48 protein-coding genes (1 of these 48 cut by a window edge) are annotated in these 57,671 nt (G+C 60.1%); 30 read left to right on the forward strand and 18 right to left on the reverse strand.

The window, feature by feature from the left end; genetic code table 11:
* The 7 genes from AC07PV_RS12900 to AC07PV_RS12930 all read left to right on the forward strand — a co-directional run.
* On the forward strand, positions 1 to 1,010 hold the 3' portion of the coding sequence (locus AC07PV_RS12900) for an ABC transporter ATP-binding protein (protein ID WP_494630435.1). Its footprint begins 238 nt before the window's first position; 1,010 of the gene's 1,248 nt are visible here — the last part of the coding sequence; its start codon lies off the left edge, out of view; its stop codon occupies positions 1,008 to 1,010.
* Entirely contained in the window at positions 1,007 to 1,690 is a 684-nt protein-coding gene (locus AC07PV_RS12905; protein WP_494630436.1) for a sulfotransferase family protein, read from the forward strand. Before AC07PV_RS12900 ends, AC07PV_RS12905 begins: the two co-directional genes overlap by 4 nt.
* 11 nt (positions 1,691 to 1,701) lie before the next feature.
* On the forward strand, positions 1,702 to 2,952 hold the full coding sequence (locus AC07PV_RS12910; RefSeq protein ID WP_494630437.1) for an FkbM family methyltransferase: 1,251 nt from the start codon (positions 1,702 to 1,704) through the stop codon (positions 2,950 to 2,952).
* Between the two features lie 75 nt (positions 2,953 to 3,027).
* Positions 3,028 to 5,535, forward strand: coding sequence for a glycosyltransferase (locus AC07PV_RS12915; protein ID WP_494630439.1), 2,508 nt, complete (start codon positions 3,028 to 3,030; stop codon positions 5,533 to 5,535).
* Positions 5,536 to 5,559: 24 nt separating this feature from the next.
* The gene (locus AC07PV_RS12920) at positions 5,560 to 6,477 is read left to right on the forward strand and encodes an FkbM family methyltransferase (RefSeq protein WP_218293383.1); all 918 of its coding nucleotides are present in this window, start codon (positions 5,560 to 5,562) and stop codon (positions 6,475 to 6,477) included.
* A gap of 16 nt (positions 6,478 to 6,493) precedes the next feature.
* Entirely contained in the window at positions 6,494 to 7,528 is a 1,035-nt protein-coding gene (gene gmd / locus AC07PV_RS12925) for a GDP-mannose 4,6-dehydratase (RefSeq protein WP_218293384.1), read from the forward strand.
* A 19-nt stretch (positions 7,529 to 7,547) separates the two neighbouring features.
* Complete coding sequence (locus AC07PV_RS12930; protein ID WP_494630554.1) at positions 7,548 to 8,438, forward strand: NAD-dependent epimerase/dehydratase family protein; 891 nt, start codon at positions 7,548 to 7,550, stop codon at positions 8,436 to 8,438.
* A 148-nt stretch (positions 8,439 to 8,586) separates the two neighbouring features.
* Here AC07PV_RS12930 and AC07PV_RS12935 read toward each other — a convergent pair whose 3' ends face one another.
* The 5 genes from AC07PV_RS12935 to argC all read right to left on the reverse strand — a co-directional run bounded on the left by AC07PV_RS12935 (position 8,587) and on the right by argC (position 16,323).
* Positions 8,587 to 8,931: a hypothetical protein gene (locus tag AC07PV_RS12935; protein WP_218293385.1), complete on the reverse strand. Its 345-nt coding sequence runs from the start codon at positions 8,929 to 8,931 to the stop codon at positions 8,587 to 8,589.
* 18 nt (positions 8,932 to 8,949) lie between these two features.
* The gene (locus tag AC07PV_RS12940) at positions 8,950 to 11,238 is read right to left on the reverse strand and encodes an InlB B-repeat-containing protein (protein WP_494630440.1); all 2,289 of its coding nucleotides are present in this window, start codon (positions 11,236 to 11,238) and stop codon (positions 8,950 to 8,952) included.
* A gap of 96 nt (positions 11,239 to 11,334) precedes the next feature.
* Positions 11,335 to 13,119 carry a glycosyltransferase gene (locus AC07PV_RS12945; RefSeq protein ID WP_494630441.1) on the reverse strand — a complete coding sequence of 595 codons (1,785 nt, stop codon included), beginning with the start codon at positions 13,117 to 13,119 and terminating at the stop codon, positions 11,335 to 11,337.
* 67 nt (positions 13,120 to 13,186) lie between these two features.
* Entirely contained in the window at positions 13,187 to 15,184 is a 1,998-nt protein-coding gene (locus AC07PV_RS12950) for a tetratricopeptide repeat protein (protein ID WP_494630442.1), read from the reverse strand.
* Positions 15,185 to 15,384: 200 nt separating this feature from the next.
* The gene (gene argC, locus AC07PV_RS12955; protein WP_494630555.1) at positions 15,385 to 16,323 is read right to left on the reverse strand and encodes an N-acetyl-gamma-glutamyl-phosphate reductase; all 939 of its coding nucleotides are present in this window, start codon (positions 16,321 to 16,323) and stop codon (positions 15,385 to 15,387) included.
* Between the two features lie 103 nt (positions 16,324 to 16,426).
* Between argC and AC07PV_RS12960 the strand changes: the two genes are divergently transcribed.
* Complete coding sequence (locus tag AC07PV_RS12960) at positions 16,427 to 17,314, forward strand: LysR family transcriptional regulator (protein WP_218340368.1); 888 nt, start codon at positions 16,427 to 16,429, stop codon at positions 17,312 to 17,314.
* Positions 17,315 to 17,501: 187 nt separating this feature from the next.
* Here the strand turns inward: AC07PV_RS12960 and AC07PV_RS12965 are convergent, their stop codons facing one another.
* Positions 17,502 to 18,215: a TetR family transcriptional regulator C-terminal domain-containing protein gene (locus tag AC07PV_RS12965; protein WP_218340367.1), complete on the reverse strand. Its 714-nt coding sequence runs from the start codon at positions 18,213 to 18,215 to the stop codon at positions 17,502 to 17,504.
* 330 nt (positions 18,216 to 18,545) lie between these two features.
* On the opposite strand from AC07PV_RS12965, the gene AC07PV_RS12970 reads away from it, so the two are divergent.
* The 5 genes from AC07PV_RS12970 to AC07PV_RS12990 all read left to right on the forward strand — a co-directional run bounded on the left by AC07PV_RS12970 (position 18,546) and on the right by AC07PV_RS12990 (position 25,704).
* Positions 18,546 to 19,913 carry an NAD(P)-dependent oxidoreductase gene (locus AC07PV_RS12970; RefSeq protein WP_218340366.1) on the forward strand — a complete coding sequence of 456 codons (1,368 nt, stop codon included), beginning with the start codon at positions 18,546 to 18,548 and terminating at the stop codon, positions 19,911 to 19,913.
* 31 nt (positions 19,914 to 19,944) lie between these two features.
* Positions 19,945 to 21,258, forward strand: a complete 1,314-nt coding sequence (preA, locus tag AC07PV_RS12975; RefSeq protein WP_218340365.1) for an NAD-dependent dihydropyrimidine dehydrogenase subunit PreA — start codon at positions 19,945 to 19,947, stop codon at positions 21,256 to 21,258.
* A gap of 179 nt (positions 21,259 to 21,437) precedes the next feature.
* Complete coding sequence (locus AC07PV_RS12980; protein WP_369641623.1) at positions 21,438 to 22,898, forward strand: NCS1 family nucleobase:cation symporter-1; 1,461 nt, start codon at positions 21,438 to 21,440, stop codon at positions 22,896 to 22,898.
* 71 nt (positions 22,899 to 22,969) lie between these two features.
* The gene (gene hydA / locus AC07PV_RS12985) at positions 22,970 to 24,421 is read left to right on the forward strand and encodes a dihydropyrimidinase (protein ID WP_494630443.1); all 1,452 of its coding nucleotides are present in this window, start codon (positions 22,970 to 22,972) and stop codon (positions 24,419 to 24,421) included.
* A 26-nt stretch (positions 24,422 to 24,447) separates the two neighbouring features.
* Positions 24,448 to 25,704, forward strand: a complete 1,257-nt coding sequence (locus AC07PV_RS12990; protein ID WP_494630445.1) for a Zn-dependent hydrolase — start codon at positions 24,448 to 24,450, stop codon at positions 25,702 to 25,704.
* A gap of 79 nt (positions 25,705 to 25,783) precedes the next feature.
* On the opposite strand, the gene AC07PV_RS12995 is transcribed toward AC07PV_RS12990, so the two are convergent.
* The 4 genes from AC07PV_RS12995 to AC07PV_RS13010 form a co-directional block, all read right to left on the reverse strand.
* The gene (locus AC07PV_RS12995) at positions 25,784 to 26,821 is read right to left on the reverse strand and encodes a bifunctional nicotinamide-nucleotide adenylyltransferase/Nudix hydroxylase (protein WP_218293396.1); all 1,038 of its coding nucleotides are present in this window, start codon (positions 26,819 to 26,821) and stop codon (positions 25,784 to 25,786) included.
* A gap of 106 nt (positions 26,822 to 26,927) precedes the next feature.
* Positions 26,928 to 28,628 (reverse strand): NAD+ synthase, encoded by a 1,701-nt coding sequence (locus tag AC07PV_RS13000; protein WP_494630447.1) that lies wholly within the window; start codon positions 28,626 to 28,628, stop codon positions 26,928 to 26,930.
* A 129-nt stretch (positions 28,629 to 28,757) separates the two neighbouring features.
* Positions 28,758 to 29,960 (reverse strand): nicotinate phosphoribosyltransferase, encoded by a 1,203-nt coding sequence (gene pncB, locus AC07PV_RS13005; protein ID WP_494630448.1) that lies wholly within the window; start codon positions 29,958 to 29,960, stop codon positions 28,758 to 28,760.
* Positions 29,961 to 30,006: 46 nt separating this feature from the next.
* Complete coding sequence (locus tag AC07PV_RS13010) at positions 30,007 to 30,864, reverse strand: cysteine hydrolase family protein (protein WP_494630450.1); 858 nt, start codon at positions 30,862 to 30,864, stop codon at positions 30,007 to 30,009.
* A 157-nt stretch (positions 30,865 to 31,021) separates the two neighbouring features.
* Between AC07PV_RS13010 and AC07PV_RS13015 the strand changes: the two genes are divergently transcribed.
* On the forward strand, positions 31,022 to 31,723 hold the full coding sequence (locus AC07PV_RS13015) for an NUDIX hydrolase (RefSeq protein ID WP_370628114.1): 702 nt from the start codon (positions 31,022 to 31,024) through the stop codon (positions 31,721 to 31,723).
* Positions 31,724 to 31,931: 208 nt separating this feature from the next.
* Complete coding sequence (locus AC07PV_RS13020) at positions 31,932 to 33,176, forward strand: diguanylate cyclase (RefSeq protein WP_218340357.1); 1,245 nt, start codon at positions 31,932 to 31,934, stop codon at positions 33,174 to 33,176.
* 84 nt (positions 33,177 to 33,260) lie between these two features.
* Here the strand turns inward: AC07PV_RS13020 and AC07PV_RS13025 are convergent, their stop codons facing one another.
* The 3 genes from AC07PV_RS13025 to metK form a co-directional block, all read right to left on the reverse strand.
* A complete protein-coding gene (locus AC07PV_RS13025) occupies positions 33,261 to 33,713 on the reverse strand; it encodes a hemerythrin domain-containing protein (RefSeq protein WP_218293402.1) in 453 nt (150 codons plus the stop codon).
* Between the two features lie 59 nt (positions 33,714 to 33,772).
* Positions 33,773 to 33,958 carry a DUF1328 domain-containing protein gene (locus tag AC07PV_RS13030; protein WP_494630452.1) on the reverse strand — a complete coding sequence of 62 codons (186 nt, stop codon included), beginning with the start codon at positions 33,956 to 33,958 and terminating at the stop codon, positions 33,773 to 33,775.
* A 227-nt stretch (positions 33,959 to 34,185) separates the two neighbouring features.
* Complete coding sequence (gene metK / locus AC07PV_RS13035) at positions 34,186 to 35,367, reverse strand: methionine adenosyltransferase (protein ID WP_218340355.1); 1,182 nt, start codon at positions 35,365 to 35,367, stop codon at positions 34,186 to 34,188.
* 132 nt (positions 35,368 to 35,499) lie between these two features.
* On the opposite strand from metK, the gene AC07PV_RS13040 reads away from it, so the two are divergent.
* Entirely contained in the window at positions 35,500 to 36,354 is an 855-nt protein-coding gene (locus tag AC07PV_RS13040) for a lysophospholipid acyltransferase family protein (RefSeq protein WP_492244412.1), read from the forward strand.
* Entirely contained in the window at positions 36,351 to 37,217 is an 867-nt protein-coding gene (locus AC07PV_RS13045; RefSeq protein WP_218293406.1) for a lysophospholipid acyltransferase family protein, read from the forward strand. The genes AC07PV_RS13040 and AC07PV_RS13045 overlap by 4 nt, the downstream gene beginning before the upstream one ends.
* 120 nt (positions 37,218 to 37,337) lie before the next feature.
* Here the strand turns inward: AC07PV_RS13045 and AC07PV_RS13050 are convergent, their stop codons facing one another.
* Both AC07PV_RS13050 and yihA read right to left on the reverse strand, forming a co-directional pair.
* Positions 37,338 to 38,243, reverse strand: coding sequence for an alpha/beta fold hydrolase (locus AC07PV_RS13050; protein WP_218340353.1), 906 nt, complete (start codon positions 38,241 to 38,243; stop codon positions 37,338 to 37,340).
* Positions 38,244 to 38,292: 49 nt separating this feature from the next.
* Positions 38,293 to 39,036 (reverse strand): ribosome biogenesis GTP-binding protein YihA/YsxC, encoded by a 744-nt coding sequence (gene yihA / locus AC07PV_RS13055; protein ID WP_218293408.1) that lies wholly within the window; start codon positions 39,034 to 39,036, stop codon positions 38,293 to 38,295.
* Positions 39,037 to 39,108: 72 nt separating this feature from the next.
* Here yihA and AC07PV_RS13060 point away from each other — a divergent pair, with 72 nt between their 5' ends.
* From AC07PV_RS13060 to msrQ, 5 genes are all read left to right on the forward strand, one after another.
* The gene (locus AC07PV_RS13060; protein ID WP_218340352.1) at positions 39,109 to 39,738 is read left to right on the forward strand and encodes a c-type cytochrome; all 630 of its coding nucleotides are present in this window, start codon (positions 39,109 to 39,111) and stop codon (positions 39,736 to 39,738) included.
* 148 nt (positions 39,739 to 39,886) lie between these two features.
* Positions 39,887 to 42,043 carry a cytochrome c biogenesis protein ResB gene (locus tag AC07PV_RS13065; protein WP_218340351.1) on the forward strand — a complete coding sequence of 719 codons (2,157 nt, stop codon included), beginning with the start codon at positions 39,887 to 39,889 and terminating at the stop codon, positions 42,041 to 42,043.
* Positions 42,040 to 43,386: a c-type cytochrome biogenesis protein CcsB gene (gene ccsB, locus AC07PV_RS13070; RefSeq protein WP_218293411.1), complete on the forward strand. Its 1,347-nt coding sequence runs from the start codon at positions 42,040 to 42,042 to the stop codon at positions 43,384 to 43,386. The genes AC07PV_RS13065 and ccsB overlap by 4 nt, the downstream gene beginning before the upstream one ends.
* Positions 43,387 to 43,535: 149 nt before the next feature.
* Entirely contained in the window at positions 43,536 to 44,540 is a 1,005-nt protein-coding gene (gene msrP / locus AC07PV_RS13075; protein ID WP_492254679.1) for a protein-methionine-sulfoxide reductase catalytic subunit MsrP, read from the forward strand.
* Between the two features lie 65 nt (positions 44,541 to 44,605).
* Complete coding sequence (gene msrQ / locus AC07PV_RS13080; RefSeq protein WP_218293413.1) at positions 44,606 to 45,256, forward strand: protein-methionine-sulfoxide reductase heme-binding subunit MsrQ; 651 nt, start codon at positions 44,606 to 44,608, stop codon at positions 45,254 to 45,256.
* A gap of 109 nt (positions 45,257 to 45,365) precedes the next feature.
* On the opposite strand, the gene AC07PV_RS13085 is transcribed toward msrQ, so the two are convergent.
* Entirely contained in the window at positions 45,366 to 46,184 is an 819-nt protein-coding gene (locus AC07PV_RS13085; protein ID WP_218293414.1) for an oxygen-binding di-iron domain-containing protein, read from the reverse strand.
* Between the two features lie 134 nt (positions 46,185 to 46,318).
* The gene (gene lptM / locus AC07PV_RS13090) at positions 46,319 to 46,528 is read right to left on the reverse strand and encodes an LPS translocon maturation chaperone LptM (protein ID WP_218293415.1); all 210 of its coding nucleotides are present in this window, start codon (positions 46,526 to 46,528) and stop codon (positions 46,319 to 46,321) included.
* A 12-nt stretch (positions 46,529 to 46,540) separates the two neighbouring features.
* Between lptM and cyaY the strand changes: the two genes are divergently transcribed.
* On the forward strand, positions 46,541 to 46,870 hold the full coding sequence (gene cyaY / locus AC07PV_RS13095) for an iron donor protein CyaY (RefSeq protein ID WP_218293416.1): 330 nt from the start codon (positions 46,541 to 46,543) through the stop codon (positions 46,868 to 46,870).
* Positions 46,871 to 46,938: 68 nt separating this feature from the next.
* On the opposite strand, the gene AC07PV_RS13100 is transcribed toward cyaY, so the two are convergent.
* Positions 46,939 to 49,332, reverse strand: coding sequence for a penicillin-binding protein 1A (locus AC07PV_RS13100; RefSeq protein WP_218293417.1), 2,394 nt, complete (start codon positions 49,330 to 49,332; stop codon positions 46,939 to 46,941).
* Between the two features lie 268 nt (positions 49,333 to 49,600).
* Here AC07PV_RS13100 and AC07PV_RS13105 point away from each other — a divergent pair, with 268 nt between their 5' ends.
* From AC07PV_RS13105 to aroB, 7 genes are all read left to right on the forward strand, one after another.
* The gene (locus AC07PV_RS13105) at positions 49,601 to 50,680 is read left to right on the forward strand and encodes a pilus assembly protein PilM (RefSeq protein ID WP_218340348.1); all 1,080 of its coding nucleotides are present in this window, start codon (positions 49,601 to 49,603) and stop codon (positions 50,678 to 50,680) included.
* Positions 50,677 to 51,285 (forward strand): PilN domain-containing protein, encoded by a 609-nt coding sequence (locus AC07PV_RS13110; protein WP_494630455.1) that lies wholly within the window; start codon positions 50,677 to 50,679, stop codon positions 51,283 to 51,285. The genes AC07PV_RS13105 and AC07PV_RS13110 overlap by 4 nt, the downstream gene beginning before the upstream one ends.
* Before the next feature lie 2 nt (positions 51,286 to 51,287).
* Positions 51,288 to 51,965 (forward strand): type IV pilus inner membrane component PilO, encoded by a 678-nt coding sequence (locus tag AC07PV_RS13115; protein ID WP_494630456.1) that lies wholly within the window; start codon positions 51,288 to 51,290, stop codon positions 51,963 to 51,965.
* Positions 51,962 to 52,504, forward strand: coding sequence for a pilus assembly protein PilP (locus AC07PV_RS13120; protein WP_494630457.1), 543 nt, complete (start codon positions 51,962 to 51,964; stop codon positions 52,502 to 52,504). Before AC07PV_RS13115 ends, AC07PV_RS13120 begins: the two co-directional genes overlap by 4 nt.
* Positions 52,501 to 54,645, forward strand: coding sequence for a type IV pilus secretin PilQ (locus tag AC07PV_RS13125; protein ID WP_494630458.1), 2,145 nt, complete (start codon positions 52,501 to 52,503; stop codon positions 54,643 to 54,645). Before AC07PV_RS13120 ends, AC07PV_RS13125 begins: the two co-directional genes overlap by 4 nt.
* Positions 54,646 to 54,667: 22 nt before the next feature.
* Positions 54,668 to 56,194: an Ig domain-containing protein gene (locus AC07PV_RS13130; RefSeq protein ID WP_494630460.1), complete on the forward strand. Its 1,527-nt coding sequence runs from the start codon at positions 54,668 to 54,670 to the stop codon at positions 56,192 to 56,194.
* Positions 56,195 to 56,535: 341 nt separating this feature from the next.
* Positions 56,536 to 57,639, forward strand: coding sequence for a 3-dehydroquinate synthase (gene aroB, locus AC07PV_RS13135; protein ID WP_494630556.1), 1,104 nt, complete (start codon positions 56,536 to 56,538; stop codon positions 57,637 to 57,639).
* The last annotated feature ends 32 nt before the right edge of the window (positions 57,640 to 57,671 follow it).

Below are 57,671 nucleotides of genomic sequence, written 5' to 3' on the forward strand. Positions count from 1 at the left end.
TTCATGTCAAAGGGAGAGTAGCCGCCTTGCTTGAATTAGGGATGGGATTTCACGCTGATTTCACGGGGCGTCAAAATGCGTATATGACCGGGCAGTTGCTGGGGTATAGCGTTGATGAAATCCATGCCTTGATGCCGAAAATAGAGGCATTCGCTGATATTGGTGATTATATTGATCAGCCTCTGAGGACGTATTCAAGTGGAATGCAGGTCAGGCTGGCTTTCGCAGTTTCTACCGCAACTCGGCCGGACATACTGATTGTCGATGAGGCCCTTTCGGTCGGGGACGCTGCTTTTCAAAGAAAGTGTTTTAGACGCATCGAGGAGTATAAGGAGGCGGGGACTACCCTGCTTTTTGTTAGCCATGATACAGAGACGGTAAAAAAAATATGTGATCGGGCTATTCTTGTTAATAACGGAATAATATCTGAAATTGGAAAAGCTAGAACCGTTTGCGATGCATATGAGCGATTGCTTTTTGGGGCTGCAAAAGATACGAGAGAGCAAAAAAAAGAGATAGTCCCGCTGTATGACTCATCCTTGGCCTCTAGCAGTGTCGAGGTTCAATACGGAAGCAGGAGGGCAGAAATAGTCAATGTTAATATTTCAGATAGCGATGGGGCTGTAACGAATATTATCCCTGAAGGACATCCCATATTTGTTAGCTATGAGGTTGATTTTAAAGAGCCGGCTGATCGCGTGAATTTCGGAATGATGGTGAAGTCTGTGGATGGAGTATGCGTTTATGCTACCAACGCAAATGCCAATATTGGAAATCCGAAAAGATCTTTCCAATCTGCTGAATCTGCTCGGATTCGGTTCGGGCTACAAGGAAATTTGGTTCCTGGGACTTATTACCTTAATGTGGGAGTGACGAGAGAAGGGCGCGACAAGGAAGAGATGTTGCATCGCAGAGTAGACGTTTTGATATTTCGTGTAATAAGTGCACATGCTTATAGCTCTTATGGCTTTGCGAACCTATTTGGCAATGTTGAGGTGGAAAAAAAGTGATAGTCATCGTGGCGGGGATGCAGAGAAGTGGGTCGACATTTTCCTACAACGTTGTCCGAGAGCTTCTTGATGCAAGAGGCGGTGTTTCTACATCCTCTTCAAACTCGATAAACGACGTTCTTTCTGAATCTGACGGGCCAATCAATGCAATCGTCAAAAGCCATTCGCCTGATGAGCTGATAAATGCACTTCTAAATAAAAGAGGTGTTCCATGTGTTTGCACTGTGCGCAAGCCAGAAGACGCTATTGCGTCATGGATGAATGTTTTTGGTTTTTCTCTGGAAGAGTCCGTTGCTACTTATGAGCAATGGCTTTCATGGCACCAAAAAATGCACAAAAATATGTTGAACATAAAATATGAGGATATTGATCGATATCCTTGGTTTGTGATAAGAAAAATCAGCAAATATCTTTTCGGGAAATGGGGTGCATTTGAGATTCAAAAAATCTGGCTGAACAATAAAAAGAAGGCGGTATTTAAAAAAACTAGTAATATGAATGTGGGCGATAGTGTCGATATAGGTTTTAGTTTTTATAATAAAGTCAACTTTTATCACCGACGCCATGTTTCATCGTTGAGATCCAAAGATGCATCTGAGTTGCTTAGCCAGGATCAGATAAGTTTTATCAGGTCCAATTTGAATCGCTATCTGGATAAAAACGGCACCTACCAGTGGTAGCTGAAAATACAATGATTTCTTATGCCCAGAACTTTGAAGATGTGATGTTGATGCGCGCACTCGCAAACATAGAGCGGGGGCGCTATATCGACGTTGGTGCGGCTTGGCCTGATCAGGATTCAGTCACCAGAGCATTCTATGAAAAGGGCTGGCATGGCATTAATATTGAGCCAAACCCGGATTTTCTAAAGCTTCTACAAAATAAGCGTCCTCGCGATAATAATGTCGGAATGGCGCTTGGTCGTGCACCGGGGACGCTTCCAATTACTATTTTCGAAGGCTCCGGGCTCTCCACTCTTGTGGATTCAATTGCTGAGGAGGGGGTGGTTGCGGGGCGGCCTTATATTCGTCAGCAAGTTTCTGTAACGACCCTTAATGCAATTTGGAATAGTTATTTTCCACGGGGAGAGGAAGTTCATTTTTTGAAAATTGATGTAGAGGGTTTTGAGCAAGCGGTGCTGGAGGGGAATGATTGGACCAAGAATCGCCCCTGGATTGTTCTTGTCGAAGCCACCATTCCAAACTCTCAAATTGAGGTATATGAGGGTTGGGAAAAACTGCTGCTGACCTCGGAGTATTTTTTTGTTTACACGGATGGATTGAATAGATTCTACGTTGCGAAAGAGCACGCCTATTTAATTCCGGCATTTAAATTTCCACCCAATATATTCGATGGCTTTAAATTGCGTGCTCAATTTGAAATCGAGCAAAAACTCTTGCAGTCTGAGGGAATGGTTGAAGCTTTGAAGGCGAAGGCATCAATATTGAAAAGCGAGGCCAGCGAGGCAGACCGGGCGTTTGCCAAAAATGTTGAAAAAATGGAAGCGAGGCTGGTGGCTCTGGAACGCAGGGCGGTGAATGCAGAGCATGAGATCTCGAGATTGCGTCAGAGCATGTCATGGCGCATTACTTTGCCATTGCGTCTCCTTGCAGATCTGGCACTTCATTTCTTCCCTCTGATCCGTCATGGTCTCAATCGGGCAATACATGGTGCAATCAATGCGTGTCGGCGGCCATTATCGTATTTGATCTCCTTCGTTTTGCAAAAGCCAAAAGCCAGTGCCAGAATAAATCAATGGCTTTTGCAAAAATATCCGGCGTTGCACGCGCAATTGCTGGACATTCACTCCCGACCGGGAAGAATCGATAGTTTTATGATGGCTGGATTTAGCCAATCAAAAGAGCTGAGCAGAGAAGATCTTACGCCCAGAGGTCATAAGATATACACAGATCTTCGAGGCGCCTGCAAGAGTAGTCACTGAGTAATGTTTCAATTGACAATAGGCATTGTCCTGATTTGCTTAGAGCTGCTTATTTCCTAGCATTTACATTTATTAATGAAAATTCTGATTGATCTTCAGAGCTGCCAGTCTGGTAGCAGATTTGGTGGAATCGGCCGCTATTCCATGGCTTTGGCGAAAGCAATGATGCGAGTAGGCCATTGCCACGATTTTTATGTCCTTCTGAATAAATCATTGCCCTCAGAGAATGAGGTGCGGGCTGAATTCATTGACTTGATTCCTCAGCATAAAATATTAGCGATCGATATTCCTTCAGATGTTGCAGAAAATAAGACCGCTGCAACTGGTCAAATTGGTTTGACAAGGATGGCGGAGCTTATTCGAGAAAAATTTATCGCAGACCTTTCTCCTGACATCGTGCATGTGACCAGTTTGATAGAAGGTTTGGGCGATGATGTCGTTACTTCGGTTGGCCTGCTTTTTCCCGCATCCAGGACTGCGGTGACACTATATGACTTGATTCCGTTGGTGGAGCGGGAGAAGTACCTTACAAATCATGTGCTCGAAAAGCATTTTTTCAAAAAAATCGATCACATGCGCAATGCCGGAATTCTTCTGGCTATTTCTAACTATTCAAAAATCGAGGGGCATGATGTCGGTGAATTCGCATCAGACCGCATTGTAAATATCTCGTCTGCCGTAGACTCAAAATTCAAGCCACGCCTAATATCGATAGAGCGAGAGCAGGATCTGCGAGATAGATTTAGTATCCGGCAAAAATTTCTCATTTATGTTGCGAGCTTTGATTCTCGTAAAAATCAGGAGGGATTAATAAGGGCTTTTGCACTGACATCGCCTGATATTGTGAACAACTATCAGCTGGTTATTGTCGGAAAAGGCTGGGATGAGATTTATCGTCGCCTTAAAAAAATCGGCAAGGATTCGGGTCTAAGGGATGATGCCGTTCTTTTTTTGGGCCATATTGCTGATGAGGATTTGATTGATTTATATAATCTTTCTTCCTTATTTGTTTTTCCATCTTTCAGGGAAGGCTTTGGATTGCCTGTTCTAGAGGCGATGTCTTGTGGCGTGCCCGCGATCGGCTCTAACACGACAAGTATTCCTGAGGTTTTGGGTCGATCCGATGCGATGTTTGATCCACAAGACACGAGTGCGATTTCGGCTAAGTTGGAGAAAGCATTGCTTGATCAGTCTTTTTATGAGTCTTTGAAAAAGCATTCTCTCGCGCACTCGAAAAATTTTTCCTGGGAGATGTCTGCAAAAAGAGCAATAGAATTCATGGAGACCACTGAGCGTCTTATTGATGACAAAGAGTCTGCTCTGGGCGGCGGCATTATTTATCGAAAATTTCTTTCTAGAGTGGCGGAATGCCCTGATATCAAGAACGTTCCCGATAATTTTTTGCTCAGGTCCTCTTCGGCTGTAGCGGATAATGAAATCTCCGCACTTCTTGCTTTGGGTAAGCTAAAACGGGAGGTGAAAATCGGATGGGTTACTACTTGGAATACGAAGTGTGGAATAGCGTCGTATTCTAAGAACTTGGTAGGTGCTATCAATCAACCATCTGTCATTTTTGCTCCGTTCGAACAAGCCCTGATAGATAATGATGGCGAAAATATCATTCGCTGTTGGAGAAATGGCGGCGGCAATCTCTCGATGCTCAACGCCTCCGTAGACCGTGCTGATGTTGACGTATTATCCATACAATTGAATTTTGGTTTTCACGATTTTTCTGTTCTTTCGGATTTTATAGTTCGCCAAAAAACCAAAGGCCGGGTGGTGACAGTGACGCTCCATTCCACAGTGGATCCTCCGCCTGAAGTGATCAATCGTCGGCTCTCTGAACTTGCCCCAGCTCTTGGTGTGTGTGATGCTGTCTTGATACATTCTCTTAATGATGTGGTGAATCTCAATCGATTGGGCATTCATAAAAACTTGGTATTTTTCCCACAGGGCGTGATTAAGGCATCAGCATCTGAGAGAAAAACCGAGGGAGGTATATTTAAAGTCGCTTCTTATGGTTTCGCGTTGCCTCACAAAGGCTTGGAGCAACTTATTATTGCGGTGGACATATTGTCCCGGCAGGGTGTTGAAATAAGGCTGGATATGGTTAATGCCATATATTCCGATTCAGCGTCGGAAGCGCTGATTAATCGGTGCAAAAAAATTATCAGCGATCGAGGTCTGTCTTCAAGAATTCGAATGATTACTGATTACTTGGAGAATGAGGATTCTTTAAGTCTTTTGTCCTCGGCTGATCTCGTCGTCTTTCCTTATCAAAATACTTCTGAATCGTCAAGTGCTGCCGTAAGAATGGGGTTGGCCTCTGGAGTTTTGGTGGCGGTTACTCCTTTAAGTATTTTTGAAGATGTTCGTAATTTTGTGTATGAATTGCCAGGAACAAATTCAGAGGATTTGGCGCTGGGCATCGGTAAAATCATCCATGCCGTCGGGCAAGATGTAGAGGAAATAGCCAAAATAAGGGAACAGTCTCAGCGGTGGAGGCTGTGTAATGATTTTGAGCAGTTGGGCAGATATTTCTCTGATCTTGTTGTCGGTTTTGTGGAAAAAGTAGCGCGCTGATTAATATAATTCGAAGGAGTTGAGATGTCTTTTGATGGTGATTATGAGATCTATGTCAAAAAAATGAACGCGGCATTTCGTGCTCACGACATATATGTAGAGGATGGGTGTTTCAAATTTTCTGATTCTGCCCTGCTTGCTGCAAGAAATGGCAACTGGTTGGGCGCGGTTGGCGATTTGAAAAATAGTCTAGAGCGTGTGCTTGGGAAAAATTTGAACTCCAGTCACCGGTTTTTGAAGAAACCGTATGTAAGGGACTTCAGATTTGATGGGGGTGACGGGCTATCTGTTGCGATAATTAATGAGCAGTCTTTGGAGTGGTATGGGAGGGATGGCGCAGAGCATGCTTTTGATTTCCTTTTGGAGTCAAAACGTGGGCTATTTGCAAACTCCAAGCGCTATTTGGACCTGGGCGGACATCAGATGATATGGGCATGCTACTATGCGCTGCAATCTGATACGACTGAGGTCATTTCTTATGAGCCATCCATTCTAAATGTCGCTATTGGGACATTTAATTGCTTTATAAATGGCGTCATCGGTAAGGTTGATATTATTCCGTTTGCGGTTCTGGCCTCCAACGCATCTGAAGGGGATGAAAATTCCAAGATGCTAGTGGATTTTATGAATATGCCTTTGCGCGGCTATCGTATTGATCGAATGGATGATTTGAAATTTGACTTCATTAAGACGGATATAGAGGGATATGAGCTCGACCTACTGGCATGCCCCTGTTATGCCAGAATTTTGAAGCATGCTCGGTATTCGCATTTGGAGCTCCATCTTGGGCATCTCCAGGGGCATGGCATTGGGACTGATGTGTGGGTAAACCGGCTCCAAGCCGCCGATTTGAATGGAAAAGAGCTCTATTCTGGGCGCGACATGTTTGAATTCCTGTCGGAGGCCAGTCCAAAAGGATTTTATTCATTTATATTGGAATGATTAATTAATTTCGATCATGAAAAAAGCAATTGTTACTGGGATTACGGGGCAGGATGGTGCATATCTGGCGGAGCTTTTGTTGCTAAAAGGATATGCCGTTTATGGTACTTATCGACGCACGAGCTCGGTCAATTTTTGGCGAATCGAAGAATTGGGGATTGAAAGTAACCCTCATCTTCACTTGCTTGAATACGATCTTACAGATTTGGGTTCGAGTATTTCATTGCTGCAAAAGGTTCAGCCCGACGAAATTTACAATCTGGCTGCTCAGAGTTTTGTGGGGGTGTCGTTTGAACAGCCAACTGCCACGGCTCAAATTACCGGCCTCGGTGCTCTCAATTTATTGGAAGCTATTCGTTTGGTTAATCCGGATATACGCTTTTACCAAGCAAGTACGTCTGAAATGTTTGGTAAAGTCCAGGCCGTGCCTCAAGTGGAAAGCACACCCTTTTATCCGCGCAGTCCATATGGTGTTGCAAAGCTTTATGCGCATTGGATGACTGTAAATTACAGGGAGAGCTATAGCATATTTGGCAGTAGCGGTATCTTATTTAATCATGAGAGCCCATTGCGCGGTCGTGAGTTTGTAACTCGAAAGATTACCGACGGCGTGGCCAGAATCAAGCTGGGGAAACTCGATGTTCTGGAGTTGGGCAATCTGGACGCCAAGCGGGATTGGGGTTTTGCCAAAGAGTATGTAGAGGGTATGTGGCGCATGCTGCAGGCGAATGAACCCGATACATTCGTATTGGCTACCAACCGCACGGAAACTGTGCGTGATTTCGTGCGCATGGCATTCAAGGGGGCCGGTATTGAAGTGGACTTCATCGGCTCGGCTGATCACGAAATGGCTGTCGATGCTGGGACAGGCAGAACGGTCATGCGCGTAAATCCAAAGTTCTATCGTCCGGCAGAGGTGGAGTTGCTCATCGGCGATCCTGCCAAGGCGAGAGCCAAACTGGGGTGGGAGCCGCAGACAACGCTGGAGCAGTTGTGCCAGATGATGGTAGAGGCTGACTTGAGGCGTAATCAGGCTGGTTTCTCGTTCTGAAGGCAAGGGCTTGGATGCCATGACCCAACCGAGAGCGCTGATCACCGGCATGAAGGGATTTACTGGCCGCTATGTGGCTGCAGAGTTGCAGTCGCATGGATGGGACGTCTGGGGTGTCGGAACGCAACCCGATGCGGCCGACCCTCGCTATCGTTGTGCAAATTTACTGGACGCATCTGCATTGCAGCTGGTGGTGGAAGACGTGCAGCCCGATGTGGTGGTTCATTTGGCAGCCATAGCGTTTGTGGGCCATGGAGATGCAGATGCGTTTTATCGTGTGAATCTGTTAGGCACGCGCAACTTGCTGGCGGTGCTTGCCGACGCTCGGCGCAAGCCACAGTGTGTGCTGTTAGCCAGCAGCGCCAATGTGTATGGCAACTCTATAGAAGGTGTGCTGACTGAGGCCGCGCCCCTCAATCCGGCAAACGACTATGCAGTGAGCAAACTTGCCATGGAATTCATGGCGCGGCTGTGGATGGACCAGTTGCCCATTGTGATTGCCAGGCCCTTCAATTACACCGGTGTGGGGCAGTCTGAGGACTTTCTGCTGCCTAAAATGGCGGCGCATTTCCGCAGGCGCGCGGATACCATTCAATTGGGAAATCTGGATGTTTGGCGAGACTTTTCAGATGTGCGCGCTGTTGCACAGGCCTATCGCCGGTTGTTGCAGATATGCCCTGCTGGGGCCACAGTCAATGTGTGCTCTGGTCGCATGCACTCGCTGCGAGAAGTCCTGCACATGATGGGGCGCATTTCCAGCCACAGCCTGGATGTTCAGGTCAATCCAGCATTTGTCCGCGGTAACGAGGTTCGCTCGCTAAGAGGGAATGCGGACAAACTGCTTGGTCTGATTGGTGATTGGGAAGTCCCGCCGTTGGAGGAGACGTTGCGCTGGATGCTTGAAGCTTGAAGTGGCGTAGCCAAGTAGTCTCGGCAACAACTAAAGCGATGTCGTGCATAGTATTCTTTTCGCGTCTGCAAATCGCCAACGCAACGAATATATGCGCTGAATCAGCGCCTCTTCCTAGGCTGCCAAAATCCTTCGTAAATAAATTTCATCAGCCATTCGTGCCGAAGCTGACCATGACGCACGAAGTTGTATTGTATAGGTAGAAAATTTTCTTGTTGTTGGTCTTTGAGAAGAGATATAGCGCCATGAATCTTGAAGCCTGCTCTGGGCGATCAGGGGGGATTCGCAAGTTGGTACAGCTTCCCCCGGGGAACGTCGAAACCCCCGGGGTCGGTAAGCGCCAAAAAGAGAGATTTCCATTGATTCCGGTATATTGTTCAAATCGAAGGTAAACTGGATCTTCCTCGATGTAGAAAGTCTGAGCCTGCGCGGCGTGGACCCAAAGTGCACCAATGGTTGTTGCAAGAATGCAGAAGTATTTTTGGAGTTTCATATATCCTCTTGGCTCGTCTTAATTCAAAAGCAGGAGATTTATAATTGTGCCGATGTCTGGGGGGGCTTGCATTTGATAGCTGGCGGCCAACGTTAATCCGGAAAAAGGCTCATAGCCAGTGAGCATAATGTGGTAAGTGCCTGCTGCCGGTGTGGGGAGTGTACAAGTCTCAATATTACCAATGAGATATGGCCTGCAATCGTAAGACGACAGGGTTGGCACTTGGCCCAGTTTGACGTAGAGATCTGAATCTCCCGTGCCGCCGCTGATCTGAATCACGAGATTGATGGCTCCGGCAGGAACCGCCACGGAAAAGTACTGCGTAGAGCCAGCACTGCCAGATAAATTGCTTTGTAGCAGAGGTGTCGATGTGCTGCCACCGGAACTCAGATTGAACTGGGCATTGACGGTCGTGTTTGCGTTGACCGTGAATGAGCACGAACCCGTGCCGGTGCAAGTATCCCCACTCCATCCCGTGAACGTGCTGCCGTTGGCGGGCGTGGCTGTGAGGGTGACGATCGAGCCAGGGGGCAGCGATTCAGTGCATGTGTTGCCGCAATTGAGGGCGCCTCCGGATCTCACCACAGTGCCGCTGCCGGTTCCTACCTTGGCAATGGAGAGAACCCCTTGTGGTGTGGGTACAAAACTGGCCATGACGTTCTTTGCCACATTCATCGTCATGGAGCATGGCCCGTTCCCCGTGCAGTCACCGCTCCATCCCGAGAAGGTGTAGCCCGTTCCCGCTGTAGCTGACAGCATGACAGTAGTCCCTGCCGCGTAACTTTCATTGCAGTCAATTCCGCAGTTAATGCCCGCGGGAGAACTGGTTACGGTGCCGGTGCCGGAAATGCCCACCGCCAAGGGAAAGGTGCCAGATGTATCAAGCGGTAGCTTTGATTGGGCTTGGCTTGACATGACGGCAGGCACGCGATCTGGATTCACACCGTATGGATGACTGGTTCCAAATGTCCAGGCGATATTGCCCATCGAGCCATTCAAAAGATGGCAATAGCTCATGATGGTGCCGTTGCGTTGGCCAGCCCCTCCCCCTGAAATTGATGAGATACCTGGCAGATACCCAAGGCGTCCAGCCCCTCCGAGTGAGATACCACATTGCCCGGTGGCGTCCCCCGAGAAGCAGCAGTCAATGGCGCCCCCATTGTTTGGTGATGGCGCAATGAATGGATTGTCATAGTCATGCGTGTGTGAGCTTCCAAAGGCGTGCCCAATTTCGTGGGCAACCACTACAGAATCCCAGATGACTTGGGGGTTTGAGGGAGTGAAGTTGCCCGAAAGTCCTGCGCTAACCCCATAGGCAATAGTTGGACTGGCCAAACTGCCCACATAGGCTATGCCACCGCCTATGTTTTTGCCGCTCATGAGGTGCACATGGTGTCTGGAAACCGATGCGTTTGCGCCCGAGTTCCAAAAAGCTTGAAGTTCATCGAGCATCTCACCTGTTGTCGTTTTGCTCCACGGGTCTGCCGAGGTTGTACGGATGAGTATCTGTTTAAGGTTGAAGCGCGTGGCAACTTCCGTTTGGTACCTGCTGCTAATGTAGGTGAGAAGGTTTGTGATGTACGTGAAGGTTGCGGCTTCAGATCCAAGCTTTTGATAGAGCTCGTAGTCGCTGTCAATGATGATGTCGGCGCGGCGCGGGCTATCCGCTTTTTCTGCAAGAATTTGAGAAGAGTTTGCCTTGCTCGTTTTTAAAATCTCATCTAAGCGAATATTGCGTTGAATCGGCTCACTTTGAAGAAAAGTGGGTGTTACACCACAAGAAAATTCTCGATTGACAAAATCCTTGTGATGATCAACCAGCCGCGACGCGACTTTCCCTCCGCTACTGCCGTGCACGGGGAGTAGTTCATTCACTATGACATCATTATCTCGGTGAATGATGGTTCGGATTTCGCCATCTGGGGTTATTGTTGCGAAAGCATAACTTTCGGGCTTTCCCTCTAGGCCGCCAATGAAATGGGCGTTACCGGCAAATGGAAATGCGCGGGCCCCTTTTCCATCTACCACCACATACTGGGTATCGCTGCCAACCACCTCGGAGCGGTGAAGCTCAAGATGAACTACTGAAGGATGCTTGTCATCAACTATCAGATTTTCGATGCGCAATGCCTCACCAGGTTTTGTGTTGAGTGCCGCAGTTGTCGTGCCGGCAAGGGGCGGCTGCCCGGGGACGAGTTGCAATACTTTTTGTGCGCGGACCGTTCCCGGAAAAGCGATGGCCGTAAAAATCGATAGAATAATTATCGATTTCCATATTAATTCGCTTGGTTTTTTTATATTTGTCATTTCATTTGTACTGCATCGCTGGGAAAATACAAATTGGCATTGAATATGGGTGGTCTTCGGGTTGATCGCCGGGAGAAACGCACAACTTTGGATGATCTAGGGCGCCTTCCGCTGGCCAATGTCCCATCGAGCCAAGCAAAGCAATGTTGTTGCAACCATGTATTTGGCCACGCTGATCCACGAGTTGAATATGCGTGATGTCCCCACTGCACGCATATTCATGGACACGGGAACTTCCGAGATCGTAAGACCGGCCCTGCGTACCAATAGCAGGGCCCCGAGGTCTTGGTAGTCCAGCAACGTGGCTTCGCGGGATGCGAGAACCCTCATCGCATGATGGTTGTACAGTCTGAAACCGGAAGTCAAGTCCCGCAAATCAAAACCTGCCAGTTGGCGAAACCATTGCCATGCAAGATGGCGCAAGCGGCTGGCCCGTTCTGGAAAGGCGCCAACGACCAAGTCTGACTGGTTTCTTGCCTGAAGCAGCACGGGGAGTTCATCCACCTCGTGCTGTCCGTCCGCGTCCATGGTGATGACGCCCCGATAGCCTTGCTGCAGGGCATAGCAGATGCCGGCTTGCATGCCGCCCCACGCCCCCATGGGCAGGGCTGGGTTCAACACATGTGCACCTGCGGCGGATGCAATGGCGCCTGTATCGTCGGTACTTTGATCATTGATGACAACGATGTTGTGCCAACCCTCTGCCTTCAGACGCAACAGCAATGCACCTATTGTTGCCGCCTCGTTCCGAGCAGGAATGACGATAAGAATGTCTTTGGGGGGACGGCGGAAATGATCGGCTTCCGGAGCCGCCAGTACGTACTCATCGGCAACAGCCTGCGCGCAAGCATCAATCGAAAAGTATGTTTGCAAGGCAGCTTTCCCTGTTTCACCTTTCAGGGCGCGAAGTGCGGGATCGTTCTGCATCTGCCGAATGGTGGCCTCCCAGTCGGCTACATCTTCAGGACGCGCCTGGAGTCCCGCGCCGGCGGTGGCTACCACCCATGGCATTCCGGAGCCTGGCAGCGCCGACACGATACACGGTCGTGCATAGTGCATCGCCTCAAGCAACACCATGCCAAAGGCTTCGGTACGTTCATGCGAGGCTAGGCAAAACACATCGCAGTCCTGCAGGAGAGCATTCTTCTCTTCGTCGCACACATTGCCCAACAAGCGCACATTCGCTGGCTTGTCAGTGGGCGCAAGCGCGCCAATCAGCGCCTGTAGCTCGTTGCGAAGTTCTCCATCCCCAACGATCAGCAACTCCACGTTCTCCATGCGGGCTGCCGCTTTGATCAGCGTTTTAAAGCCTTTGTAGTACGTGAGCCTTCCAATGGACAGCAAACGAAGCCTATTGGCCTTCCATTGGGAGGGCGTGGGCACCTCGAACGTCAAATTCTCGGTATCCAGGCCCAGGGGAATGACGGAGCATTTGTGGCGCCAAGATTGCAGAGGTTCGCTCGATTCGAGATAAGGTTGCGAAGTAGCGATGACGCGCTTGGCGTGGTCCAGCACAGCCTGCTCGAATGGGCGATATAGCCGGTAGGCAAGTCCTATCGCGCTCTGCATGCGCGAGACCACCACGTCTGAATGCCAGTGCACGACCCACGGTATTCCTCGCGCCGTCCCCAAAGTGAGAACCCAAAGTGCCGAATTGTTTGGCATGTGTAAATGCAGGACATCGGGCTTGTGCTTGGCAATGGACCTTGCCAAGGCCGAACGAAACCCGATTGCTATCGGCGCATAGACAAGTTGTAACTGCACAGGTACTCGTGTAATCCACGGCGGATCGTTTGGCTCGGGAGTTCCGTGCACCAGCGCGGCTGCATCAATTCCTGCGGCGCGCTGTGCCTTGATGAGGTCGGCCAGGAAAACTTCCATGCCCCCCCGATGGGGTGGATAAAACTTGCCGATATGCAGGACACGCAGAGCCACAACGTGTCACGCCTTATTTTTTCTTGGGGGTCGCGAATACTTCCCGCATCTGAGGATATTGCGGATGCTTCGGGTCCAATTTGATGGCTTGGTCCAAGTCGTCCAAGCTTTCCTTTTGATGACCCGCACGGTGGTGTGCTACGGCACGTCCGTAGTATGCGGCCGCGCTGGGGTTGCTTGCAATGAGTTGATTGAACACTTCAATAGCGGCTCCGGTTTCGCCTTTTCCTACCTGCGCCATTCCCAATCCAAGCAGAAGTCGGGGGTCATTGGGCGCGGTTTGAAGTAGAACATGGAAGCCTTTGATAGCTTCATCATAAAGCTCCGCTGCCATGGCGGTCTCGATCTGGCGCACGCGCACCGTGGGCAGGATGCTTGCCTGTTCAGGGTCCTTCTCTGCCATGTCCAGCGCCGTACTGAAGCTCTCAAATGCAGGCGCCAGCTGTCCAAGCGCCGCTTGGGATTCGCCACGATGGTAGTACAGGGATACTTCTGCATACCCCTGGGCTTCGGCGGTGGCGAAAGCACGGAGCGCTTCTGTATGGTTCTTCTTGAGTTGGAGGATCACGCCCGTATTGAACAGCGTGCTATTCCCCAGCTCTCCCTGGTCGCCAAGGGCTTTTGCAACAGACAGATTTCTTTCCGCTGGATCGACCATCTTTTTGCCAAGGTAATACGCTCCCAGATTTAGAAAGGGGCGGCTGCGGCCCACTGCGCTGGGGGGCGCCTTGAGGTTGATTTTCTCCGCGGCATCCGTCCAGGCAGTCACCTCGTCACGCAACGACAGATTGCGCTCCAGCGCCAGTGCAGCAAACAACAAACCGAGTACGGCGCCGAGTGCATAGATGGTACGGGGCCTGAAGCCCGTGAGTGCTATCGCCAGCAATCCAGCAAGCGCCACACCCCAAAGATAGCTGCGATACAGCACAAGTGGATCCTGTACCCAGACGGTGGCGAACTCCGTGGCAAACCACAACAGTGGAAAAAGGAGGAGTAGCGCCGCAAGGCTCAGTGCGCCCGTGCGCCGCAGCAGCAACCAGGCGGAGCCGCAGAGCAGTGCCACATAGCCCAAGGCTCCCACAATATGCCAGGATGAGGCGAAGCCCAACGGAAATGCCGGGCGCAAATCGATGGACATCCATCCAACATAAGGCACCACCCACAGCAGGCCGTAGGCAAAGAAGAGGGCAGCCTGGTTGAGGATGCTCAAGGGGAACATCTGCTGCGAAATTCCAGGCCGCAGCGTCTCAAGCTGCTGGGCGAAGGCCACGGACTGCGCATCAAAGAGCTGGCCTATCAGCTCGCCGCGAAAGCGCAGGAGCGCGGCAGTAGCCAAGGCCAGCAGCAAGAGCGTGGCTCCCATCGCCATGGCGATGTTTTTGAGGCTGGGGCGGCGAACATGGACATACAGTGCCATGCACACGGCGACGGTCATGACCGCATGCTCTTTGGAAAGCAAGGCCAGCAAGTAGCTGGCCAATGCCCCCACATACCAGACCATTCGCTGTGTTTCCAAAGCGCGCACAAACGCCCAGCACGCGAGCACCGAGAACAGCGTTGCCATGAGGATTGATCGCTGTACCAGGTAGCCCACCGCGTAGACGGCTACCGGATTGAGCGCAAACAAAGCGATGCCCACGCGCAATGCGGCGTCTTGGGATGATGCGAAGTGAGCCTGTTCCTCGATGTCCTGCGGGAAGCGGGTATGAGCCATCAGCGACTTGAAGAGCGCGTACATCGCAGCCACCACACCCAGGTGCAACGCCATATTGACCAGCCGCTGCTTCCACCAGCCGCTGCCCACGAGCTGGTCGACCCAGACGAAACTGCCATACGACACCATGCGCTGCTTGATCTCCAGCAGGTTGCCGTACCTGCCGAAGATGGAACCATCCGTGAGCCGCATGTCATCAAACAGCAATTCGTTGTGGAGTCCAGGCACGTAGACGCCCAGCACGGCCAACAACAAAATCAGAGCGTAAAGATAGGGTGCTTTGCCGTGTGCAGCCATGAGGGCGAGTGGGGGATGTGGGCTGCGCGCCTGCAAGAAAACGGTACAGCGAAGGCAGTGTAGCAGACCAAAAATACGCGGCGAACCGTGAAAAAGCCCACAAAACAACTGCCTGCGGCGTTGCATATGCCGCACATACATTCGCTTTCTGTGGTGTTGATTTGTTACATGCGCACCTCGCCCGCGGACCACGGCACCCGTCATTCCCGGCCACTCTGGGCCAGCATCAATTCCAGGTTCTGAACCGCGGCCCCTGAAGCCCCTTTGCCCAGGTTGTCGAACACCGCGGTCAGAAGCACCTGTCCATGGCGGTCGTTGGCGAAGACCCCCAACTGCAGCTGGTTGGTGTCGTTGAGGGCCTGCGGGTCCAGATGCTCGGCCGCCTCGGCCTGGGCAAGGTCAATGACGTCGACATGCGCCGCGCCAGCGAAGTGGCGCGCGAGGCAGGCGTGCAAGTGCCTGCCCGTCGTGCCCGCAGGCAGCTGCCGCAGCAAGAGGGGAATGGTGAGCGCAATGCCCTGGCGAAAAGAGCCATAGGCGGGAAGGAAGAACGGGCGCCCAGACAGGCCTGCGTGCAGGGCGATCTCGGGCGTGTGCTTGTGTTCCAGCCGCAGGCCGTAGATCTGGAAGGCCGGCGCGTTGGCGGTGTGGGCGCCTTCATGCTCCTCCACGCGCGCCCGGCCGCCACCTGAATAGCCAGAGACTGCGTGGATGGTGATGGGGTGGTCCGCAGGCAGCAGGCCCGCCTGTACCAGAGGCCGCAGCAGGGCGACGGCACCGGTGGGATAGCAGCCGGGATTGCTCACGCGCCGGGCGCGGGCGATTCGCGCGGCCTGCTCTTTGTCCATTTCGGGAAATCCGTAGACCCAGCCGGGGGCGGTGCGGTGCGCGGAACTCGCATCGATCACGCGGACCGCGGGGTTGACGACGGCGGCGGCCGCTTCCCGCGCCGGGGCATCCGGCAGGCAGAGGATCGCGACGTCGCAGCTGTTGATGGCCTCGGTCCGCCGGGCCGCGTCCTTGCGCTCGCCCTCGGGCAGCGTCAGCAGGCGCAGGTCTGTGCGATGGCGCAGGCGGTCGTGGATCTGCAGCCCGGTGGTGCCCTGGTCGCCATCGATGAAAACAAGGGGAGCGCTCATGGGGTGTTCCTGGTGTGTGAATGTTGGTACGGAATCTTCAACGGAGGCATAGAATTTGAAAAGTTGAATTTCACAAACATCAGCATTAGTTTTACTGAACATCATGCGCGAACTCAATCTGGACCGCCTGCGCACGCTGGTCACCATCGCCGACCTCGGCTCGTTCGCCGAGGCCGCCCGCGTGTTGCACCTTGCCGCGCCCACGGTCAGCCTGCATGTCGCCGACCTGGAGGCGCAGATAGGCGCGCCCCTGCTCGTGCGCAAGCGTGGCGAAGTGAAACCCTCCGGCGTGGGCGAATCCCTGGTCGAGAGGGCGCGCCGCCTGCTGGCGGATGCCGAGGAGGCGCTGGACGTCGTGCAGCGGCAGGTCCAGGGCCTGTCGGGCCGCGTGCGGCTGGGTGCCTCCACCGGTGTCATTGCGCACCTGCTGCCCCGGGCGCTGGAGGTGGTCGGGCAGCATCACCCCGGCATTGACGTGCAGGTGGCGGTGCTCACGTCGCAGGAGACCATGGCGCGCCTGGCCAACGGCTCGCTGGATGTGGGCCTTGTCGCGCTCCCGCAGGGCGCCGTGCAAGGTGTCAAGGTGCTGCCGTGGCGGCGTGACCCGGTGATGGCGTTTGTTCCGGCCGCATGGCCCGCACCCCGGTGTGCGACGCCGCAGTGGCTGGCGAGCCAGCCGCTGATCCTCAACGACGTGGGCACCAGCCTGTCGCGCCTGGCCAGCGAGTGGCTCGCCCTGGCGGGCAGGCATCCCAAGGCGCGCATCCAGCTCAACTACAACGATGCCATCAAGAGCCTGGTGGCGGCGGGTTATGGGGCCACCCTGTTGCCGCACGAGGCGTCCGCGGCCGTGCCACTGGACCCGCGCATCCGCATGCTGGCGCTGCGTCCCGCACTGTGGCGGCCACTGGGCATCGCGCACCGGGCGGGGGCTGTGGAGCGGGCGACCCAGCATGTGCTGGACGTGCTGTGGCAGCAGCGGCAGGCGTGAAGGCGCAACGAAGGCGTGTGGGCGGCCTGGGGAGCATTGGCGTCGCGGCGCGCCGGCAAGAACCCCTGCCGAGAAGATCTGCCGGTAGCGCCCGCCTCTGCATGGCCTCGTGCTGCGGATTGAGTAGCGGTTTAGGGGCCACGGGGGCGGTCTTCACGCTGCACGCCTTCGGGGCCCTGGCGGCGGGTCAGGCCACGGCATCCGGCGCAAGCGCGCTCAGCACCATGCGCACGATCAACGCTTCGGCGTTTTCATAGTCGCGTTCGGTCAGTGACGGCTTGCCCAGCAACAAGGCGAATTGCGCCTCCTGTTCCGCATAGGCCTGCGTCACGGACCAGATGATGAACATCAGATGGGTGAAGTTCACCTTGGCGATGCGGCCTTCGCGCGCCCAGCGCTCGAAAGTGCGCACCTCGGTCTTGAGCAGCGGGCCGACGCGCTCGCGGATGGCCTTGCCATAGCGTGGTGCACCGGCAATCACCTCTTTGGTGAATACCTTGGCTCCCTGGGGGTGCACGCGCGAGTATTGAAGCTTGGCACGGATGTAGCGGCGCAGGGCCTGCTGGGGATCTTCGCTGTGCGAAAGGTCCTCCATGCCGGCCAGCCACTGGGTGAGCACGTCGTCCAGCACACGCTGGTACAGCGCTTCCTTGCTCGGAAAGTAGTACAGCAGGTTGTGGCGGCTGATGCCGATGGCGGCCGCTATGTTCTCCAGCGAGGCGCCTTCGAAGCCGAATTGCGCGAAGTGGTTCTCGGCCTCCGCCAGGATGCCCTGCTCCTTGAGCAGGCGGGATGCCGTGGGCGCGCGGGTGGCGGCCGTGTCGTCGAGGGCGGGGGATCTCGGTGCCTTGGCCCGCGGGGGCGCGGCGGGATCTGGAGGGGACTGGCGGGCGTCTGTCATCGCACCATTGTGGAACAAGCGAGGCCTCGAAGACTGGCAATTGGCTGGCATGGCGCTTGCTCTAGGGATTTTACCAATTGGTAAATTTTTACGGGTTGGTAAATTGACCCACATCGCAGGGCACCGCGGCAAATAAAGCGGCGGGCACCTGCACCCCACAGCGAGGACCACGATGAAACCTCCGAAGTTCGCGGGCGCAAGCACTCTGGCTTGCGCTGCGTTGGCTGGCACGCGGCATGCCCGCCACAGGTGCCACAAAGCCCCAGGGCGCGGGGCGGCCCGTGCCGCGCATGCCTGGATCTCCACCCCGAACCTTCCGGAGCAAGACTGATGGACACACCCGCAAGCCGTGCCTGCGGCATACATGCCGCGCGCCTGAACCTGGCCGACTACGCCCGCAACTTCAGCGACGCGCACCCGCCGCTCACCCGCCCGCAGGCGCTGATCGAAGCCGAACGCTGCTACTACTGCCACGACGCTCCGTGCGCCACGGCATGCCCCACGGGCATCGACATCCCGTCCTTCATCCATCGCATCGCGCAGGACAACAACCGGGGCGCGGCCCGCGCCATCCTGCAGGCCAACCCCCTGGGCGGCATGTGCGCCCGCGTGTGCCCCACCGAGGTGCTGTGCGAGCAGGCCTGCGTGCGCAACACCAACGAGGACAAGCCGGTGGAGATCGGTTCGCTGCAGCGCTACGCGACCGATGCCTTCTTCGCCAACCCGGGCGCGCCCATGTTCCAGCGCGCCGCGCCCACGGGCCGGCGCGTGGCCGTGGTGGGGGCGGGGCCTGCGGGCCTGGCCTGCGCCCACGGGCTGGCGCTGCGCGGACATGACGTGGTGCTGTTCGAGTCGCGCCCCAAGCTGGGAGGGCTCAACGAATATGGCCTGGCCAGCTACAAGACCACCGACAACTTCGCTCAGAAGGAGGTGCAGTGGCTGCTGTCGGTGGGCGGCATCGAAGTGCGCACCGGCCAGCAACTGGGGCGCGACATCACGCTCGATGGCCTGCTGGCCAGCCATGACGCCGTGTTCCTGGGCCTGGGCCTGCAGGGCGTGAATGCCCTGGGCATTGCCGAGCCTGCGGCGACAGGCCTGCGCAATGCGGTGGACTTCATCGCCGAGCTGCGCCAGAGCGGCGACCTGTCCACCCTGCCCGTGGGCCGCCGCGTGGTGGTGATCGGCGGCGGCATGACGGCGGTGGACGCCGCCGTGCAGTCGCGCAAGCTGGGCGCCGAGGACGTGACCATCGTCTACCGCCGGGGCGCCGACGCGATGTCGGCATCGCCTGTGGAGCAGGAATGGGCACAGACCCACGGCGTGAAGATCCGCCACTGGGCCGCGCCCCAGGAGGTGCTGAGCGAAGGCGGTGTTGTCAAGGGCGTGCGTTTTGCCGCCACGGCGCTGAGTGGCGGCAAGTTGGTGGAAACCGGCGAGACCTTCATGCTGGAGGCCGACATGGTGCTCAAGGCCATCGGCCAGACCTTTGTGGCCGAGCCGGTGGGTGCCTCCATCGCGCTGGAAGCCGGGCGCATTGTGACGGACCTGGAGGGCCGCACCAGTCTGGCGCGCGTCTGGGCCGGAGGCGACTGCCGCGTGGGTGGCCGCGACCTCACGGTGGAGGCGGTGGAGCACGGCAAGGTCGCCGCTGTCTCCATGCATCAAGCGCTGAGCGTGCCCGTGGCACTCGTGGCCTGACGTCGTCAACTGCAACTCACGGGAGCACCCCATGGCAGACATTCGCAGCAATTTTCTGGGCATCCAAAGCCCCAACCCCTTCTGGCTGGCCTCCGCACCGCCCACCGACAAAGAGATCAACGTCACCCGCGCCTTCGAAGCCGGTTGGGGCGGCGTGGTCTGGAAGACGCTGGGCGAAGACCCGGCCGTGGTCAACGTCAACGGCCCGCGCTACTCCACGTTGATGTCGCAAGACCGCCGCGTGATCGGCCTGAACAACATCGAGCTCATCACCGACCGGCCGCTGCACACCAACCTGGAAGAGATCAAGCGCGTCAAACGCAACTGGCCCGACCGCGCCATGATCGTCTCGCTCATGGTGCCTTGCGAGGAGCAGAGCTGGAAGAGCATTTTGCCGCTCGTCGAGGACACCGGCGCCGACGGCATCGAGCTCAACTTCGGCTGCCCGCACGGCATGAGCGAGCGCGGCATGGGCGCCGCCGTGGGCCAGGTGCCCGAGTACATCCAGATGGTCACGGCCTGGTGCAAGCACTACAGCCGCCTGCCCGTCATCGTGAAGCTCACCCCCAACATCACCGACGTGCGGCACCCGGCGCGCGCGGCCAAGGCGGGCGGGGCGGACGCGGTGTCGCTCATCAACACCATCAACTCCGTGATGGGCGTGGACCTGGACCGCATGGTGATGAGCCCCAGCACCGACGGCTGGGGCTCGCACGGGGGCTATTGCGGCCCGGCCGTCAAGCCCATCGCGCTGAACATGGTGGCAGAGATCGCGCGCGACGCGCAGACCGCCGGCCTGCCCATCAGCGGCATCGGCGGCATCACCACCTGGCGCGACGCGGCCGAATACATCGCCCTGGGCTGCGGCACGGTGCAGGTGTGCACGGCGGCCATGGTCTACGGTTTCAAGATCGTGCAGGACATGTGCGACGGGCTGTCGAACTTCATGGATGAGCACGGCTACGCCACGCTCGACGACTTCAAGGGCCAGGCCGTGCCCACCGTCAAGGACTGGAAGAACCTCAACCTCAACCACATCGAGAAAGCTGTCATCAACCAGGATGCCTGCATCCAGTGCGGCCGCTGCCATGTGGTGTGCGAAGACACCTCGCACCAGGCCATCACCTTCACCAAGGACGGTGGCGTGCGCAAGTTCGAGATCAACGAGGCCGAATGCGTGGGCTGCAACCTGTGCGTGTCGATCTGCCCCGTGCCTGAGTGCATCACCATGCGCGCGCTGGAGCCCGGCGAGGTGGATGTGCGCACGGGCAAGACGGTCACCGGTGAATACGCCAACTGGACGACGCACCCCAACAACCCGCAGCGCGTGCCGGCGGCGGCATGACGCTGGAGGCCCCCGATGTGGTGCGCGTTCGCAACGCGTGCTGCGCTGCATCTGGTGCGGTCCTTGCGTGATCTATAGCATCGCTCGCTTCCTTTGGCCCGCATCTGAATGCACCGGGGCGCCGGACCAGACAGCGGGTTGTGTGCAACCCCAATGAGGTCTTTGACAGGAGTACAGGCATGACGAACAGTACCGGTGGCGCTGCCCATGTGGCGGGGCTGATGCCCGGCGCAGCATCCAACACGCTGGCCAACGAAGATTTGCTCCCCACCACCGCCGCGCAGCGGCACTGGACCTGGAAGGACTTTGCCGCGCTCTGGGTGGGCATGGTGGTCTGCGTGCCCACCTACACCATGGCCAGCTCCATGCTGGACCAGGGCTTCTCCTGGCAAATGGCCGTGTGGCTGGTGTTCCTGGCCAACTGCATCGTGCTGGTGCCCATGGTACTCATCGGGCGCGTGGGCCCCAGGTACGGCGTGCCGTTTCCGGTGCTCGCCCGCGCATCGTTCGGCGTGAAGGGCGCCAACCTGCCCGCCGTGCTGCGCGGCCTGGTGGCCTGCGGCTGGTTCTCCATCAACTGCTACTTTGGTGCGCTGGCGCTGCATGGCTTCCTGAACATCGTGGGCATGAACCTCGCGGGGCCGGCCGATGGCCAGACCATCAGCACCTCGCAGTTCATGTGTTTCCTCGCCTTCTGGGCGGTGCACATCTGGTTCATCTGGAGAGGGCCGGAATCCATCCGCAAGCTGGAGGTGATCGCCGCGCCGCTGATGATCGCCGCCTCCATCCTGCTGGTGGTGGTGCTCATGGTGCGGGTGCCCTCGGGCCAGCTCTTCAACCTGCCCGCCAAGGTGGTGGAAGGCGGGCCCAAGACCTGGGCCGCGCTCACCGGGCTGGTGGGCTTCTGGGCCACGCTGGCGCTCAACATTCCGGACTTCACGCGTTTCGCCAGATCGCAGAAGGACCAGGTCCTGGGCCAGGCCATCGGCCTGCCGATTCCCATGGCGCTGTTCTCGATGGTGGGCGTCATCGGCTTTTCCGCGTCGGCCATCCTGTACGGCAAGGCCCAGCTGTTCCCCGACGGCCTGTTGACCCAGATGGGCAGCGTGGCGGCCGGCCTGGGCCTGCTGGTGATCCTGCTGGCCAACCTGACCACCAACGTGGCCGCCAACCTGGTGTCGCCTTCCTATGATTTCAGCCAGTGCGCGCCTACCAGGATCAGCTTTCGCATGGGCGGCATCATCGCCGCGCTGATCGGGCTCGTGTTCATGCCCTGGAAGATCCTGGCCACATCAGGCGGCTACCTCTTCACCTGGCTGGGCGGCTACGGCACGCTGCTGGGCGCGATCGCGGGCATCCTGCTGGTGGACTACTACCTGGTGCGCAAGAGCGAGCTGAAGGTGGACGACCTGTACCGCCGCGGCGGCGAGTACGAATACAGCAACGGCTGGAACCTGCATGCGCTCATGGCCTTCTTCCTGGGCGTGCTGCCGTGCCTGCCGGGCTATCTGGCGGTGTCGGGCGTGGTGGACAAGGCCGGCATGCCCGCCATCTGGCTCACCCTGTTCGATTCGGGCTGGTTCTTCAGCCTGGCCGTGGCCGGCACCTACTACTACCTGACCGCGAAGAAAAAGCAATGACCTCCGGCCCTGCCTGGGCCTGGTGCCAGCGCAGGGCCTCTTTTTGATCTGCATCCCTGAAGGAGATCCCCATGACCCAAGCCCTTGTGATCCGCGGTGGAACCGTGGTCAATGCCGACCGCGAACAGCCGGCCGATGTGCTGTGCGTGGACGGCCGCATCGTGGCCGTGGGCGAGAGCGTGGCGGCGCAGGCCCCCGCGGGCGCACAGACCCTGGACGCCAGCGGCCAGTACGTGCTGCCTGGCGGGATCGACCCGCACACCCACATGCAGCTGCCGTTCATGGGCACCGTCACCATGGACGACTTCTACACTGGCACGGCCGCCGCGCTGGCCGGCGGCACCACGAGCATCATCGACTTCGTGATCCCCGATCCGCAAGAACCCATCCTGGATGCTTATCGCAAGTGGCGCGGCTGGGCGGAGAAATCGGCCGCCGACTATTCCTTCCACGTCGCCATCACCTGGTGGAGCGAGCAGGTGCGCGCCGACATGGGCACGCTGGTGCAGGACGAGGGCGTGAACAGCTTCAAGCACTTCATGGCCTACAAGAACGCCATCATGTGCGACGACGAAACCCTGGTGAACAGCTTCAAGCGCGCACTCGAACTCGGGGCCATGCCCACGGTGCACGCCGAAAACGGCGAGCTGGTCTACCTGCTGCAGCAAGAGGTCGCCAAGATGGGCATCACCGGCCCCGAGGGCCACCCGCTTTCGCGCCCGCCCATGGTGGAGGCTGAGGCCGCCAACCGCGCCATTGCCATTGCCGATGTGCTGGGCGTGCCGATCTACGTGGTCCACGTGAGCTGCATGGAATCGGCCGACGCCATTGCCCGCGCCCGCGCGCGCGGCCAGCGCGTGTACGGCGAGGTGCTGGCCGGCCACCTGCTGGTGGATGACAGCGTCTACCGCGACCCCGACTTCGCCAAGGCCGCCGCCTATGTGATGAGCCCGCCCTTCCGCCCCAAGGGCCACCAGGAGGCGCTGTGGCGCGGCCTGCAGTCGGGGCAGCTGCACACCACGGCAACGGACCACTGCACCTTCTGCGCCGCGCAAAAGGCCATGGGCAAAGAGAACTTCGCCAAGATCCCCAACGGCACGGGTGGCGTGGAAGAGCGCATGGCCGCGCTGTGGGATGGCGGCGTGAACACCGGGCGCCTCACGCCCAGCGAGTTTGTGGCCATCACCTCGGCCAACGCGGCCAAGCTGTTCAACATCTATCCGCGCAAGGGTTTCATCGGCGAAGGTGCCGATGCCGACTTGGTGCTGTGGGACCCGCAAGGCACCAAGACCTTCTCGGCCAAGACGCAGTTCAGCAAGGGCGACTTCAACATCTTTGAAGGCCGCACCGTGCGCGGCATCCCCAGCCACACCGTGAGCCAGGGCCGCGTGGTGTTTGCCAACGGCGACCTGCGGGCCGAGCAGGGCAAAGGCCGCTACATCAAGCGCCCCGCGTTTGGCGCCAACTTCCAGGCCGTGCAAAAGCGCGCGCAAGACCTGGCCCCCTCGGCGGTGGCGCGCTAAGCGCTGCAATGCATCTGGAGAACACCATGGACACCAAAGTCAAACCCGACATCGAAACCCTGCGCATCAACGGCGATCGCCTGTGGGCGTCACTCATGGAGCTGGCGCAGATTGGCGCCACCCCCAAGGGCGGCGTGTGCCGCCTTACCCTCACCGACCTGGACAAGCAGGGCCGCGACCTCGTGACCCGCTGGGCGCGTGAGGCAGGCATGACCGTCACCATCGACAAGATCGGCAACGGCTTCATGCGCCGTCCCGGGCGCAACAACAACCTGCCACCCATCATGACCGGCAGCCACATCGACACCCAGCCCACCGGCGGCAAGTTTGACGGCAACTACGGCGTGCTGGCGGGCATTGAGGTGGTGCGCACCCTCAACGACCACGGCATCGAGACCGAGGCCCCCATCGAAGTCGCGTTCTGGACCAACGAGGAAGGCAGCCGCTTCGTGCCCGTCATGATGGGCTCGGGCGTGTTCGCTAAGGCCTTCACGCTGGAGCACGCCTACGCCGCCACCGACACCGAAGGCAAGACGGTGAAGGGCGAACTCGAGCGCATCGGCTACATCGGCGACCAGGAGCCCGGCGACCACCCCATCGGCGCCTACTTCGAAACCCACATCGAGCAAGGCCCGGTGCTGGAAGACAACGACAAGACCATCGGCGTGGTCAGCGGCGTGCTGGGCATCCGCTGGTTCGACTGCACCGTGACCGGCATGGAAGCCCACGCCGGCCCCACGCCCATGGCGCTGCGCAAGGATGCGATGCTGGCCGCCACGCGCATCATGCAGGACGTGGTGGCGGCAGCCCACCGCCACCCGCCGCACGGACGCGGCACCGTGGGCATGGTGCAGGTGTTCCCGAACAGCCGCAACGTGATTCCCGGGCGGGTCAAGTTCAGCATCGACCTGCGCAACAGCACCGACGAACTCGTGGACCAGATGGCCGCCGAGGTGAAGGCCCTGGCCGGGCAGGTGGCCCAGGAACACGGCGTGCAGGTGCACATCGAGATGGTGTCCAGCTACCCGGCCCAGGCCTTCCACGAGAACTGCGTGGAGGCCGTGGGCCGCGCGGCCGCCAAGCTCGGTTACAGCCACATGCCCGCTGTCTCGGGCGCGGGGCACGATGCCGTGTACATGGCCAAGCTGGCGCCCAGCGGCATGATCTTCATCCCGTGCAAGGACGGGATCAGCCACAACGAGATCGAGGATGCCAAGCCCGAGCACATCACGGCGGGGTGCAACGTGCTGCTGCATGCCATGCTCGAGCGGGCGGGGACTTGATGCTATCTAAATAATAGCTGCCAGCGCTTGATGGACAAGCGCTGGCAGCAGTTCTTGCCCGAAATGCGGCCCTGCGCCGTCAGTGCAGTTCCGTCAGCCCCAGGAAGTGGTCCAGCATGTGGAAGTGGTCTTCAAAGAACTCCTCTTCCAGGCCCGCCAGCTGGCCGATGGGCGTCCACTGCACCAGCATCGCGTCGTCATCGGCCTGCACCACGGGAAACGGCGCGTCCCCCAGATCGAAGTAGTGCGCGTGCGTGAGCGTGCGCCCGCGCTGGCTGCGGTCGGGGTGGTCGAACACGGCCACCGACTGCAGGGCGGCGCGCATGGTGGCCTCGGGCAGGTGGCAGTGGGTTTCTTCCACCAGTTCGCGCAGGCACGACTGCCACACGGTCTCGCGCTGTTCGATGAAACCGCCGGGCACCGCCAGCTGGCCCTTGCCGGGGGCGTGGGCGCGGCGGATCAGCAGCACATGGTCGCGGCAGCGCAGCACGGCGTCCACCGTCACGAACACGGGCGGATAGGGCGCGGCCGCCCAGGCCTGGCGGTAGCCGCGCAGCATCCGCCACTCCTGCTGCAGCGCCAGGTAGTGCGGGGTCTGCGCGAACTGGACCAGCGTGGCCAGGGTGCTGGGGGGCATCTGGTTGGCCAGGGGGGCGAGGGCGGAGGGAACGGTGTCGGGGCTCGCACCAAACCAGGCGTCGCGGATGGCCGTGGCGTCGATGGGGCCCTGGCGCTCCACATGGATGAGCTCCCAGCCGGGGAACGCGCTCAGGTAGCCGCTGGTGGCGTCCTTGAAGTGGCCCACCAGCCCGGTGCGCGCATTCGGTGCGGTCAAACGCGCCACACCCTGGCGCACGGCCTGCACCCACACGGCCTCGTTGTAGTAGTCGCGCATGGGCAGCACCTGCACGCGGCTGCGGTCGGCCTCGGGCAGCGCCATCAGCAGCATGGCTTCGCGCTCCTGCCACGTGAAGGGGTTCTTGGGCGAGCGCGCCTGCCAGGCCGAGCCCACCACCACGATGACCTGCTGCGCGCTGTCGAGCGCGCGCCGCAGCAGCGCGATGTGGCCGTTGTGCACGGGTTCAAAACGCCCGATGTAGATGGCGGTATCGAGCATGTGTCTCCATTGCTGGGTTGGATTTTTGAGATTTTTTGGCCGCTGGCGCTTGTCCATCAAGCACCAGTAGCTATCTTTTTTGTAGTGATTTTATCTGATCGATGGTTCATGCATACCGTGCCGCAATCGGCATCTGCCGCCCGCTGCCAAAGGCCCGGGCCCGCACGCGCACGATGGGCGGGGCCTGGCGGCGTTTGTATTCGTTGCGCGCCACCATCATGCGCACGCGCTGCACCAGCGCCCGGCCGGCTTCTTCCTGCTGCAGCTGCGCCACGAAGGCCTGCGCGGCCGCATGCTCGGCGCTCGACAGGCGGTCGCCCTCGATCAGCAGCTTGAGCACTTCGTCCAGCACCGGGTAGGGTGGCAGGCTGTCCACGTCGCGCTGGCCGGGCGCCAGCTCGGCGGACGGTTCCTTGTCGATGATGGCCTGCGGAATCAGCTCGCGCCCGGCGTGTTCGTTGACATGGCGCGCAAGCGCGAACACCTCGGTCTTGTACAGGTCGCCGATCAGGCCCAGCCCGCCGTTGGTGTCGCCATACAGCGTGCAGTAGCCCACCGAGATTTCCGACTTGTTGCCGGTGGTGAGCAGCAGGTGGCCGAAGGCGTTGGAATACTCCATCAGCACCGTGCCACGGATGCGCGCCTGCAAATTTTCAAGCGGCAGGCCCGCCAGCGGCGGGCCAAAGCTGGCCTCGAACTGCCGCGCGTAGCCCGCCACCAGATCGGCGATCGGGTGCGTGAAGAGCTGCACGCCCAGGTTGCGGCACAGCGCCACCGAGTCATCGACCGAGCCGCTGCTGGAATAGCGCGAGGGCATGGTGATGCCCACCACGTTCCCGGGTCCCAGCGCCTCGGCCGCCAGCGCGAGGGTGAGCGCGCTGTCGATGCCGCCCGAGCTGCCCACCACCACCTGCGTGAAGCCGCAGCGCCGCGCGTAGTCCGAAAGGCCCAGCACGATCTGCTGGCGGTAGAAATCCATCGTGGGCAGGCCCTGCTCCGGCACGGGCGCGGGGCGTGCGCCTTCCGCCGTGAAGAAGCTTCCGCCCTCGAACCGGAGCGTGCGCACGTCCTCCACGAAGCGTGGCGCCTCGAAGACGATGCCGGCCTCGGGCTCGGCGGCGAACGAGGCGCCGTCATACACCACCTGGTCGTGCCCGCCCACCTGGTTCACATACAGGATGGGCAGGCCGTGCCGGCGCGAGGAGCCGCCAAAGATCTGGTGGCGCTGTTCGCGCTTGCCGATGTGGCTGGGGCTGGCATTGATGCTCACCACCAGGTCGGGTGCCGCGTCGCGCATGCGCTCGAAGGGGTTCGTCACGTAGTCGGCGCCGTGGTCGTTCCAGCCGTCCTCGCAGACCAGCAGGCCCACCTGGGCGTTGCCAATGCGCAGCACCTTGGCCACGTCGGGCCCCGGCTCGAAATGGCGGCGCTCGTCAAAGATGTTGTAGGTGGGCAGCAGCTGCTTGGCGTATTGCAGGCGCACGGTGCCGCCCTGCAGCACCAGCAGGCTGTTGTGCAGCCGCTTGCCGGGGCCGCGCGCGGGCATGGGCGCACCCACCACCCAGTGCAGTTGCGGCAGCCCGGCGGAGGCCTGCTGCAGCGCGGCCAGGCCGGCCTCGATGCGCTGCTGGAAGGCGCTTTCCTCCAGCATGTCGCCGGGGTAGTAGCCGCACAGCGACAGTTCGCTGAACACGATGAGGTCGGCCTGTTCGCGCGCCGCCTGCTGCGCGGCGGCCACCATGCGGGCCACGTTGCCCTCGATGTCGCCGACGGTGAAGTTGAGCTGGGCGATGGTGATGCGGAGCATGGTGTCATTCATCCTAAGGTTCGATTTCGTCGGCAGCCGCCGACACGGGCGCAGCCCATGCCAGGGACGCCGAGCAAGGGCCGCCCCGCAGTGAGGGCGTCGTCTCCCCGGAGGAAGGCGCGAAGCGACTCAGGGGGTTTCTTGTGCAATGCTGAAGACCTGGCGCAGGTATGCCAAGTATGTTTCATCGTCGCACAGCGTCTTGCCGGGCGTGTCCGAGAGCTTGGCCACGGGCTGGCCGTTGGCGTGCGTGAGCTTCATCACGATGTTGAGGGGCCTGTGGTCTGCGCCCATGTCGTTGGTGAGGTTCGTGCCAATGCCAAACCCGAGCTGCGTGCGGTCGCCAAAGTGGCGGTACAGCATGAGGGCGCGCTCCAGGTCGAGGCCATCGGAGAACACGAGCCGCTTGGTGTGCGCGTCGATGCGCAGCCTGGCATAGTGCGCCAGCGCCTTTTCGCCCCAGGCCACCGGGTCGCCCGAGTCGTGGCGCAGGCCGTCGAACAGCTTGGCGAAGTACAGGTCGAAGTCGGCCAGGAAGGCGTCCATGCCCACGGTGTCGGTCAGCGCGATGCCCAGGTCGCCCCGGTACTCCTGCACCCAGTCCTCCAGCGCGGCCTTTTGAAAGTCGCGCAGCCGCACGCCCAGCGCCTGGTAGGTTTGCAGGTATTCGTGCGCCATGGTGCCGATGGGCACCAGGTTCAAATCGCGCGCCAGCAGCACGTTGCTGGTGCCCTTGAACCACTGGGGTGTCTGCTCTGCAAATGTCTTGACCACCTCGCGCTGCCAGTCGCCGCTGTAGCGGCGGCGCAGGCCGAAGTCGAACAGCTCGAAGGGGTGGCGCAAGGTGGCTTGCCGGGCCAGGTCCTGCAACCGCTGTACCTTGGCGGCCAGGCGCTCGCGCCCGCTGGCCAGTGCTGCTGCCGCGTCGAAGCGTCGAAAGTACAGTTGGTTCACGATGGCCAGCACGAAGATCTCGAAGCCCATCACATGCACCTGGGGGCCGCGGGCCACGATGGTCAGCGTGTCGCCCTCGGCCCGCGCCTCGATGAAGTTGCGCTGGAACTGGAAGAGGCGCAGGAAGTCGACGAAGTCGCTCTTGATGAAGCGCAGGCTGCCCAGGTAGTCGAGCTCGCCCTTGGTAAAGCGCAGCGAGCACAGGTGGTCCAGCTCGGCGTTCACCTGCGGCAGCAGCTCGGCCAGCGGGTACAGGGGCTGGTTGCGGCACACGAAGCGGTATTCGCTTTGTGTTTGCGGATGGCGGTGCAGCAGGGCCTGCCACATGGTGAACTTGTACAGGTCGGTGTCGAGCAGGCTGGTGATGATGCGGGTCATGATGATGCTCCTGTTTTTATAGTTTGTTGCGCTTGTTCCGCAAGCGCTAGAGGCCGATTTCCGTGCTGGTGGCCAGCTGTACGCCCTGCGCGCGCATGGCGTCGAGGAAGGCCTGGTGCTGCGCCTCGAAGCCGCCCACGGGGCTCATGCAGTCGGTCAGCAGCACGATGTGGCCGGGCCGGGCGCCCGCCGCCTGCAGGCGGGGCAGGTGCTGCACGATGTGTTCGGTGGTGGCGCGCACGCAGTGGCTGCTGGCCTCGCCAGCGATGAGGAGCAGGTCGGCGGTGTCGAGCGCCGCGAGCAGGCGGGTGTTGAGGGCGGTGTCCGGGTCGGTGGCATCGACCACCTCGGCCTGGATCGCGCTGTAGTGCTCGGTCCAGGGGTTGGTGCCCTTGAACACATGGTGCACCGCGCGCTGTCGCTGCAGCTGCCAGTCGCCGCAGGCGGCCAGCACGTCGGCATGCACGCCGTGGCCCCAGCTGCCGATCTCGCAGTGCACCGGCCAGACCATGAGCGTGTAGCGGCCCTGGGCTTCCAGCGCATCCAGGTAGGCCAGCGTGCGCGGCAGTGCGGCGGCGCTGCGGGGGGTGAAGGCGCCGCTGCGCACCTGGGCCGCCGTGATGGGCGTGAAGGGCGCGACGGCCGACCCGTCGGCCTGCTGCCAGAAGCCGGGGTGGGCGATGTCGAAGCGCTGGTGCGAATCGAGCGTCACCGTGATGGCGTCGAGCCGCCCCGCCTGCGCGCGGATGAAGGCGGCCGCGCGCTGCAGGTCGGCGTGGGCGCCAGCCACGGGCAGGCTGGGCATCGTGCGGGTGCCGTCCGGCTGGCGGGGTTGCCAATCGGCCGGCAGGTCGCAGAAGTCGTTTTGCGGGTCGATCACCAGCAGCTGGATATTGCGGGCCATGGGCTTCTCCTTCGGTATGGAGGCAGTGTAGGTTTGTTAGGTTAATAATGCAACTAACTAATGTGAAACCTCATGTTTCCGCTGTGCGCCAGCGGCCAGCACGCAAGCGCTTGGGGTTTGCGCCGCCCGGTGGTAGCCTCGTTCGTATATCTCTGCAATGAACCATGTGCCTTCCCCCATGAACGACGACAGCGCCTGTGCCGTGATCTGCACCGTGGATGTGGTGCTGCTGACCCTGGAAGAGGGGGTGCTGAAGGTGGCCCTGGTGCGCCGGGAGCACGCGCCGTTCGCCCAGGCGCTGGCGCTTCCGGGCGGTTACATCCACGCTCAGGACGATGTGGACGCCCAGGCCGCCGCCGCCCGCGTGCTGCGTGCCAAGGCGGGCCTGGAGAGTCCCTATCTGGAGCAGCTGGCCACCTTCTCGGGCGCGGTGCGGGACCCGCGGGGCTGGTCCCTGGCAGTGGCGTACTGTGCGCTGGTCCCGCCCGGGACGCTGGCCCAGGCGGAGGGCCGTGTGCAGCTGGTGGCCGTGGACGGCGGCCTGCCGCCGTTGCCGTTCGACCACCGCCAGATCGTCGATGCCGCCGTGTTGCGCGTGCGCAGCAAGAGCCAGTATTCGTCCATGCCCGTGCACCTGTGCGCCGAGCCCTTCACGCTGCCGCAGCTGCAGGCGGTCTACGAAGCCGTGCTGGGCGAGGCGATCAACAAGGTGAGCTTTCGCCGCAAGATGGACGAGCTCGCGATGCTGGAGGCACTGCCCGGTGCCCTGCAGACCGGCGGCGCCCACCGGCCCGCGCAGCTGTACCGGGTGCGTCACGCCTACCGGCGCAGCCTGTCGCTGAGCGCACGGGGGCTGTAGCGCCCTGGCGGCGGCGGCGCGCACGCACGCACGAACGAACGAACGAACGAACGAACGAACGAAAAAGTTGGACCGCGCCGGGGAAATCTGGCACAAACGCAAACTTTGTGTCCCACGAAGGGTGGGTGCGCGCCGGCGGGCCGGGAGGGCCGCCGCCGCACCGCCAACAACAACAAGCCGGCCCGACGCTGGCGCCTGAGGGTCATCCATGTCTTTGCGGCTGAAATTCAATCTGGTGCTGGCGGGTGTGCTGCTGCTGGCGGTGGTGGGGGCGGGGCTGTACGTGCACCGATTCCTGCAGCAGTCGGCGATCGAGGAGGTGCAGCACAACTCGCAGATCATGATGCATGCGGCCATGGCGATCCGCGACTACACCACCGAGCTCGTCAAGCCGCATCTGGACGTGACGCTGGCGGAAAAATTCCTCCCCCAGACGGTGCCAGCCTATGCCGCCACGGAGACCCTGCGTCGCCTGCAGAGCCGCTTTCCCGGGTATGAGTACAAGGAGGCGGTGCTCAATCCCACCAATCTGCGCGACCGCGCCACGGAATGGGAGGAGCGCATCATCGGCGACTTCCGCGAAGGCCGCGCGGACCTCAAGAAGGAGGTCTCCGGCGAGGTGGGCGAGGGCATGCACCGCGCCCTGTACGTGGCCCGCCCCATCACCATCAAGCAGGCCCAGTGCATGGCCTGCCACAGCACACCGGCCGTGGCGCCCCCCACCATGCTCAAGGTGTATGGCGACAAGAACGGCTTTGGCTGGGGCATGAACGAAACGGTGGGCATCCAGGTGGTGAAGGTGCCGATGTACTTCCCGCTGGAGAAGGCGCGCCAGACCTTCTATACCGTGATGGGCGCGCTGCTGGGCAGCTTCGTGCTGCTGTTCGTGGTGCTGAACCTGTCGCTGTCCTCGCTGGTGATCGAGCCCATGGCGCGCCTGAACCGCAAGCTCGAGGACCTGGCCACCAAGGACTTCCTGACCGATCTGGTCAACCGCCGCCGCTTCTTCGAACGGCTGGAGACCGAGATGGCCGACACCCGCATCAAGAAGAGCCACCTGTCGGTGGTGATGTTCGACATCGACTTCTTCAAGCGCATCAACGACACCTTCGGGCACGATTCGGGCGACGTGGTGCTCAAGAGCACGGCACTGCGCGTGCGCGAACTGCTGCGCTCGTCCGACTGCGCGGCGCGTTTCGGCGGGGAGGAGTTCATCATCCTGCTCAAGGAAACCCCGGTGGACGCCGCCATGGCCATGGCCGAGGCCGTGCGTGCCCGCATCGCCGGCGCGCCCTTCGATTCGGTGGGCCATGTGAGCGCGAGTTTTGGCGTGGCGACCTGGGACCATCACGAAGACGCCCATGCCCTCATCAAGCGCGCGGACACCGCCCTGTATGTGGCCAAGTCCCGGGGCCGCAACTGCGTGGTGCAGGCCGAGGAAGCGGTGGCCTGAGGCGCTGATCACGTTCCCCCGCGGGGGCGCGACGCGCAATTCACGCACTGTCTTCACATGGGGTGAGAAGGGTGCCGTCGCCGCTCAGGCAGTCGTCGTCTTTGCTTCTTCGTAGGTCGCCAGGTATTCCTTGGCCAGCTGCATCTTCTGCTTTTCGGTCAGCAGCTTGCCGGCCATCTGGAAGAATTTGTGTTCCTCTTCTTCCAGGTGGTGCTCGACCTTCTCGGCCAGTTTTTTGGCCAGCGGCAGCCAGGCGGGCGTTGCGGGGTCGGCATCCTCCAGCGATTCCACCAGTTCATCGAGCTGGTGGTGTTCGGAGATCGCGTGGCGGGATAGATCAACGCCCGCATCGTGCGCCATCAGCGGAATGTAGAAATGCCGCTCCTCGGCCAGCTCGTGCGCCAGCAGTTCTGTCTTGAGCTGCTCGAACAGGTCGTGCCGCTCGGGCGTGTCGCCGCTGGTATCGACCAGCTGCTTGCACAGCGCGCGCTGCCGTTCGTGGCTTTCGCGCAGCGCTTCAAAGATGTTGAGGGCCATGGGATTCCTGATTTCTTTTCTTGTGCGTGGATCGTGGGGGTGCAACCAAGCCGTGGCGGCTACTTCAGCGCCTTGCGCGCGGCGCCCACGCCCACGGCGGCGAGGACCACGAACACCACGGCGATGATCAGGAAGATCACGAACAGCACTTTGGCAATGCCACCGGCGCCGGCAGCCACACCGGTGAAGCCCAGCGCGCCTGCAACCAGGGAAATCAGGGCAAAAATGATGGCGTACTTCAGCATGATGGTCGCTCCTTGCGGGGGTTGAAGAGCAGCCCGGGGCTGCGTGAGGGTGTGCAGGAACGATACCGGTGGGGCGGGTGCGCGGCCGTCAGCCCGGGCGGGTTGCCGCTGTAGGAGAGGGCCCCTGGGCGCGGCTGCCAGACGCAGCGCGAAAAAAAGCCGCAACGCCTGGGCGTTGCGGCTTGGGGCCGGGGAGGGCTTACGGCGCGTGATTCGCGCGGTGGGTTTTACAGCCCTGCTGCTGCGCGCAGTGCCGCCGCCTTGTCCGTCTTTTCCCAGCTGAATTCGGGCTCTTCGCGGCCGAAGTGGCCGTAGGCCGCCGTCTTTTCGTAGATCGGGCGCAGCAGGTCCAGCATCTGGATGATGCCCTTGGGTCGCAGGTCGAACTGCTCCTTCACCAGCGCGGCAATGCGCTCGTCGGAGATCACGCCCGTGCCTTCGGTGTAGACCGTGATGTTCATCGGCTCGGCCACGCCGATGGCGTAGGCCACCTGGATCTGGCACTGGCGCGCCAGGCCGGCGGCCACGATGTTCTTGGCCACGTAGCGGGCGGCGTAGGCGGCCGAGCGGTCCACCTTCGTGGGGTCCTTGCCGCTGAAGGCGCCGCCGCCATGGGGGCAGGCGCCGCCGTAGGTGTCCACGATGATCTTGCGGCCTGTGAGGCCGCAGTCGCCCTGCGGGCCGCCGATGACGAAGCGGCCCGTGGGGTTGATCAGGTAGCGGGTGTCCTGCAGCCATTCCTTGGGCAGCACGGGCTTGATGATCTCTTCGATGATGGCTTCGGTGAACGAGGCCTTCATCTTGGTTTGCGTTTCGCTCTGGTCGGGGTGGTGCTGGGTGGAGAGCACCACGGTGTCGATGCTGTGGGGCTTGCCGTCCACATAGCGCATCGTCACTTGCGACTTGGCGTCGGGACGCAGGAAGGGCAGGCGGCCGTCCTTGCGCAGCTGGGCCTGGCGCTCCACCAGGCGGTGCGCGTAGTAGATGGGCGCGGGCATCAGCTCGGGCGTCTCGTCGCAGGCGTAGCCGAACATCAGGCCCTGGTCGCCGGCGCCGGTGTTCAGGTGGTCGTCGGACGCATGGTCCACGCCCTGGGCGATGTCGTTGGACTGCTTGTCATAGGCCACGAGCACGGCGCAGCCCTTGTAGTCGATGCCGTAGTCGGTGTTGTCGTAGCCGATGCGCTTGATGGTGTCGCGCGCCACCTGGATGTAGTCCACGTGGGCGTTGGTGGTGATCTCGCCGGCCAGCACCACGAGGCCGGTGTTGGTCAGCGTTTCGGCGGCGACACGCGAGCGGGGGTCCTGCTTGAAGATCGCATCGAGAATCGCGTCCGAGATCTGGTCGGCCACCTTGTCGGGGTGGCCTTCGGAGACGGATTCCGAGGTAAAGAGAAAGTCGTTCGCCATTTGAATAAACTCCTGTGTTCCGGCATTTGGGGCGTTGCCCTCACCCCGAAGGAGCTTTGGCGAACGCTTTAGCAGATTTATTTAACGTCGCCCTGCAAGTTGCTCATTTAACTCAGCGACCCATCCATTTTAATGCCAGTCGTCTTCCGATTCTTTTCCGTATTTCCGCTGTGGTTGCTGCACATCATGGGCGCGGCCATGGGCTGGGTGGCGTTCGCCGCCTCGCCCACCTACCGGCGCCGCTTCCTGGCCAATGTGGCGCTGGCGGGTTATCCGTTCGGGGCCGTGCGCGCGGCCGTGGCCCATGCGGGGCGGATGGTGACCGAGCTGCCCCGCCTGTGGCTGGGCGCGCCCATGCCCTGCCGGCTGGAGGGAGAGGCCTGCGTCGAGGCGGCCTACGCGGCCGGGCGCGGCATCGTGTACCTCACGCCCCACCAGGGGTGCTTCGAGCTGTCGGCGCAGGCCGCGGCCCGGCGCTGGAGCGCCGAGCGCGGGCCCATCACCGTGCTGTACCGCCCCGCGCGCCAGGCCTGGCTGGCCAAGGTGATGGAAACCGCGCGCAACCGGCCCGGCATGCTCGCCGTGCCCACCACGCTCGCGGGGGTGCGCCAGATGATCAAGGCCCTGCGCCGGGGCGAGGCCGTGGGCCTGCTGCCCGACCAGGTGCCGCCCGAAGGGCAGGGCCACTGGGCGCCTTTCTTTGGCCGGGACGCCTACACCATGACCCTGGCCGTGCGCCTGGCCCAGCAGACGGGCGCGGCCGTGGTGCTGGCGCGCTGCGAGCGCCTGCCCTGGGGCCGGGGTTTCGTCACCCACTTCGAGCCGCTGGCACAGCCGCTGTCCGACCAGATCGACGTCGCCGTCCTGCAGATCAACCAGGCCATGGAACACCTCATCCGCCAATGCCCCGAACAGTACCTGTGGGGCTACGCCCGCTACAAGCAGCCGCGCGCTGAGTCCGCCGCGGCGCCCGAGGTGGCCGCATGACGGGCCGCCTGGGGGTCTGGTTCATGCGCGTGCTGGCGCGCCTGCCGCTGCCGGTGCTGCGCGGCATGGGCTGGCTGATCGGCCGCATCCTGTTCGTGCTGGCCGGGCCGCGCCGGCGCGTGGCGCTGCGCAATCTGGCGCTGTGTTATCCCGATGCCAGCGAGCAGCAGCGCCGTGCCTGGGCGCAGGAAACTTTCGTGGTGTTCTGCCAGTCGTGGCTGGACCGCAGCTGGCTGTGGTTCGCGCCCCGGGATGTGGTGCTCGAGCGCGTGAAGCTGCGGGGAGCGCTCAACGAGCTGGAGGGCGACACGCCCACCATCATCTTCGCGCCGCATTTCTACGGCATGGATGCGGGCGGCTCGGCGCTCACGCTGCACACGTCGCGCGCGTTCACGTCGATCTTCTCCACCCACCCGGACCCGGCCGTGGATGCCTGGTTCCGCGAGGGGCGCCAGCGCTTTGGCGACGTGCGCATGCTCAACCGCAACGACGGGGTCAAGCCCATCATCGCCAATCTGCGCAAGGGTGGCCTGCTGTACCTGTTGCCCGACATGGACTTCGGCCGCAACGACTCGCTGTTCGTGCCGTTCTACGGCATGCAGGCCGCCACCGTGCCGTCGCTGTCGCGCTTTGCGCGGCTGGGGCGGGCCAAGGTGATCGCGATGGTCACGCGCCTCACGCCCACGGGCTATGTGGCCGAGATCTCGCCTGCCTGGCCCGGCTACCCCACCGACGACGTGCAGGCGGACACCGCCCTCATGAACGCCAATCTGCAGCGCTACATCGATGTGTCGCCCGGCCAGTACTACTGGGTGCACAAGCGCTTCAAGACGCGGCCCGAGGGCGAAGGCTCGGTGTACTGAATGAAGCGAGGCGCAGCCGGCTCCTGCTGGCTGGCCGCTCGCGGGCGCGGACAGGCGGGGCACCCGTTGTCACTGGGTTCAAACAGGCTGCAGCGCTTACGCTTCAAGCGCTGACAGCTATCATTTTTGCTGCAAAAAGTGCCGCAGCTCCATCGCCACGCGCTCGGGGTGTTCGTGCACGACCCAGTGCGAGGCCTGCTCCACGCGGTGCAGCTGCAGTTGGGGAATCCAGCCCGGCAGGCCGTCGAGCAGCCCGGGCAGCAGGGCCGGGTCGTCCATCGCCCAGAGCACCAGGGTCGGCACGGCCACGGTGAGCATGCTGTCCGGCAGGGTGATCGCCTGCACGCTGTCGTCGCCCTCGCGGGGTGGGCGCAGGGGGCTGGCGCGGTAGTAGTTGCAGGCACCGGTCAGGCCCTGCTGCCACAGGGCGCGGTACTGGGCGCGCACGCTCTCGGTGAGCCAGGCGGGGGCGCGGCCGTCCGGTGCGTCGAAAAAGCCGAACAGGCGGCGAAAATCGTTCTCGGCCAGCAGCGCCTCGGCGTCCGGGCGGCAGAGAAAGTGCATGTACTGGCTGGCGGCCTGCTGCGCGGGGCTGTGCTGCAGCTCGCGCAGGAACGTGCCCGGGTGGGGCGAATTGATGATGGCCAGGCGCTTCATCAGCCCCGGCTGCTGGTTGGCCAGGTTCCAGGCCACGGCCCCGCCCCAGTCGTGCGCCACCAGGCATTCGAGCGGGCCGCCCGGGGACTCGGCCGCGATCAGGGCCGCGAGGTCCTGCACCAGGTGTTTGGCGCGGTAGGCCTCGGCCTCGGCCGGGCTGCTGGAGGGCCCGAAGCCCCGCAGGTAGGGTGCGATGCAGCGGTAGCCCCCGTTCTCAGGCCGAGCGAAGTGCAGCAGCAGTTCGTCCCAGATGAAGGCGCCTTCCGGGAAACCGTGCAGCAGCAGCAGCACCGGGCGGCCGGCCACGCCGGTCACGCGGCAGTGCAGGGTGATGCCGTGGGGCAGGGTGACGGAGCGGGTCTGGATCATGATGCTATGAATTGAATAGCTAACAGCGCATGACAGACAAGCGCCACGCCTAATTTTGCTGAGAATCCTCAGGGGCTTCCGGTGCGGCGGTGCCGTCGGGCGCTGCTGCGGGGGCGGCCGGCTGTACCGGGTGTGCCCATTGCCACAGCAGCTGCGCCACCTCGTCCACGCCTTGTTTCTTGAGGGCCGAGAACATCTTCACCTCTCCACCGCCCGCGTTCAGTCGCGTAATCGACAGCACCTTGGCCTGCTCGGCGCGGGTGAGCTTGTCGGCCTTGGTCAGCACGATGAGGAACTTGAGACCCTCTTCGACGCGCGGGCGCACCACTTCCAGCAGGGCCTCGTCCAGCTCGGTCAGGCCCAGGCGCGGGTCGCACAGCAGCACGATGCCCGTGAGCCCGGGGCGGCTGACCAGGTAGTTCACCATCACCTGCTGCCAGCGCACCTTGTCCGAGCGCGACACGGCGGCGTAGCCGTAACCGGGCAGGTCAGCCAGCACCGCGTCCATCACGCCCTGCTTGCCCAGGGAAAACAGGTTGATGTGCTGGGTGCGCCCGGGTTTCTTGGACGCGAACGCGAGCTGCTTTTGCTGGGTGAGCGTGTTGATGCAGGTGGATTTGCCCGCATTGGAGCGGCCCACGAAGGCGATTTCAGGCACGTCGATGGGCGGCAGATGGTGCAGCTGCGCGGCCGTGGTCAGGAACTTGGCCGTGTGCATCCAGCCCATGGCGGTCTTGGCGTCAGGTGCGGGCGGAAGGGAGCCAGCAACTGGCGCGGTAGGAGATGTCGTCATGGGGAATTGGGATGCGAGGGAGCCTCATTGTAGAATCGCGAGGTTTTGCGCACATAAACACAGACCCTCGATATGAAGTTGCTCGCCTCCTTGCTGACGGCTGCCGCACTGGCAGCACCTGTTATTTCGGCCTTTGCGGCGGGCGATGCCCCCAAAGCGGCCAAGCCGGATCTCGTCAAGGGCGAGGCCAGCTACACCGCGGTGTGCGCCGCCTGCCACGGCGCCGATGGCAACTCGGCCATCGCGGCCAACCCCAAGCTGTCGCAGCAGCACCCCGAATACCTGGTCAAGCAGCTGCAGGAATTCAAGTCCGGCAAGCGCAACAACGCCGTCATGAAGGGTTTCGCCAGTGCCCTGTCGGATGACGACATGCGGAACATCGCGTACTGGGTGACCGCCAAGCCCGCGAAGGCCGGCTTCGCGAAGGACAAGGACCTCGTCGCCCTGGGCGAGCGCATCTACCGTGGCGGCATCGCCGACCGCCAGATCGCTGCCTGCGCGGGCTGCCACAGCCCCAACGGTGCCGGCATCCCCGCGCAGTACCCCCGCCTGTCGGGCCAGCACGCTGACTACACCGTGGCACAGCTCAACACCTTCCGCGACGGCTCGCGCGCCAACAGCATCCAGATGACGCAAGTGGCGGCCAAGCTCAACGACAAGGAAATCAAGGCCGTGGCCGACTACATCGCCGGCCTGCGCTGAGCGATTTGATTTTCGTCAATCTTGTGGCCCGAAAGACCGGGCCGCACGGAACCTACCGCCAATAACAATCCCAAAACGGGCGGGCCCATCGCACAGATGGTCCCGCCCTTTTTCTTTCTTTCGCGCCCCGAAGCCCACGTTTCCATCCATGTCCGACAACACCCAAGGCCTTCGCATCCAGTCTGGTTCCCAGGCCTTGCGCGCAGGGATCGAACTGCTGTCCTCGATGCGGTTCGCCATCTCGCTGCTGACGGTGATCTGCATCGCCTCCGTGATCGGCACGGTGCTCAAGCAGCATGAGCCGGCGGTCAACTATGTCAACCAGTTCGGGCCGTTCTGGGCCGAGCTGTTCGGCGCCATCCAGCTCAACGCGGTCTACAGCGCCTGGTGGTTCCTCCTCATCCTGGCGTTCCTGGTGGTCAGCACCTCGCTGTGCATTGCCCGCAACACGCCCAAGATCCTCATCGACCTGAAGGTCTACAAGGAAAACATCCGGGAGCAAAGCCTCAAGGCCTTCCACCACAAGGCCGAGGCAGGGCTGAGCGGGTCCGCCGAGGCCGAGGCGCGCCGCATCGGCACGATGCTGGCGGGCGGCGGCTGGAAAGTGCGCCTGCAGCAGCGCGACACGGCCGCCGGCCCCGGTACCGGCTGGATGGTGGCCGCCAAGGCGGGGGCTGCCAACAAGCTGGGCTACATCGCGGCGCACAGCGCCATCGTGCTGGTGTGCGTGGGTGGCCTGCTGGACGGTGACCTCATCGTGCGCGCCCAGATGCTGCTGGGCGGCAAGACCCCGTACCAGGGCGGCGGGCTGATTGCCGATGTGAAGCCCGAGCACCGCCTGTCGGAGCGCAACCCGACCTTCCGCGGCAACCTGCTCGTGGCGGAGGGCACGCAGTCGAGCACGGCGATCCTGAACCAGTCCGACGGCGTGCTGCTGCAGGACCTGCCGTTCGCCATCGAGCTCAAGAAATTCATCGTCGAGCACTACTCCACCGGCATGCCCAAGCTGTTTGCCAGCGAGATCGTCATCCATGACAAGGCCACGGGCGAGAAGACCCCGGCGCGCGTGGAGGTGAACCACCCGGCCAGCTACCGCGGCATCGAGATCTACCAGTCGAGCTTCGACGACGGTGGTTCGCACCTGAAGCTGCGGGCCGTGCCCATGGTGGCAGGCGCCAAGGCCTTTGATGTCGAGGGCGTGGTGGGCAATTCCACCCAGCTGACCAACAACGGCGGCGGCACTGGCAGCGAGACGCTGACGCTGGAATTCACGGCGCTGCGCACCATCAATGTCGAGAACTTCGGCGGAGCAGGCCCGGGTGGCACCGGTGTCGATGTGCGCAAGGTGGACCTGCGCGAGTCGGTGGAGTCCCGCTTGGGCGCGGCCAACAAGACCGTGACCAAGAAGGAGCTGCGCAACGTGGGCCCCAGCGTGAGCTACAAGCTGCGCGACGCGGCGGGCCAGGCCCGCGAGTTCCACAACTACATGCTGCCCGTGGACACGGGGGACGGCGTGCCGGTGTTCCTGCTGGGGGTGCGCGAGAGCCCGGCGGAACCGTTCCGATACCTTCGCGTGCCGGCCGATGACAAGGGCGGCATGGACGGCTTCATGCGCCTGAAGGCCACGCTGGCCGACCCGGTGGCGCGCGAACAGGCGGTGCGCCGCTATGTGGCGCAGGCCATCGATGCCTCGCGCACGGATCTGGCCGAGCAGCTGCAGCAGTCCGCATCGCGGGCGCTGGCCCTGTTCGCCGGACGCGGCATGGTGGACGGCAAGCCCACCGGTGGCCTGCAGGCGGTCTCGGACTTCATGGAGGCGAATGTGCCGGAGGCCGAGCGCGCGCGCGCCGGTGAAGTGCTGGTGCGCATTCTCAATGGCACGCTGTTTGAGGTGGCCCAGCTGTCGCGCCAGAACGCGGGCCTGCCGCGCCTGCCGCAGGATGAACAGACACGGGGCTTCATGACCCAGGCCGTGCTGTCGCTCAGCGACGCGCAGATATACCCCGCGCCACTGGCGTTCGAGCTCAAGGACTTCACCCAGGTGCAGGCCAGCGTGTTCCAGGTGGCCCGAGCCCCTGGCAAGAACATTGTCTATCTGGGTTGCGCCTTGCTGATCCTCGGTGTTTTTGCCATGCTGTACGTGCGCGAGCGCCGCGTCTGGGTCTGGGTGGCGCCGCAGGGCGGCGGCAGCCACGCCACCATGGCGCTGTCCACGAACCGCAAGACCATGGACGGGGACCAGGAGTTTGTACAGCTCGCACAGAAACTGATCGGGGCCGGCAAGGCCCCGGAAGGCACCGCATGAACACCGCCACCGGCAACACGAATACCGCGATCACCCTGAATGAGGGGTTCTTCGCCCGCCGCAACTGGTTCGACTGGCTGTTCGCGGCCATCGTGGCGGTGGGCGGCCTCTATGCGCTGCAGCGCTACGGCAGCTACATGGATGTGTACGAAAAAGGCATCCTGCTGGGTGCCATTCCCTGCACCATCTGGCTGGGCTGGTTCTGGCGGCCGCTGCGCGTGCTGATGCTGGTGGTGACGGCGGTGGCGCTTTTTGCCATCGGCCTGTACCAGCAGGACGGCGCGGGCAGCCTGGCGCGCGCGGACACGGTGTTCGGCCTCAAGTACTTCCTGTCGAGCCAGTCCGCCATCCTCTGGATGAGCATGCTGTTCTTCATCAGCACCGCGTTCTACTGGATTGGCATGTTCTCGCGCGGCGAAGGCAGGACCATGGGCATGCTCGGCTCGCGCATCGCCTGGGTGGCCGTGGCCATGGCGCTCATCGGCACGCTGGTGCGCTGGTACGAGAGCTACCTCATCGGCCCGGACATCGGCCACATCCCGGTGAGCAACCTGTATGAAGTGTTCGTGCTGTTCTGCTGGATGACGGCGGCGTTCTACCTGTACTACGAGCAGCAGTACGACACCCGCGCGCTGGGCGGCTTCGTGATGCTGGTGGTGAGCGCGGCGGTCGGCTTTCTGCTCTGGTACACCGTGGTGCGCGAGGCGCATGAGATCCAGCCCCTGGTGCCCGCGCTCAAGAGCTGGTGGATGAAGCTGCACGTGCCCGCCAACTTTATCGGATACGGCACGTTCGCGCTGGCTGCCATGGTGGCGTTCGCCTACCTCATCAAGCAGCAGGCCACCGAAACCCGCTGGTACAAGCTGGCCCCCCTGTGGCTGCTGGGCGTGGTGCTGTGCTTCGAGCCCATCGTGTTCCGCCAGGGCGCCACCGAGAACGGCGGCAGCTACTGGATGGTGTACTTCGGCATCTCGGCATTCATCGTGGCGGGCATCCTCTTCGGCCGCAAGCGCATCGCGGCGCGCCTGCCGTCGTTCGAGATCCTGGACGACGTGATGTACAAGTCCATCGCCGTGGGCTTTGCGTTCTTCACCATCGCCACCGTGCTGGGGGCGCTGTGGGCGGCCGAGGCCTGGGGCGGCTACTGGAGCTGGGACCCGAAAGAGACCTGGGCGCTGATCGTCTGGCTCAATTACGCGGCCTGGCTGCACATGCGCCTCATGAAGGGCCTGCGGGGTACTGTCTCGGCCTGGTGGGCGCTGGTCGGCCTGGCGGTGACCACGTTCGCATTCCTGGGCGTGAACATGTTCCTGAGCGGGCTGCACAGCTACGGCACGCTGTAGGCCCGCGGCTGCCCGCACGCGCCTCCCAGGCAAGAGAGGCGCCTGCAACTATTGTGTCTTCGGTGTAACCTGAACGGCCCAGGGAACGAACTAGCAGTGTTCCGCTCTATCGCAGAGTCCGTTTCAACCGAGAACCACCGGAGACACCCATGCTGATTCCATCCCGCGAACCGGGTTTCAACCACCCGCATTCCTCCGAGATCACGCCGCGCTCGGTGTACGAGGAGCGGCGCAGGATGCTCCGGCTGATGGCCGGCGGGGCGGCGGGCGCGGCACTGGCCGCCTGGGCCGGGCGCGAGGCGCTGGCACAGCAGGGCACTGTCGCGCGTCCTGGCAAGCTGGCGGCGCTGGCCAGTGCGAAGTCCACCGTGCCGGGCGCCATCTCGATGGAAAAGCTCACCGACTACAAGGACGCGAGCACCTACAACAACTTCTATGAGTTCGGCACCGACAAGGCCGACCCCGCCCGCAATGCTCACACCCTGAAGACCACGCCATGGACCGTGGAAGTCGAAGGGCTGGTGAAGAAGCCTGGCAAGTACGGCATGGAAGACCTGCTCAAGCTCAGTGCCCAGGAAGAGCGCATCTACCGGCTGCGCTGCGTGGAGGGCTGGTCGATGGTGATTCCATGGGTGGGCTATTCGCTGTCCGAACTGATCAAGCGGGTGGAGCCGCAAGGCAGCGCCAAGTATGTGGAGTTCGTGACGCTGGCCGACAAGGCCACCATGCCGTTTGTCGGCTCGCGCGTGCTTGACTGGCCCTATGTGGAGGGCCTGCGCCTGGACGAGGCCATGCACCCGCTGACGCTGCTGGCGTTCGGCATGTACGGCGAAGTGCTGCCCAACCAGAATGGCGCGCCGGTGCGCCTGGTGGTGCCCTGGAAATATGGATTCAAGAGTGCCAAGAGCATCGTCAAGATCCGTTTTGTCGAGAAGGAGCCAGGCACGGCGTGGAACAAGGCGGCCAAGCAGGAGTACGGCTTCTACTCCAACGTGAACCCCGAGGTGGACCACCCCCGATGGAGCCAGGCCACCGAACGGCGCATTGGCGAAGACGGCCTCTTTGCCAAGAAGCGCAAGACGCTGATGTTCAACGGCTACGAAGCCCAGGTGGGGCAGCTGTACGCGGGCATGGACCTCAAGAAGTTCTACTGACCGCCGCGTCCGCCCGGCTTCGCCGTCACGTCCGGTGGCGAAAGCCCGGCCCGGCCCTTGCCCCCATGCGAAAACTGCTGCTCCATCCTGCCGCCAAGCCCGTGGTGTTCGTGCTGTGCCTGCTTCCGCTGGCCTGGCTGGTGTATGCCGCGGCCGCCAACGAACTGGGGGCCAACCCTGCCGAGGCCCTGATCCGCGCCACGGGCGACTGGACGCTGCGCGCGTTGTGCCTGGTGCTGGCGGTGACACCGCTGCGCGTGCTGGCCTCCACGCCCCAGCTCGCGCGCTTTCGGCGCATGCTGGGGCTGTTCGTGTTCTTCTATGGGTTGCTGCACCTGCTGAGCTACGCCTGGTTCGACATGGGCTTTGATGTGGCCGACATCGTGCGCGACATCGTCAAGCGGCCCTTCATCCTGGTGGGGTCCCTGGCGCTGCTGGTGCTCACGCTGCTCGCCGCCACGTCGTTCAACCGCGCCATCAAGGCGCTGGGTGCAAGGCGCTGGCAGGCCCTGCACCGCAGCGTGTACGCGGTGGCGGGGCTGGCCATCCTGCATTTTTTCTGGATGCGCGCGGGCAAGAACGATTTTGGCGAGGTGGCGGTCTACGCGGTGGTGCTCGCGGCCCTGCTCGGCTGGCGGCTGTGGCACCGGCTGCGCAAGCGGCAGGCGGCGCAGGGGGCGGCGGCTCCCCGCCGGACGGCCGCTGGGGCCCGGTAACGCAATGCGGATGGATGCTAGATCGATTGCTATAAAATATATAGCTACCTGCGCTTGCCAGTAAAGCGCCAGGCCCTGTTTTTATTGAAGATCGAGCAAACGGCCCGTGCTACCGCCCCAGCCCGGGCCGCAGCTGCCGGGTCACCGGATCGATGTAGCTGGTGGGCAATTGGTAGGCCCGGTCGTCGAACAGGTCGATGCCGCACATCAGGTTCTCGATCCAGTCCATGAAGTCGCTGATGGCCTGCTTGCCGATGATCGGCGCGCCGTGCTGCGGAACGAGCATGGAAATATCGAGCTGCCGCGCCATGCGCACCCACAGCCGCAGGATCTTGTTGGAGACCATGTAGCGGCGGTGAAACCCCTCCATGCGCGGGATGTGCGCCTTGAGGTCGGTCACCGGCACGCGTGCCTCGGCACCGGACATCATGGACACCCCCAGATCGCCCGTGAACAGGATGCGGCTGACCGGGTCGTAGAAATGGAAATTGCCTTCGGAATGCATGAAATGCGCAGGCAGCAGCACCAGTTCATGGCGGCCCAGCGGCAGGTGGCCGCCGCTGTCGGGCACCCCGATGACCCGGTTCTCCGTCTTGCCGACCTTGGTGAAGTGCGGGGCGAAACGCTCCCACACGCGCGAGATCACCAGGTCTGCCTTGGTGCTGGTCATCCACCGGTCCAGCGAGGCAATGATGTCCGGGTCCGCGTGCGAGGCGATCAGGTACGACAGCTTGTGTGGCGGGAAATGCTTGGTCATTCCCATGAACAGCTCGTTGAAAGCGAGGTTGCCGCCGGGATCGATGATGGCGCCCGTGTCGTCGTCCACGATCAGGAACTGGTTGGCCTGCACGGCCTGGCCGTCTTCCTCGATGAGGTCGGTGAACATCAGACAAGCGTGATTCTTGTCGCGGTAGAGTTCCAGGGCCATGGCCATCCTGCAGTGCGATAAAGCACGGACTGTACGATTGACCCTTCGAGGTGTCCTTGATGGAAATCAAGCACCTCGGCATTGGTGGTGGCAGCCAGGTGGGCCGCAGGCCCCTGCCGGCGATTCGCCGCGGCTTAACGCGGCTGCGACGCGGCAGCCGCCGGTGCCTGGGCGGGCGTGGTCGTGCCGACGCTGGGTGTCAGGGTCTGCGGAAGGGTTGCGCGCTGTGCAGCCGCGGGGCTGCTGGGAAGATACAGGGGGCCTCGCTGGCCGCAGCCGGCGAGGGCCGCCGTACTGGCGGCAAGGACAAGCGTCCTGACTAGAATTTGGGAAGCTATCAACATGCGCAAATTGTAATGACCGACCTTGAATTCCTGGACCACGCCGAAAAACTGCTTCTGGCCGTCGAGCGCAGTTGTGATCGTATCAACGACGCGACCGAGGCCGATGTGGACGCCCAGCGCTCGGGGGGCATGGTGACGCTGACCTTCCCCAACCGCAGCCAGATCGTGATCAATCTCCAAAAGCCGCTCCACGAGGTCTGGATGGCGGCCCGCTCCGGCGGCTACCACTACCGTTTCGATGGCCAGGCATGGCAAGACACCAAGGGCGCGGGAGAGTTCTTTGACTGCCTGAGCCGTGACGCAGCCCGGCAAGCGGGCCTGCCGCTGCAGTTCTCGGCCTAGGGAAACCGCCTCAGCCTGGCTCAAGCTTGCTGCCCCCCCAGGCTGGGCCTCTGATAGTTCCGGCCCTGTCAGTTGCGGAACAGGTCCAGGATGCGGTTTCGCTCCTCCGCCGGGGGCGGTGCGTGCGGGGCCACCGCCGGTGACGCAGAGCGGTCATCAATGCCCACACTGGAGATGCCGCTGTGGCGGGCGTACTCCTCGTAGAACCACTCTCCGCCGACGTTGACGACGCCAGCCGGCACCGTGGGTTCCATGACCGGCACACCCTTGAGCGCGCGTTCCATGAAATTGATCCATACCGGCAGGCTGAGCCCGCCCCCGGTTTCGCGGCTTCCGAGGTTGCGGGGCGTGTCGTAACCAATCCAGGTCACGGCGGCGATGGTAGGCTGGTAGCCGGCGAACCAGGCGTCGACCGAATCATTGGTGGTGCCGGTCTTTCCGTAAAGGTCCGGGCGCTTGAGCGTGGATTGCGCGCGCGCGGCGGTGCCGGACCGTGTCACCTCCTGAAGGAGGCTGTTCATGATGAAGGCGTTGCGGGCGTCGATGGCGCGGGGCTGCTCGCTGGTCACCGGTGGCGTTGTTTCCGAGATCACGCGGCCCTTGTGGTCCGTGACCTTGGCGATCAGCCAGGGGTTCACACGGTATCCGCCATTGGCGAACACGGAATAGGCGGTCGCCATCTGCAGCGGCGTGACCGAACCCGCGCCCAGGGCCATCGTGAGGTAGGCCGGGTGCTTTTCCGCATCGAAGCCAAAACGCGACACCCATTCCTGGGCCGTCTTGGGGCCCACGGCCTGCAGGATCCGGATCGAGATCATGTTCTTGGACTTGGCCAGGCCGGTGCGCATGCTCATGGGCCCGTCGTACTTTCCGTCGTAGTTCTTGGGCTCCCACGGCTGGCCGCCCGTGACGCCGGCGTCAAAGAACAGCGGGGCGTCATTGATGACCGTAGCGGGCGTGAACCCCTTTTCCAGCGCCGCGGAATAAATGAAGGGCTTGAAGCTCGACCCCGGCTGGCGCCAAGCCTGGGCCGCGTGATTGAACTTGTTCTTGTCAAAGTCAAACCCACCCACCAGGGCCCGGATCGCCCCGCTGCGCGGGTCCAGGGCCACGAACGCGCCCTCGACTTCAGGCAGTTGTGTGATCTCCCAGGCGTTCTTGGGGGTCTTCACGACCCGGATCACCGCACCTCGGCGAATCTTGATGTTCGGCGGTGCCTTGTCGCTGAGGCCCGACTGCGCGGGCTTCAGGCCGTCGCCGGTGATCTCGAGGTTGTCGCCATTGGCCCGGGCCGCAATGATCTTGCGGGGAGAGGCTTCCAGAACGACGGCGGAGAGGACATCCCCGTTGTCCGGGTGATTGGCCAATGCGTCGTCAATGGCATCCTCGACCTCCTGGGCTGCAGTGGGCAAGGCCACGAACTTCTCCGGCCCCCGGTACTGCTGTCGCCGCTCGTAGTCCATGATGCCCCGGCGCAGCGACCCATAGGCAGCTTCCTGCTCTGCCGCGTTGAGGGTCGTGTAGACATTCAATCCCCGTGTGTAGGCCTCGTTGCCATACTGAGTGAAGATCAGCTGGCGCGCCATCTCGGCGACGTACTCCGCATGGATCCGGGTGTTGTCCGGTCCTGACCGGATTTTGAGTTCTTCCTTCTTGGCGTCCGTGGCCTGCTGGGCTGTGATGAATCCGTTCTCCTCCATGCGCTCGATGATGTACAGCTGCCTGGAGCGCGCCCGTTTCGGATTGCTGATCGGGTTGTACGCGGAGGGCGCCTTGGGCAGGCCGGCCAGCATGGCCGCCTCTGCCACCGACACGGCTTTCAATGGCTTGCCAAAATACGCCTCCGAGGCCGCCGCAAATCCATAAGCGCGATTGCCGAGATAAATCTGATTCATGTAAATTTCAAGAATCTGATCCTTGCTCAGTAAATGCTCAAGCTTGAATGTCAGTAAGATTTCGTAAATTTTGCGTGTAAATGTTTTCTCTGAAGAGAGGTAAACATTGCGTGCAACCTGCATCGTGATAGTGGATGCCCCCTGGCTTTTCACGCGGCCCAGATTGGCGAGACCAGCGCGAACCACGCCCTTGTAATCAACGCCGCCGTGTTGAAAGAAGCGGGCATCCTCAATGGCCAATACTGCGTCCTTCATGACCTTGGGGATTTCTCCAATGGGGGTGAGATTGCGGCGCTCTTCCCCAAATTCGCCGAGCAAAGCACCTTCCGCTGAATAGACGCGCAGGGGCAGCTTGGGCCGGTAGTCGGCAAGATCGGAAATGTCCGGCAGGTTCGGGTAGGCGACGGCCAGGGCCACGGCGATGGTCAGCGCCAGCCCGAAAGCGGCTGCAGTTGCCAAGCCTGCGATCCAGAGGATTGCACGCAGGAACCAACGAAGCCAGGTGGGACGGTGGGGAGCGGGGGAGGAGTCCGGCTTGTCGGTGGACTTCGATGGAGAGGACGGCATATCGCTCCGGAGGGGTAGGGCCCCCCATTATAAAAATGTCTGCTCCTGAGCACGGAAAATCGCAGCGCCGTGCGATGAGCAGGTCGCCAAAAGGCGCGCCACCCTCCCCAAACGGTCTTGCAAAGCGCCAAAAATTCGTCTGCTTTTGGCAACGCTCCGCAAGTGTTACGCGGGGAAAAATCTTTGCTGGAGAACTATCTTACTGATAGCATTCATGTGAAGTGTTAAGTTTTGTTGCCTCATTTTGGCAAGTTACAGGGGACCAATCTTGAGCTCAATGGGGTCTTTGTTCAGTCGCCAGTCTGCGCCGCTGCTGGGAATCGACATCAGTTCTTCCAGCGTCAAACTGGTCGAGCTGGGGCGTGATAAGGCGGGCAGTCTGGTGCTGGAGCGCTGTGCGATCGAGCCGCTGGAGCGCGGGTGGATCGCCGATGGCAACATCGAGAAGTTCGATGAGGTCGCTGATGCCCTGCGCCGACTGGTCAAGAAAAGCGGCACGCGCACGAAGAACGTCGCCTTGGCGTTGCCGCCGTCGGCTGTCATCACCAAGAAGATCACGCTGCCAGGCGGGATGACAGAACAGGAACTCGAAGTTCAGGTCGAGTCCGAGGCCAATCAATACATTCCCTTCTCCCTCGACGAAGTGAGTCTGGACTTCTGCGTCATCGGGCCCAGCAAGAACGCTCCTGGCGATGTGGACGTCCTTATTGCCGCGTCGCGCCGCGAGAAGGTACAGGACCGGCAAGGTTTGGCGGAGGCAGCCGGGCTCAAGCCGGTGGTGGTGGACATTGAATCCCACGCGTCCCGTCTGGCTGCAGGCCGCCTGATTGAGGCGTTGCCGAAGAAGGGGGTGGATGCCATGGTCGCACTTTTTGAAGTGGGTGCCCTGACCACGAGCATGCAGGTCATTCGCAACGAGGAAGTTCTTTACGACCGCGACCAAGCATTTGGTGGGGCGCAACTTACACAACTGATTGTTCGCCAGTACGGGTTCTCCATCGAAGAGGCTGAAAGCAAGAAGCGAAATGGTGACCTTCCTGAAGATTATCAATCTGCCGTCCTTCGACCTTTTGTAGACAGCATGGCACAAGAAATTGGCCGGGCATTGCAGTTCTTCTTCACGAGTACACCCCACAACCGCGTTGATCACATCATGTTGGCCGGAGGATCTGCTCCATTGCCAGGCCTGACAGAAGCAGTGACCCAGCAGACCGGATTCGCGTGCAGCGCCGTCAATCCATTTGACGGCATGGAAATTGGAAGTTCCGTTCGTTTGAAAAAAATGGTGCGTGAAGCACCGTCGTATCTGACCTCATGCGGTCTGGCCATGCGGAGGTTCCTGCAGTGATATTGATCAACTTACTTCCTCACCGGGAAGCTGCGCGCAAACGTCGAAAAGAGGCCTTTCAGGCCACGATGTTTGCATCGTTTCTCATCGGCTTGGCTATTGCGGGTGCGATTTACTGGTGGTTTCAGATGATGATCACAGCTCAGCAGGAGCGAAATACATTCTTGCAGGGCGAAATTAAAATTCTTGAAGGGCAGATCAAGGAAATCGCGACGATTGAAGATGAGATTGCTGCTCTGCGGGCAAGACAAAAAGCTGTGGAAGATCTTCAATCTGACCGCAATCTGCCCGTTCATTTGCTCAATGAGCTTGTGCGCCAGATACCGGAGGGTGCGTATGTGACCAGCATCAAGCAAACTGAGCAGGTCATTGCCATGCAAGGTGTCGCTCAATCCAATGAGCGTGTTTCTGAAATGCTCCGAAACCTCACGGATAACACTCCTTGGTTGTCGAAGCCGGAATTGGTAGAGATTGTGGCAAGTAACGTTGCGCTTTCCTCCAAGGATCAGCGCCGGGTCTCATCCTTCAATCTGCGCTTCCGGCTGATGCGCACCGGGGAAGCACAAAAAGTAAAAGACGCTGCCAGCGCCGCGATTGGGAAATAAACATGGCAAAAAAATCAAAGGCAAATATTGATTTCGTTGCTTTGCAGGACGGTCTTTCTAGGCAATTTCGAAACCTGGACCCTAAAGATCCTTCGTTGTGGCCGGTAGTCCCTAAGGTATTGCTTTGCTTCTTTATTGCAGCTGCTGTAGCAACTATCTTATGGTTCGTAAAAATCAATGAGTATGAGGTGGAGCTCACTGCTGAAGTGGCGAAGGAGCAAGCTCTTCGTCAGGACTATCAATCTAAATTGATTAAGGCGGTGAGCTTGGAGGCGTTGAAGCGACAGAGAGAGCAGGTACAGCAATACGTGATTCAGCTTGAAAAACAGTTGCCTAGCAAGGCTGAGATGGCGGCGCTCTTGTCCGATATCAATCAGGCGGGGCTCGGTCGGAGCTTGCAGTTCGACCTGTTTCGACCGGGGCAAGTGGTGGCAAGGGAGTATTACGCCGAGTTACCAATCCAGGTGCGTGTCACGGGGAAGTACCATGATATGGGAGCGTTCGCATCAGATATCGCTCATCTTTCTCGAATCGTCACTCTTAATAATATATCAATAGTTCCTGTGATAAAGGATGGTAACGGAGCCCTGACAATGGAGGCGACGGCGCGTACTTTCAGGTATCTTGATCCAGAAGAAATTCAGGCTCAGAAAAAGGCGATAAGGGCTAGTAAAAAATGACGTCTTATAAACTGACTGGGTTGGTTTTCGTCTCTTTATTATTGGGCGGCTGTGGATCATCGGGCGACGAAGAGTTGCGCCAATGGATGTCTGAATTGCGCGCGACAACCAAGCCTCGCATTACTCCGTTGACCGAACCGAAGCAATTCATTCCTCAGGCCTATTCGATGGATTCGGGCGTGGAGCCTTTTAACGCAGTGAAATTGACGCAGGCGCTACGCCGGGAGTCTACGCAATCTACCTCAAACGCCGCTCTCATCGCGCCAGAGATGGCTAGACGAAAAGAGCCGCTCGAGGCTTATCCGTTGGATGTCATGGCCATGGTCGGTAGCCTAGATAAAAAAGGAATGCCCACTGCACTTTTAAAGGTTGACAAGTTACTTTATCAGGTACGAGTTGGGAATTATCTCGGGCAAAATTACGGGAAAATAATAAAAATTACCGAAAATTCAATTCAACTGCGAGAGATCGTGCAGGACGCCACAGGTGACTGGATTGAGCGCGCAGTTTCGCTGGATCTGCAAGAGGGCAAAAAATGAAATACTCGAAAGCTTACATAGTAAAAATCTGCCGAATTGCGATTGGGTTCTCAATCGCTATTCTGGCCCCTCTTGAGGTTCTTGCAGATACTGTTATTCGTTCTGTTACGGGGAGCGTGCAAAACGGTGTGGATGTCATACGTATTGATTTTGCGGAACCTCTTAAAGAAATCCCAACAGGCTTTGCGATTCAAATGCCTCCGCGCATTGCCCTAGATTTTCCTGGTGCATCGAATGCAATCGGAAAAAACAATATCGAAGTCGGTCAGGGGAATGTAAAATCCGTCAATGTGGTTCAAGCTGGCGATCGGTCTCGGGTTGTTCTTAATTTGAAGCAATCGACATCCTATCAAGCTGAAATCCAAGGAAAATCGTTGTTGATTTCTTTGGCAACAGCTCCTTCAACGTATTCCGCATCTCAGCCTGCTCAGGCGCTAGCGTTTTCGGATCCTACAAATAATGATATTCAAACATTAAAAGACGTGGATTTCAGGCGGGGAAGCGATGGTTCTGGACGGGTCATCGTGATGCTTCCATCCAGCCAAGTTGGGGTTGATATACGCCAGCAGGGCAAGGGGCTGGTCGTCGATTTTCTGAAATCTTCTTTGCCGGAAGGTCTGCGCCGTCGATTGGATGTAGGTGATTTTGGTACGCCTGTGCAAGCCATTACGACCGTGCAGCAAGGTGAAAGAGTGCGGATGACGATCGATCCCGTTGGCGATTGGGAGCACAGTGCATATCAAAGTGATAGCCAGTTTGTAATTGAGATTCGCCAAAAGAAAGTGGATCTGAACAAGCTTACTCAAGGCCCTGGGTTCAGTGGAGAGAAGTTGTCTCTTAACTTCCAGAATATTGAAGTTCGCTCGCTTTTGCAAGTGATAGCTGATTTTACAAATTTCAACATTGTAACCTCGGACACCGTCTCGGGCTCGCTAACTCTGCGCCTCAAAGATGTGCCCTGGGATCAAGCACTCCAAATCATCATGGATGCCAAAGGCCTTGGCATGCGTAAATCAGGAACGGTTTTGTGGATTGCCCCCAAAGATGAAATTGATGATCGGACAAAAAAGGACTATGAAGCCGCGCTGGCGATTCAAAAGCTGGAACCGCTAAGGACTCAGGCATTTCAAATGAACTATGCCAAGGCGGTGGACATGGTCACCCAATTGTCTGCGTCAAGTAGCGGTGGGGGATCCGGAGGAACATCAAATAGATTCCTTTCTGAGAGAGGGAGTGCAATTGCCGAACCCAGAACCAATCAACTGTTTGTAACTGATACTGCGAGCAAATTAGAGGAAGTTCGCCAGTTGCTGTTGACGCTGGATGTCGCTGTTCGGCAAGTGATGATTGAGGCAAGAATTGTCGAGGCTTCCGATACTTTTGGGCGGTCGCTGGGCGTTCGCTTGGGTGGGACAGATCTGCGGGCTAATCGTGGCGGGACAGGCGGATACAACCTTGGCGGTGGGAATAGTGTTGCTTTCGGCACTAGCTACAGCAACGCTGTCGCATCCTCTGGCGCGGGCGGGACTGCAAATACCTTGGGCAACTTTGTTAACCTACCTGCGCAGGCGCAAGGTGGATTCGATCCAGCTAGTTTTGCAATATCTATTTTCAATTCCGCTGCCAATCGATTCTTGAATCTTGAAATATCGGCGATGGAAGCTGATGGGAAAGGCAAGATTGTCTCCAGTCCTCGGGTTGTGACTGCAGATCAGACCAAGGCATCGATAGAGCAGGGTACGGAATTTCCTTATCCAGTGACCGCTCCTAATGGCGGAACCGTCATAGCCTTTAAAAAGGCCGTGTTGAAGTTGGAGGTCCTGCCTCAGATAACTCCTGAAGGAAATATCATTCTTGATCTGGATGTTAATAAAGACAGTCCGGGGGAAATTCTTCAGAATGTTCGGGCAATTAATACCAAGCATATTAAAACCCAGGTACTGGTTGAAAATGGCGGAACGGTTGTGATTGGCGGGATTTTTGAGCTTTTTGAAGATGATGCAGAGGCCAAAGTTCCGTTTCTGGGGGACATCCCAGGTGTTGGAAATTTATTTAAAACAAAAACCAAGCAGGCAAATAAGCAGGAAATGCTCATATTTATTACGCCCAAGGTAATTACTGAGCGTACTGCGGTTCGTTGATGCAAATTTATAGGGAAAGAAAATGCAGAAAAGATTCAAAACTCTCATGATCGCAGCAACCATTGCGCTGTCAGCGTGTGGTGGAGGTGGTGGAAGCCCGGGTGAGACTCAGGAGCACTACACTATTACGTTGCGTGCAGATAAGGCGCAATTGCCGATCAATATCGCCGACACGCTGCCCGGTCTTGGTGCTTACCGACCCTACACGACAACTCTTTATGTTGAGGCCCGCAAGGGAAATTTGCCGATACCTGGTGGGGAAGATATTTTCGCATGTAATGTGGCGGGAGGTTTGGATTCCGGTGCCCTGTATTATCTGGATGGTAAATCGGAGCACGAAACAGAAGTTGATGATGGAAACGGTGGAAAAATAAAAGTCCCCAATGCTTATCGAAATATCACGCTAGGATCAAACGCCGGTGGTAATTCTTTTCATTTCCATGCAGGAGACCAGGCCGGAAATGCCCGTATTACATGTACGGTTCAAGACCCCCTTGATAAGCAGCAAAAGTCAGCCAGCGTGGAGATTTCCGTTGGAGGTGCAACGGGCAAGCCTGCCAGCGTCCGTCTGGCAGCCCAAGTCAATGATATTCTGGGAACCAAGTTCAATGCGAATGGTATTCTGAATCAAATGGCCATTCAGGCGTTTGTCATGGATGACGCGAACCAGCCAACTGGCAGCACGTCGGGTTCGAATGTGCAGGTTCGTATTCTCTCCGGAACCGACGCAGCCGTAGGCGCCCGTTTGGTTGCGGGGAGCCAGAGTGGCAGTGTGCTTCAGTTGCCTTCGATTGGCGGGGTTGCACTCTTTTCACTGCTGAGCGGTACGGAAACCGGCACGATCTTCCTGGAGATGACGGCTGATCGTGCTGACAATAATGTGAGCAATGGCATCTCGGATCCGATGGTTGGCATTCTCCCGATTCAAGTGATGGCGGCACGTACAATTGCGCCTACGATTGATAATAAGGATTTAGGGACTATTACTAAGGGTATCCCATTCACGGCATACTTGGAGGCGAAGAACGGTTTGCCTCCCTTCACTTGGTCGGCTAACGGTCTGCCAACAGGGCTGACCGTGGATGCGAGTACGGGGATTCTGAGTGGCACGGTAAGCCAGGATGCGGCAGAGCGTGAGTACCGCGTTACGGTGACTGCCACTGATAAGAATAAGATATCTGCAACTGCCACGATTACATTCAAGGTGGTCGGCGGCCTGCCAGAAGACTTTGCCATCGGCGATTGCAACTCCACGACAGTTTGCTCGCTGGGATCTGCACCTGTCGGGAAAAACTTCACTTATTCGTTCGTCTCGTCGACAACGGGTGTGACTTGGTCCTTTGCGGGCTTGCCAGGGTGGGTGACTGCCGGAACATCGCCCACGGCTGGTGTTTTGAATGGCGTACCCAAGGTGGCTAATTGTGGTAGCCAACGATTCTTGGTCACGGCGACGAAGGGGGCGACCTCGGTGACTCGCACGTTCAATATTGACGTTGTGACCGGACCAATTCCTCCTGGTGGCGCGCCGGAAGATTACATTTGCCCCTGAGTGGTTAGCCCGCCACCCCTGAGAGAGATGGGGGGCGGCAGGTAATTAATCAGGATTTCTACGAATTCATCCCCGGCGTGTCCGGGGATTTTTTTGTCTCGAGTTTGAGCGAGCGGGTGATTCCGGTTCCTGACTAGCTTCTTCTCCAGATTGGTCTTTGTCAGGCGAGGTGGATGTCTTGCTTAACACTGTTGGCGCACGCATACAACCGTCGGGGCGAATCTCTCTCGCTACAGGCGTATGTGGGCACTCTTGCCGGGATTGATTTGTCCCCGGCATCTCCAGCATGCACAATAGCTTTGGCGACGAAGCATCGCGTCGTCGTAAAAATACCGTTTTTTATGTCCCTTACTGCCCAAGAAGTCGCTATTGACTTAGGTGACCGGAGCTATCGCATTGCGATTGGCGGTGGCCTATTGAGTAGTGCCACCACTTATGATGGCCTGCCGCGCGCCGGTGCCGCATTGATTGTGAGCAATACAACGGTCGCCCCGCTCTACATGGCGGCACTGCGGGCCGCGCTGTGGGAGCACTACCCACAGATTCATGAGGTGCAGTTGCCGGATGGCGAAGCACACAAGGACTGGCAGACCCTGCAGAAGATTTTTGATGTGCTGCTGGAGCGCGGCTGCGACCGCAAGACGGTCCTGTTTGCGCTCGGTGGTGGTGTAGTGGGTGATATGACCGGCTTCGCCGCTGCGAGCTACATGCGTGGTGTGCCATTCGTGCAGGTCCCGACCACGTTACTGGCGCAGGTGGATTCGTCCGTGGGGGGCAAAACGGCGATCAACCATCCGCAGGGCAAGAACATGATCGGCGCGTTTTATCAGCCTCAGCTGGTGGTATGCGATCTGGATGTGCTCGACACGCTGCCTCCGCGCGAACTCAGCGCGGGTCTGGCGGAAGTAATCAAGTATGGACCGATCGCGGACATGGCTTTCATGGAATGGCTTGAAGCCCATATCGATGCCCTGCTGGCGCGCGACCGCGCTGCGCTGGTCCACGCCGTGCGTCGCAGTTGTGAGATAAAGGCATGGGTGGTGGGGCAGGACGAACGTGAATCGGGCTTGCGTGCCATTCTGAATTTTGGCCACACCTTTGGACATGCGATCGAAGCCGGAATGGGATATGGCGCTTGGTTGCATGGTGAAGGTGTGGGAGCCGGTATGGTGATGGCAGCTGAGCTGTCGCATCGCCTGGGTCTTGTGGATGCGGCCTTTGTGCAGCGACTCACGGTGCTGATCGCCCGCGCTGGCCTGCCCACCCAAGGACCAGTGCTTGATTCAAACGACAACGCGGGACGCTACCTGGAGCTGATGCGCGTGGACAAGAAATCGGAAGCAGGCGAAATTCGTTTTGTCGTCATCGATGGTCCCGGCCGAGCTGCCCTGCGTTCAGCGCCCGACCGTCTGGTGCGTGACGTGATCGATGCCTGTTGCAAGTGATACAAACGCGATGCAATTGCGATGCCGATTGC

The organism is Acidovorax sp. GW821-FHT09A11 (assembly GCF_059418365.1).

Coding starts and splice junctions, on each gene's coding strand:
- AC07PV_RS12910 (WP_494630437.1), top strand. CDS start 1,702: ATGATTTCTTATGCCCAGAACTTTGAAGATGTGATGTTGATGCGCGCA.
- AC07PV_RS12915 (WP_494630439.1), top strand. CDS start 3,028: ATGAAAATTCTGATTGATCTTCAGAGCTGCCAGTCTGGTAGCAGATTT.
- AC07PV_RS12920 (WP_218293383.1), top strand. CDS start 5,560: ATGTCTTTTGATGGTGATTATGAGATCTATGTCAAAAAAATGAACGCG.
- gmd (WP_218293384.1), top strand. CDS start 6,494: ATGAAAAAAGCAATTGTTACTGGGATTACGGGGCAGGATGGTGCATAT.
- AC07PV_RS12930 (WP_494630554.1), top strand. CDS start 7,548: ATGACCCAACCGAGAGCGCTGATCACCGGCATGAAGGGATTTACTGGC.
- AC07PV_RS12935 (WP_218293385.1), bottom strand. CDS start 8,931: ATGAAACTCCAAAAATACTTCTGCATTCTTGCAACAACCATTGGTGCA.
- AC07PV_RS12940 (WP_494630440.1), bottom strand. CDS start 11,238: ATGACAAATATAAAAAAACCAAGCGAATTAATATGGAAATCGATAATT.
- AC07PV_RS12945 (WP_494630441.1), bottom strand. CDS start 13,119: ATGGAAGTTTTCCTGGCCGACCTCATCAAGGCACAGCGCGCCGCAGGA.
- AC07PV_RS12950 (WP_494630442.1), bottom strand. CDS start 15,184: ATGGCTGCACACGGCAAAGCACCCTATCTTTACGCTCTGATTTTGTTG.
- argC (WP_494630555.1), bottom strand. CDS start 16,323: ATGAGCGCTCCCCTTGTTTTCATCGATGGCGACCAGGGCACCACCGGG.
- AC07PV_RS12960 (WP_218340368.1), top strand. CDS start 16,427: ATGCGCGAACTCAATCTGGACCGCCTGCGCACGCTGGTCACCATCGCC.
- AC07PV_RS12965 (WP_218340367.1), bottom strand. CDS start 18,215: ATGACAGACGCCCGCCAGTCCCCTCCAGATCCCGCCGCGCCCCCGCGG.
- AC07PV_RS12970 (WP_218340366.1), top strand. CDS start 18,546: ATGGACACACCCGCAAGCCGTGCCTGCGGCATACATGCCGCGCGCCTG.
- preA (WP_218340365.1), top strand. CDS start 19,945: ATGGCAGACATTCGCAGCAATTTTCTGGGCATCCAAAGCCCCAACCCC.
- AC07PV_RS12980 (WP_369641623.1), top strand. CDS start 21,438: ATGACGAACAGTACCGGTGGCGCTGCCCATGTGGCGGGGCTGATGCCC.
- hydA (WP_494630443.1), top strand. CDS start 22,970: ATGACCCAAGCCCTTGTGATCCGCGGTGGAACCGTGGTCAATGCCGAC.
- AC07PV_RS12990 (WP_494630445.1), top strand. CDS start 24,448: ATGGACACCAAAGTCAAACCCGACATCGAAACCCTGCGCATCAACGGC.
- AC07PV_RS12995 (WP_218293396.1), bottom strand. CDS start 26,821: ATGCTCGATACCGCCATCTACATCGGGCGTTTTGAACCCGTGCACAAC.
- AC07PV_RS13000 (WP_494630447.1), bottom strand. CDS start 28,628: ATGCTCCGCATCACCATCGCCCAGCTCAACTTCACCGTCGGCGACATC.
- pncB (WP_494630448.1), bottom strand. CDS start 29,960: ATGACCCGCATCATCACCAGCCTGCTCGACACCGACCTGTACAAGTTC.
- AC07PV_RS13010 (WP_494630450.1), bottom strand. CDS start 30,864: ATGGCCCGCAATATCCAGCTGCTGGTGATCGACCCGCAAAACGACTTC.
- AC07PV_RS13015 (WP_370628114.1), top strand. CDS start 31,022: ATGAACCATGTGCCTTCCCCCATGAACGACGACAGCGCCTGTGCCGTG.
- AC07PV_RS13020 (WP_218340357.1), top strand. CDS start 31,932: ATGTCTTTGCGGCTGAAATTCAATCTGGTGCTGGCGGGTGTGCTGCTG.
- AC07PV_RS13025 (WP_218293402.1), bottom strand. CDS start 33,713: ATGGCCCTCAACATCTTTGAAGCGCTGCGCGAAAGCCACGAACGGCAG.
- AC07PV_RS13030 (WP_494630452.1), bottom strand. CDS start 33,958: ATGCTGAAGTACGCCATCATTTTTGCCCTGATTTCCCTGGTTGCAGGC.
- metK (WP_218340355.1), bottom strand. CDS start 35,367: ATGGCGAACGACTTTCTCTTTACCTCGGAATCCGTCTCCGAAGGCCAC.
- AC07PV_RS13040 (WP_492244412.1), top strand. CDS start 35,500: ATGCCAGTCGTCTTCCGATTCTTTTCCGTATTTCCGCTGTGGTTGCTG.
- AC07PV_RS13045 (WP_218293406.1), top strand. CDS start 36,351: ATGACGGGCCGCCTGGGGGTCTGGTTCATGCGCGTGCTGGCGCGCCTG.
- AC07PV_RS13050 (WP_218340353.1), bottom strand. CDS start 38,243: ATGATCCAGACCCGCTCCGTCACCCTGCCCCACGGCATCACCCTGCAC.
- yihA (WP_218293408.1), bottom strand. CDS start 39,036: ATGACGACATCTCCTACCGCGCCAGTTGCTGGCTCCCTTCCGCCCGCA.
- AC07PV_RS13060 (WP_218340352.1), top strand. CDS start 39,109: ATGAAGTTGCTCGCCTCCTTGCTGACGGCTGCCGCACTGGCAGCACCT.
- AC07PV_RS13065 (WP_218340351.1), top strand. CDS start 39,887: ATGTCCGACAACACCCAAGGCCTTCGCATCCAGTCTGGTTCCCAGGCC.
- ccsB (WP_218293411.1), top strand. CDS start 42,040: ATGAACACCGCCACCGGCAACACGAATACCGCGATCACCCTGAATGAG.
- msrP (WP_492254679.1), top strand. CDS start 43,536: ATGCTGATTCCATCCCGCGAACCGGGTTTCAACCACCCGCATTCCTCC.
- msrQ (WP_218293413.1), top strand. CDS start 44,606: ATGCGAAAACTGCTGCTCCATCCTGCCGCCAAGCCCGTGGTGTTCGTG.
- AC07PV_RS13085 (WP_218293414.1), bottom strand. CDS start 46,184: ATGGCCCTGGAACTCTACCGCGACAAGAATCACGCTTGTCTGATGTTC.
- lptM (WP_218293415.1), bottom strand. CDS start 46,528: ATGTTGATAGCTTCCCAAATTCTAGTCAGGACGCTTGTCCTTGCCGCC.
- cyaY (WP_218293416.1), top strand. CDS start 46,541: ATGACCGACCTTGAATTCCTGGACCACGCCGAAAAACTGCTTCTGGCC.
- AC07PV_RS13100 (WP_218293417.1), bottom strand. CDS start 49,332: ATGCCGTCCTCTCCATCGAAGTCCACCGACAAGCCGGACTCCTCCCCC.
- AC07PV_RS13115 (WP_494630456.1), top strand. CDS start 51,288: ATGGCAAAAAAATCAAAGGCAAATATTGATTTCGTTGCTTTGCAGGAC.
- AC07PV_RS13120 (WP_494630457.1), top strand. CDS start 51,962: ATGACGTCTTATAAACTGACTGGGTTGGTTTTCGTCTCTTTATTATTG.
- AC07PV_RS13125 (WP_494630458.1), top strand. CDS start 52,501: ATGAAATACTCGAAAGCTTACATAGTAAAAATCTGCCGAATTGCGATT.
- AC07PV_RS13130 (WP_494630460.1), top strand. CDS start 54,668: ATGCAGAAAAGATTCAAAACTCTCATGATCGCAGCAACCATTGCGCTG.
- aroB (WP_494630556.1), top strand. CDS start 56,536: ATGTCCCTTACTGCCCAAGAAGTCGCTATTGACTTAGGTGACCGGAGC.